The organism is Chitinophaga sp. GbtcB8, from assembly GCF_019091455.1.
Taxonomy (GTDB): domain Bacteria; phylum Bacteroidota; class Bacteroidia; order Chitinophagales; family Chitinophagaceae; genus Chitinophaga.
The window spans coordinates 37,305-94,975 of record NZ_JAGXJN010000027.1 but is presented as its reverse complement, the minus strand read 5'-3'; the positions used below and the strand labels follow the sequence as shown (position 1 = coordinate 94,975).

Below are 57,671 nucleotides of genomic sequence, written 5' to 3'. Positions count from 1 at the left end.
CGGCTGGTTAATACCCAGTACACATGCACTTTCGCAAGGCGCGGGGCATATACGGCCGGTAAATTCGGGGAAGTTATTGGTGCTGGAAAGAATGTCATATGCTTCTTTCCAGTCTTTATGATATACTGCATCATTAAACTCCGGGATCACGTTACCCAGCGGGCAGCCGCTGTGGCAAAAGGGTACGCCGCAGTTCATACAACGCGCGGCCTGGTTATTCAGCTTAGGCTCGCTGTAGCGTTCTACAAACTCATTATAATGCTGCGTTCTTTGCTTCGGGTCTGTTTTGCCCGGCAGCTCGCGTGTGAATTCCAGGAATCCTGTTGGTTTACCCATCTCTCTGATTCTTTAATTGTTAAGTAACAAGGCGTTTTTACGATCAGGATTTTTTCACCTGCTGGCTTTCTTCCGGTGCAGACGTTGCAATCTTCAACACCGCCTTGTATTCTTTCGGGAACACCTTTACAAAATGGCGTAACTGATTTTCCCAGTCTTTTAATATGAACTTGGCTACGGTACTGTTCGTGTAGGCGTGGTGTTTGGTGACCAGGTCGTGCAGCTTGCTCACATCTTCCTGTTCCAGCGGATCCAGGTCGATCATGTCTTTATTACACCTGCCTGCAAACGTGCCTTTTACATCATACACATAAGCAATACCACCGCTCATGCCTGCGCCAAAGTTGCGGCCTGTTTCGCCCAGTATTACAGCGCGGCCGCCGGTCATGTATTCACAACCGTGATCGCCGGTACCTTCTACTACTACGGTAGCGCCGGAGTTACGTACGCAAAAACGTTCGCCTGCCTTACCGCGGATGTAGGCCTCACCAGAGGTAGCGCCATACAAGGCTACGTTACCGGCAATAATATTTTCCTCTGCTTTAAAACCTGCTTCTGCGTGCGGGTATACAATGATTTTGGCGCCGGACAATCCTTTACCAAAATAGTCATTGGCTTCGCCTTCCAGCTCCAGCGTTACGCCGCGTGTGTTAAAGGCGCCAAAGCTTTGCCCTGCAGAGCCCTGGAATTTAAAGTGAATGGTATCTTCCGGTAATCCTTCGCCCTTATAACGTTTGGATATTTCGTTGCTTAAGATAGTACCAATGGTACGGTCTGTATTTTTTACACTGAACTGCTGGAACACGCGTGTTTTCTTGTCCAGCGCAGGCTGTGCGGCTTTCAGCAGCTGCCAGTCCAGCACTTCGCTGATACCGTGGTCCTGCTCTTCCTGTTTGTATAACCCTACTTCCGGAGCTGAAGGCTCGCGGTACAGGATGGATGAGAGGTCCAGTGTTTTATACTTCCAGTGATCCACTCCTTCACGCACCTGCAGGGATTCTACCTGGCCCACCATTTCATTGATGGTACGGAAGCCCAGGTCGGCCATGATCTCGCGTAGCTCTTCAACCAGGAATTTAAACAGGTTCACTACGTGATCTGCATTACCGGAAAAGCGTTTGCGCAGCTCAGGATCCTGTGTGGCTACCCCTACCGGGCAGGTATTCACATGGCACTTACGCATCATGATGCAACCTTCTACTACCAGGGCAGCAGTGGCTACGCCCCATTCCTCAGCCCCCAGCAAAGTAGCAATGGCAATATCGCGGCCGGTCTTCAGCTGGCCATCGGATTGTACCACTACGCGGCTGCGGAGCTTATTACGCACCAGGGTCTGATGTGTTTCTGCCAGGCCCAGCTCCCAGGGTAAACCGGCGTGTTTGATAGAGCTTATCGGGGAGGCGCCGGTACCGCCATCATGACCGGAGATCAGCACTACATCCGCATGGGCTTTGGCCACACCGGCTGCAATGGTACCTACACCGGCTTTAGATACCAGCTTAACGCTGATACGTGCGGCGCGGTTAGCATTCTTCAGGTCAAAGATCAGCTGTGCTAGATCCTCAATAGAATAAATATCATGGTGTGGTGGCGGGGAAATGAGGCCTACACCCGGGGTGGAGTGCCGCACTTTTGCAATCCAGTCATCCACCTTATGGCCGGGCAGCTGGCCACCCTCACCGGGTTTGGCGCCCTGTGCCATTTTGATCTGCAGCTCATCTGCATTGGTAAGGTAGTAGCTGGTAACCCCAAAGCGGGCGCTGGCTACCTGTTTAATGGCAGAACGCATGCTGTCGCCATTGGGCAGCTGCTCATAACGCAGCTCATCCTCACCACCTTCACCGGTATTGCTTTTAGCGCCAATCCGGTTCATGGCAATTGCCAGGGTGGAGTGGGCCTCGTGCGAGATAGAGCCAAAGCTCATAGCGCCGGTAGCAAAACGTTTCAGGATAATCTCCGCTGCTTCCACTTCCTCAATGGGAACGGAGGGGCGGGTGCGTTTGAAAGCAAACATGCTGCGTAATGTGCAGGCTTTTTCGCTCTGCTCATTTACTGCTTTGGAATATTTTTTAAACAGGCTGTAATCGCCCTGGCGGGTAGAATATTGCAGCAGGTGTATGGTAGTGGGGTTAAAGAGGTGGAACTCACCTTTCCGTTTCCACTGGTATACACCGCCTACGGTTAAACGCTGTACGGGTGTTTCCTTACGGCCAAAACCCATCCAGTGTTTTGCCAGCGTTTCGCGGGCTATTTCATCCAGGCCCATGCCCTGTATACGGGATACGGCGCCGGCAAAATATTTATCTACTACCTGTTGATTAATACCCAGTATTTCAAAGATCTGCGCACCCTGGTAAGACTGCAGGGTAGAGATACCCATTTTAGAGAACACTTTCAGCAGGCCTTCGCATACTGCCTTGATGTAGTTCTTCTTCAGCTTATCCACATCGTACTCTGTTTCCAGCTTGCCACTCAGCTTCATATCGCGGATGGTGCTGAGCGCCAGGTAAGGGTTAATGGCAGTAGCGCCAAAACCTAACAGGGCGGCAAAGTGGTGTACTTCCCATACATCTCCGGCTTCTACAATCAGCCCTACCTGGCCACGGTAACCCTTGCGGATGAGGTGGTGGTGTACGGCGGATGCTGCCAGCAAAGACGGAATGGGCGCGTGCTCAGAATCAATAGAACGGTCAGAGAGGATCACCACCTCAAAACCATCTTCCACGGCATCTACCGCGTAGCGGCATAAACGGGCCAGGCCTTTTTCCAAAGAGCCGGGCTTACCATCAGCCTTAAAATATGTTTGTAAGGTTTTAGCCTGGAAAATACCGGTATCAATACTGCGGATCTTTTCCAGCTCATGATTATTCAGGATCGGGTGGCGCAGGGCCAGGCCATGGCAGTGCAGCGGATCTTCATCCAGCAGGTTGCCGTTGTTACCTACAAAGGTAGCCAGCGACATTACCAGCCTTTCCCGGATAGGATCAATGGGCGGGTTGGTTACCTGTGCAAACAGCTGTTTAAAGTAGCTGCTCAGGTGCTGGGGCTGATCGCTCAGCACGGCCAGCGGCACATCCGTACCCATAGAGCCAATGGGCTCTTTACCGTCCAGGGCCATGGGCGCAATGATCTGGTCCAGGTCCTCGGTGGTGTAACCAAATGCGCGCTGGTATTTGAAGATCTGGTCGTGCTCCAGGTGCGTAAAGGCTATGCGCGGCTCCGGCAGCTCTTCCAGGCGGATCTTGTATTTATTCAGCCACTCGGCATAAGGCTGCTGGGTGCAAATGGTTTGCTTCAGCTCCTCATCGCCAATAATGCGGCCCTCGTCCATATTTACTATGAACATTTTGCCGGGCTGCAGGCGGCCTTTTTCTTTAATATTCTTAGGATCTATTGGCAGTACCCCGGCTTCTGAAGCCATGATCACGCGGTCGTCCTTGGTTACTACAAAACGGCTGGGGCGCAGACCGTTACGGTCCAGCGTGGCGCCAATGATCTTACCATCTGTAAAGGAGATGGAAGCAGGGCCGTCCCAGGGTTCCATTAAAGAAGCGTGGTATTCATAGAATGCTTTCTTGGCCGGATCCATATCATCATTACCATCCCAGGCTTCCGGTATCAGCATCATCATTACATGCGGCAGTGAGCGGCCTGTCATGGTGAGCAGCTCTATTACATTATCCAGGCTGGCGGAGTCTGACTGGCCTTCTTCTACAATAGGCAGCAGCATGTCCAGCTCTTCTTTGGAAAAATGCCTGGTTACAAAATCCCGCTCGCCTGCACGCAGCCAGTTGAGGTTCCCTTTCAGCGTATTGATCTCACCATTATGCGCAATGTAGCGGTAAGGGTGGGCCAGGCGCCAGCTGGGGAAGGTGTTGGTGGCAAAACGGGAGTGGATCAGCGCAAAGGCGGATACCATTTTCTCATCACTCAGGTCAGGATAATAATGGCGTACCTGGTAAGTGGTGAGCTGTCCTTTATATACAATGGTTTTGTAAGAAAGGGATGAGATATAGAACAGCGCCTTTTCTTTTGGCACCGTATTACGTACGGTTTTGGAAATATAGTTACGCAGTACGAAGAGTTTGCGTTCAAACGTTTCTGCGTCTGCAATATGATAAGGGCAGGCAATAAATACCTGCTCAATTTCCGGTTCTACGGAAAGGGCGCTTTCACCAATGCCATCGGGGCGTACCGGCACTTTGCGGTAACCCAGTATATCCAGTCCAAGCTTCTCTGCCGCCCGTTCAAAGATCTCGCGGCACTCTTCGCGCCAGCGGGGTTCTTTGGGGAAAAAGATCTGTCCTACGCCATATTTGCCGAATTCCGGCAGCGCAATCCCGATCTTCAGGCACTCGTCATAAAAAAATTCATGCGGCATCTGGATCAGGATACCGGCGCCGTCGCCGGTAGTGCGCTCACAACCGCAGGCACCACGGTGTTCCATGTTTTCCAGCATCGTCAGGGCATCCCGCACAATCTGGTGAGACTTACGGCCTTTAATGTGGGCCGTAAAACCAGTTCCGCAGGCGTCATGTTCAAATTCCGGACGATACAGGCCTTCCTGTTTTCTCACTTCAAGCATTCGTTTAAATTTTTGTATCAGGTACACTACACCTTTTAAGCTGTTGCTGGCCGGGAGAAGTACCATTATTATTTCGGGAACGGTTTAAAGATACTAAAAGAACGCAGTATTTTTTACATAAACATTTGTTTATACCCAAAAATTTAGAAAAAATTAAAATTAAACGGAAATAAGTTGAATTTAATGAAAAAACAGGCTACACAAAAGTGCTAGTTGAGCCAGAGGAGAAGGGTAATATTCCATTAGGGGCAGGCATGGCAGGAAAGTGCCTTATTATTAAAACTTGTTTTGCAGGGGAGGATTAATATCCGGGTTTACCCGGAAGTAGTGATACTTGTGATTGGCTGTCTATGCTGACCGCAGGAGATTGCGATGTGCTTTTAGATGATTATAGGCGATATCTACATGTTCTTTACGTATCAGTTCACTTTTGCGCTCATTCCATTGCTGGATCTCCTGAAAAACCGCTGCAGGGGTATATGCGGGGTTTCGGCAAAGTATATATGCAACGGAAGCTAATACTTCTAAAGAAAGCTCTGACTGAAAGCCATCTATTAATTGAAGCAGCTGTTTTAGCCGATCCTTTTGTTCGCTGGTTAATTGTGTTTGAACGTAGTTTTCAACCTCTTCCTTTCTTTCATGATTCAGAAAGAGTGGTTCAAATGCTTTTGCCTGCTTTTGTTCAAAGCCTTTTAAATATTTCCCGTTTAATGCATATAAAACATCCGCTATTTTAGAAGAATAGGGACCAAAAAGGTGCGGAATAAAATCCATCTGCATTTTTTCACCGGCCAATTGTAAAAAATAGGCCAGTTTATTAGCAGAAAACAGGCTATTGTGTTCGCCCAAATTCTCATAATAAAACATCAGATACAAAAACTGGGCTCTTACAGGGTTTAACATAATTTCTTTTTTTGGGGATTGTTCCTGCTGTAATAATTCTTTTATTGCCTTATTGGGCTCATATATATAAATAGTAGAATTAAGGGTTGACAAGCGGTTTTCTATAAGCGGCTTTACTATTTGCCAGTCTAAACCCCCGTTTCCGCATCCCAGGGGGGGCAAGGCTATACTCTGTATATCATTATCCTGAATAGCCTCAACAAGGGCTGTTAGGCCGGCTTCAATATATTCGTATTTAGAAGATTGACGCCAGTGCTTTTTTGTAGGGAAGTTGATTATTGTTTTTTCTCCCAAAAACTCATTGTGATCCTGAACTATTAATAATGTTCCAATATTTAGCTGTTGAGCTTTACAGGCATCCACGTATTTTTTATAATTAACAGGAAAAGCCTCCCTGAACTGCAATGCCAGGCCCTTCCCCATTACACCAACGGTATTGACGGTATTCACTAAAGCACTTGCATCTGAATTAAGCAGGTTACCTGTTATGTATTGTATCATTCTTAACGATTGAAATAGTAAGCCTTTTTAATAGAAACAGGTATTGATAAATTAGCTTTTGTACTTCTTCCTTTGCAAAGGTAGCACAGCTTTTATCATATACAACTATCTCTTTAATGTGGTTTACTGGTACATAATTACGAATCAAAAATTCGGCCTGGTATCTTCGGGGTCTATCGGGATCTTTTTCTGTTTTTTTAAAATCCCGGATGATATTACTTCCCAATCAATTAGCTGCAGATCTTCTAACCGGTATAAATGTTTAGAAATAGCCGTATTTGCCTGGCCATCTGTAAAGAAGTAACGGATACCAGGCTGTATGAGTGATTCCATATTACATAGCACATGAACTATTGAGCCGGGAGAGCACTTTTGTACATTATGCCCTGTCAGAATATTAAATAACATGATAGAACAGGGTGTAAAATAAAAAGGAACATAATCTCCTATACGCCCATAATCTTTTATTTTGACCGGATGATGGGTTCTTTTGCCTATGACATCTGCACTACCTATTGACACATAATCCGGATTTGCATTTGCATGGTTTTTATTACAGATGCCAAATTGCAAAGTGTTACAAAGGTTGTCTATATGCAGGATCCTGTATAATCGAATAGTTTGGGGGATATTGCCAGGCATAATATTAAAAATACATCATTTTTGCCGTCCCCGTATGACAATTCTTTTATCACTTAATTTATTGATAAATAAATGTTTAACCTGTTTACGGGAATATAAAAATGGTTTTCCCATTCTGCACCTTCGTGCGCAGCGGCTCACTGGAAAAACTTTCATTCTGCATACGGTCCAGCGCGGTTACCACATAAGTATAGATATGGCCTTTCTGGTAGGTCATATCGGTAAACTGCGGGTCAGGCATTTGTGGTACCAGGGCCAGTATTTTCGTAGGGTCGTTCAGGTTCACTACTTCCGTACCTTCAAAACGATACAGCACATATTGCTGTGTGCGATGCAGGGTATCATCATCTGACCAATAGAGCTGCAGGCCATTGGCCCGTTCAAAAGCATCTATAAAATAAGGGGATTTAGGCGCCTGCTGCTGGCCCAGCCAGGGCATTAACGGGCGCAGTGCCGGGTAGCGGTACAGGTGATTGTGCAAACTATCTTCTATACCCAGGGGATTACCGGAAAAGGATTTATTGCTGTAAAAGATGCTGCCCTGTATTGTGTTCAGTGTACGGGCTTCTGCTATTTGCCGGGGCAGCTCGTTGGGATTGCGCCAGGCAGCGTTGCTGTTAATGCGGTATACGCCGTGGCCAATGTACACATGCCGGCCGTAGCCGTGCTGCGCCCACCAGTTCAGCAGCACCTCATAAGCTACCAGGCGGTGGCCGGTTTCCCAATACAGCTGGGGCGCTACATAATCGATCCAGCCATTCTTCAGCCATTTGAGCACATCGGCAAACAGATCGTCGTAATTGGTTTGACCGCCGGTGGTGTAGGAGCCTTCCATATCTTTATTATGGTTACGCCATACGCCAAAGGGGCTTACGCCGAACTTAACCCAGGGTTTGGCGGCTTTAATGGCCAGGCTTACCATGTGCACAAACGTATCCACATTCTGGCGGCGCCAGTCGTCCCGCATCATATTATTACCATACTGGCGGTAGGAATTATTATCCGGGAACTCTTTGCCGGGAATGCGGTAAGGGTAAAAGTAATCGTCAAAATGTACGGCATCAATATCATACCGGGTTACCACATCTTTAATGATCTGTGTTACATAAACACGGGCTTCGGGAATGCCGGGGTCAAAATATTTTTTATCGCCGTAGGTAACAAACCACTGCGGGCGCAGGCGGGTAATATGGTTAGGGGCGATGCTGCTGCGGCCTACATTGAATACTGCACGGTAGGGGTTAAACCAGGCATGGAACTCCATACCGCGTTTATGGGTTTCCGTTACCATAAACTCCAGCGGATCATAATAAGGATTGGGGGCCTGCCCCTGTGAGCCGGTTAAAAATTCTGACCAGGGCTCAAAGGGGGATGCATAAAATGCATCGGTGGCCGGGCGTACCTGTACCACTACGGCATTCATGCCGTTGCGCTGCTGCCGGTCCAGTATATCAATAAACTCCTGCTTTTGCTGTTCTGTACTCAAACCCCTGCGGGAAGGCCAGTCTATATTTTCCACGGTGGCTATCCATACGGCCCTGAGTTCCCTTTTGGGGGGTAGCTGTGCGTGTAAGGATGTTACTATGCAACACAGTAACATGATACCTGCTGCCAATTGCTTCACATTCATCTACAATGCGTTACTTTAAAATGCTAAAAGTGCGAAAATAAGTAAAAAGTGTGCCACACATCAAACATGTACCCTACATATTGATGCGTTTTACTATTTTGTTTCAACAATTTCCACGCTTATGCTCTTCCGTACTTTACTACCAGGCCTGTTGCTGATCAGCAGCTACACCTATGCACAATCTACCGGGAAAGATATTACTACTGCGGCGCAGCAGTTCCTGCAAACACTGGATGCCGGTACCCGGCAGCAGGCCGTATTTACCTGGGACGATGCAGAGCGCTTTCACTGGAACTTTGTGCCCATGCCGCGCAAGGGATTGCCTTTAAAAGCCATGAATAAGCAGCAGCAAGCTGCGGCGCTGCACCTGCTGCAAACCTGTATGAGCGCACAGGGATATAAAAAAGCTACGTCTATTATTGCGCTGGAAAATGTGCTGAAGGTACTGGAAAACCGCGGGGCAGATGATCATTACCGGGACCCTGCCAACTACTACTTTTCGGTATTCGGGGAGCCGGGGCCGCAAAAGCCCTGGGGCTGGCGGCTGGAAGGGCACCACGTAAGCCTGAACTTTTCTGCCGCTAATAATACGCTGATAGCCAGCACCCCTTCTTTCTTTGGCTCCAACCCAGGTATAGTGCCCTCCGGGCCGGAAAAAGGCAAACAGGTATTAAAACAGGAAGCCGTGCTGGGTTTTGAGCTGCTGCATTCTTTGGACAAAACACAGCTGCAGCAGGCCATGATACAAACGGATGCGCCCCGGGAAATTATTACCGGCAACCAGCGCAAAGCTATGCTGCTGGACCCTCCGGGCCTTGCTTATAGCCAGATGAACCCGCGGCAGCAGCAAATGCTGCAACAGCTGGTAGCAGTGTATATTGATAATTATACCAAGCTGATGGCCGATATTTTACTGAAAGAAATTAAAACTGCCGGCTGGAACAATATGCACTTTGCCTGGGCAGGCGCTAGCGCCTGGGGCGGCGGGCATTATTACCGCATACAAAACCCCGCCATATTAATAGAATATGATAATACCCAGAACAACGGCAACCATGTGCACACCGTGCTGCGCGACCTGAAAAATGATTTTGGCGAGGATGTGCTGAAGGAACATTACCAGGCAGCGCACTAAATTGACCAAGGTCAACTTTCCCGTGTTAAAAAAGATGTAGGGTTTTATGTAGGGGGGAGGAGTTGCGCAGCAATGTCACCGCAATTACGGAGCCCTTTTAGGAGGGAAGCATACCAATTGCACTGCAATAAAACCCGAATAAAACTACTGAACACTACTCACCTTCCGTCCCAGGTACTGGGAATAATCCGTTAGCAGCACTTCGTAATCCTGGTGCATGAGCGGGGAGGTAAGCAAAAAATCAGCGCTGGTGCGGTTGCAGGCCATTGGAATGTTCCAAACGGCGCACAAACGCAGCAGCGCTTTAATATCAGGATCATGGGGCAGCGCCTCCATAGGGTCCCAGAAAAAGATCACCGCATCAATATCACCTTCCGCCACCATGGAGCCAATCTGCTGATCGCCGCCCAGGGGGCCGCTTAGCATTTTACGCACGGGTACGTCCAGGTGCTCTTCCAGCAGCTTGCCGGTAGTGCCGGTGGCATAAAGCTCATGGCGGCTTAAAACGGTTTTATTATAAACGGCCCACTCTACCAGCTCCCCCTTTTTATGATCATGCGCTATCAGCGCTACGCGTTTGCGTGCCTTTAGCGTTCTCTTAGATTGCATAGATGTAATTTGTTATACAAAATAAACAGAATTAAAACAACTTGCAATCCTATGCTGTCACACTTTAGTGTTGATCTTCTGTACGCATGGCGCCCATATCCCGGTCAAAAATGTATAAACCGCCTTTGTCCTCCCCGATGAGCTTCAGCTTATCCAGGATCTTGCTGGCCATTTTTTCTTCTTCGATCTGCTCATTCACATACCATTGCAGGAAGGTGTGCGTGGTATAGTCTTTCTCCTGCAGGCAAAGCTCTACCAGCTTATTGATCTCTGTAGATACCAGTATTTCATGTTTCAGCACCTGCTCAAAAATATCATGTATGTTCTTAAACTCTAAAGGGGGCTGTTTCAGCGCAGGTACAATCGCAAAACCACCGCGGTCATTAATGAAGGTAAGCAGCTTGAGCATGTGGATGCGCTCTTCGTCGGAATGCCGGAACAGGAACTGGGCAATGCCGTTATAACCCTGCACATCGGCCCAGGAAGCCATAGCCAGGTAGTATTGGGATGAGGCGGCTTCCAGCTCCACCTGCTCGTTCAATGCCTTTTCTGTGCTGGTTGATAGCTTTTTGTATAACATAAGAAAAGTGTTTAAAACGGTGCTTCAAATGGTTTATTCTAAACGAATATAATCATTTGCCTATAAGCCTATTGTAAAAATCGATGGAATATCCGGCCGGGCGTTCCAACTTTCTGGCTGAAAGTTGCTACCTTCGCAGTGTTAAATAAGGTTAAGAAAATGATTAAAACAGGCAATCCCATCATCAGTATCTATACGGAAATGACGCCGAACCCGGAAACCATGAAGTTTGTGGCTAACAAGCTCCTGTATCCCGGTAAAAGCATTGATTTCCCTGATGAGGCCAGCGCGAAACCTTCTCCCCTGGCCGTGGAGCTGTTCAGCTTCCCCTTTATACGGGGCGTATTTATAATGGCCAATTTTATTACCCTTACCAAAACTCCTGATACAGACTGGATGGATGTGATACCTTCCATTAAGGCATTCCTGAAAGAATACCTGGAAGATAACCGCCCCATTATTAACGAGGAGGAGATTGTGGTAACAAAAACAGCGGCCACTAATGAAGTAAGTGCTGATGACAGTGACGTGGTAAAACGTATTAAAGAATTACTGGAGAACTATGTGAAACCTGCCGTTGAAATGGACGGTGGCGCTATACAGTTCAAGGACTATAACGAAGGCGTGGTGAAACTGATGCTGCAGGGGTCCTGCTCCGGTTGCCCTTCTTCCATGATCACCTTAAAAGCAGGTATTGAAGGCATGATGAAACGCATGATACCTGAAGTAAGGGAAGTAGTGGCGGAAGCAGAATAATAAGCCATAGTTGAGAAGAATGATAGTGTTAAAAGGAGCGCAGTCTTAGCGACTGTGCTTTTTTATTTCCCCCTACCGATTACATTTGCACCATGAATTTTCAGGCCATATACCAAAGCCTGCTGGATGGCGTGCATGCCATGAGCTGGCTGGAGATCATTGCCGCCCTGTTTGGCGCCATCAGCGTGGTTTGCAGCAAACAGAACAGCATTTGGCTATACCCTACCGGTTTGGTAAGCACGGGCATTTATGTGTACCTGCTATCGCGGGAGCAGTTCCGCCTGTATGCAGAGGCTACGCTGAATGCCTATTATTTTGTGATGAGCGTATATGGCTGGTACCACTGGGCACATAAAGATGCGCAGCAGCACACTACTGCAGTGGCCTGGGCTACCCGGCGGGAGTGGATAGTGACCGTGCTGATAGCCCTGTTTGGCTGGGGGCTGTTCTATGTGCTGTTAAGGAATTTTTCCAATTCCGATGTACCGCTGGTAGATGCCTTTGTATCTGCCACTGCCTGCGCCGGCATGTGGCTGCTGGCCAAGCGGAAAATTGAGAACTGGGTGGTATTGAATGTATCTAACCTGGTGGCAGTGCCGCTGCTGTTCCATAAAAAATTATATCCCACTGCATTACTGACCATCTTCCTGTTCATAGTAGCTATAATGGGCTATTTCAGCTGGAAAAAGATCTGGGAAGCACAGGAAAAAAATGCCCTGCATGTTTAAGATAGTAGTACTGGGACCGGAATCAACCGGCAAAAGCACGCTGAGCCAAAAGCTGGCTGCACATTACAACACGGTGTGGACGCCGGAGTATGCACGGGAATATATTGAAAACCTGTCCAGGCCCTATGAGCAGCATGACCTGCTGGCCATTGCCAGGGGGCAGCTACAGCTGGAAGACGAAAAAGCACAGCAGGCCAGCGACCTGCTGATCTGCGATACAGACCTGTACGTGATCAAAGTTTGGAGCGAGCATAAATACGGCCAGTGCGATCCGCAGATACTGGAACAGATTGCCAGCCGCCGGTACGACCTGTATTTACTTACCTATATAGATATTCCCTGGGAAAATGATCCGCAGCGGGAGTATCCTGATCCGCAGATGCGGGAATATTTTTACCGCATTTACCGGGATATTGTAATGAACAGCGGAGTACCGTGGGCGGATATACGCGGTAGCTATGCTGAAAGAGAAGCGAAGGCGATTGCAGCGGCGGATGCGTTGAAGAACAAATAATATTTAAAATTTTACATTCTTTTAGACGTTTTCTTTGTTTCCAGCTTTGCTACTACCAGTGCTGCTACATCAGGATCGCCGGTGAGGTTGCGCATCTGGATCAGGATCCTGCGCTGGCGCCAGCTGGTGATGCGTGCCGGCGGGTTTACTGTATATTTTACCGGGTTAGGCAGGGCAGCCGTGATCATAGCAGCCTGTTCCCGGTTTAAAGCAGCAGCAGATTTATGATAGTATTGCTGTGCGGCGGCTTCAAAACCAAAAATACCATCGCCGGTTTGGGCCACATTCATATACATTTCCAGGATGCGTTTTTTGCCCCAGAGCTTTTCTATCATAAAAGTAAAATACACCTCCAGCCCTTTGCGCACCCAGCTGCGGCCCTGCCATAAGAACACGTTTTTGGCTACCTGCTGGCTAATGGTGCTGGCCCCGCGGATCTTTTTACTTTTCTGGTTATGCTTCATGGCTTTTTCAATGGATTTGAAATCAAACCCATCATGGTCGGGGAACAGCTGATCCTCACTGGCTATAACGGCCAGCTTGGCGTATTGGGAAATATCTTCCGAATCGGCCCAGGTTTTGTGAAAGTGTTTGTCCGTACCCCAGAGGCTTACCCAGCTGGAGATCATGGTAATAGTAATAGGAGGATTGACCCAGCGTAACAAGATCAGGTATACGAAATGTGCAATAAACAGGATCAGCAGTACGCGTCTCAGTTTTTTCCAGGTTCTGGGTACAATACCTTTTAATTCCATTCAGTCCGGTTTAAACAAAAATCGGCCGAAAGGTATATAAAATTTAGTTTAGGAAATGGTACTACCTTTGTTATATAAGATCATTTATCATCATTTAATTGGAGCTCATGCTATTACAATTGCACCCGGAAAATCCCAATGTCCGTCATTTGAAAACGATTGTGGAATGTTTGCGGAATGGTGGCGTGATCATTTATCCTACTGATACTGTATATGGTATGGGATGCGATATCTCTCACCCGAAAGCCATAGAACGTATTTGCCGCATTAAACAGATAGATCCGAAGAAGGCGCACTTTTCCTTTATCTGTTATGATCTGAGTCATTTGTCGGACTACGCCAAAAGCGTGGATACACCGGTGTTCCGTATGTTAAAAAAGGCGCTGCCCGGGCCTTATACTTTTATTTTGCCGGCCAGCAAGCAGGTGCCTAAAATGCTGAAGACAAAAAGGGATGCGGTGGGCATACGTGTGCCGGATAACAATATTTGCCGTACCATTGTAAAGGAATTGGGCAACCCGGTAATGAGCACTTCTTTACCGGTTGAACACTACGTGGAAGAATATACGGACCCGGAGATCATCCATGAAAAGTTTGGTAAGATCGTGGATATTGTGGTGGATGGTGGCATGGGAGGTATTACTTTTTCTACCGTAATAGACCTTACCGGGCCGGAACCGGAAGTGATCCGGGAAGGCGCCGGCAGCTTAGAACTGATTGGTTAACAATGAAGACATTATTACGTTACATAGAGATGGCAGCATTGCTGTTAGCGGCTACCAGGGCCGGTGCGCAGAGTTTGCGCTTACCCGCACCCGGGGCTGATACTGTTAAGCGGGCGCCTTTGCCCGTGTATATGCTTACGCCTGTTACTTCCGTAGCACCGGGGGCTTATTACCAGCAGCATTTTGGCGTTTTCTGCAAACAGGAATGGCTGCTGGAAAAACAGGTGCGTGTGCCGGTGAAGCTGCGGTTGGGAACTTACCAGTATACGCAAAAGCTGGAAGGGAAGCCGTGAGGGAATGTAAAATTTCAAATGTAAAATCATAAATGAAAAAGGGGAATGCCGCGATCCGTAGCATTCCCCTTTTTCATTTATCCCGTTCATAAAGTCTTTTCAATGTCTCTATGAACCTCCTTCGTTGGTTTGTGATCTGGAGTTTGAAATTCTATTTAATCCCCATTTTCTTTGCTATATCTGCCGGGATAGATTTTTTGTTAACCAGTATGTTGGTTGTTTTGTAAGCAAAGTATGGTACAGAGGCATAAAAGTAACCCTGCCCGAAGTTGCCGGTACCCCAGGAGTTCTTAACCCGGAAATATTTATTGCCATTCTGGTCTTTTGCCAGGCCTACTATGTGCATACCATGATCATCCTGGGTTTCATAATTATCAAAAGCCAGCTGGCGCACTTCAGGAGTAATGTTCTTTTCCGTGCCTGGTTCTTCAAACAATTTCTTGCGCTCTTCTGCGGTCATCTCATCCCAGTCTTTTTCCGGCACTATGGCCAGGCCGTTGGGGAAGCTGAAATATTTTTCACTTACATCTGCCGCCCAGGCTACGGTGTAACCGGTGTTGATGGCGTTTTCCGCAATGCTGATCATATCGTTCAGGGGTACGTTGTACACCTTTTCCCAGTTCCAGTTGTCCGGTACTTCCAGCACAAACTGTTCGTAATAAGGGTGGTGGGTAAAGGAGGTTACGATCACATAATCATCTGCATTCAGGCCCAGCTCTTTGGCAAAAGATTGCGGGGTGTATGATTTGCCTTTGTATTCAAACTTTTCAGGTGCATCGCCCATGTAGCTATCCAGCACACCGTCAAAGGCTTTTTGCCAGCTGGGATTAATGGTGCCTTCCCGGTTGCCGATGTTTTTTATAAACCCTTCCAGCAGGCTTTCCATTTCAGCGTGGTTGTACATTTTGGTACGGTTACCATCATATACGGTTTGGGGTACCAGGCCATAACGGCGCAGGCACAACAGGTCATCGGGGAAACCGCCGCCTTCGCCAAAATTAGCTTTGCCGTGCATACGCACATAGTTAGCTGCTTTAAGGGGGTACATTTTGCGTACTACAAACATTTCGCTCAGGTTAAGGCCCTGGCCTTTACCGCTGCGCAATAATTCCGATTCAAGAAAAGAAAGGCCGGAAAAAGACCAGCAGGTGCCCGTCATACCCTGGTTCTGCACATCATAGGCATCCAGGTTTTTAATGGTGGTGAATTGGTAATGGCTGCCTTCTTTGTTGGTGTTCTGCGCCATTACAGCGGTACAGGAGAGTAGTGCTGCGCACACGATCCATTTTTTCATACGATTGCAAGTTTGTTTTGTTGTTTGCCAGTTATTACCCCCCGGGGGGTGAGAGGTGCCAAAAATAAGGGAATGATGGGAATGCGGTGTATAAAAGATGGATGAGCGGGAGCCCTAAGAGCGGCTTTCCAGCTGATCCTTTTGTACGAATGCGGTGTATTGTTCTCTTGTGATGGCCCATTGCCAGAGCTGTTCATTTTCCTTGTCGGATACTTCGCCGGCAAACTGCATCCCGGCTTTTTGCAGGATCTTTACGGAGGCATTATATTCTTCTTCCGTATGCGCTACTACCTTTTGTACGTAGTTATGGCTAAAAGCAAAGCGTATAAGGGCTGCTGCCAGCTCCGTACCATAGCCCTGTTCCCGGTAATCGGCGGTTATTTCATAACCTATTTCTACCATCCCGTTCTTGTCCGGCCGTTCTTTAAAGCCGCCGGAGCCAATGAGGCGGCGGTCTTCCCGGTGTATCACCAGGTAAAAGAACCAGCCCAGCATGGAGGGATCGTTCCGGAGCTTATCATAGGCAACCAGTATTATTTCCGGGAACTCTGTCCAGTATTCCGGAATATCTATGCCCAGCAGATCCGCCAAAACATCGTTGCCCTGCAACAGCGCTTCAAAGTACTGCAGGGAGCATGGTAATAATTGTAATCTTGATGTTTGGATCATGAACGAAAGCTAGTAAACGTATTTGGGAAATACAAGCATAACAAGCTGCTAGTTGTTAATATTTTATTGGGTTACAACGGGAGTTTTTTATCAAATAAAGTACAAAAGTAAATTGATAAATCATAGCGGAATTTTCCCACCGGGAAATTAAACCCTGATCCATGGATTGCTGCGCAGGCCTGTACTGCGGGTATTATGCAGTTTTTTAACCGGCACATGATCATTATGAAACCTGCCTGTATAAAAAGAACGCAGCAGGTAATAAGCTGCTGCGTTCTGTGAGTAAGTGGTAAATATTATTGACTAATGCGCTTCCAGCCAATTCTTGCCGGCGCCTATTTCCGCTTCTACCGGAACGGCCAGGGGCAGGGCATTGCGCATGCATTCCAGTATAAGGGGTTTAATGATTTCCACCTCTGAATGGTGGGCATCAAACACCAACTCATCATGTACCTGCAAGATCATACGGGATTTAAGGTTATGCTGCTTAAAGGTATTGTGCACCGCTATCATGGCCAGCTTTATCATATCAGCGGCTGTGCCCTGTATGGGCATGTTAATGGCGTTGCGCTCCGCATAACCGCGTACTACTGCGTTGGATGAGTTAATATCCTTTAGCCAGCGCTTGCGGCCCAGCTGCGTTTGTACGTAACCGTTCTTCTGTGCAAAGCCGATCTGTTTTTCCATATACTCCTTAATAGAAGGGTACTGGGTAAAATAGTTATCAATAAGCATTTTGGCTTCTGAACGGGGTATGCCCAGGTTTTCAGACAGGCCAAAGGCGCTTTGCCCGTATATGATACCAAAGTTTACGCTTTTGGCATTGCGGCGCATGTCGGAGGTTACCTCCGCCATATCTACCCCATATACTTTTGCCGCGGTAGCCGCGTGAATGTCAAGCCCTTTCTGAAAGGCGTCTATCATCTGTGCATCCTCACTAATGGCGGCAATAATGCGCAGCTCAATCTGTGAATAGTCGGCAGAGAGTAATACATATTCCTCATTACGCGGCACAAACGCTTTACGCACTTCGCGGCCACGGTCTGTACGGATGGGAATATTCTGCAGGTTAGGATTGTTGGAGCTTAAACGTCCTGTTACGGCTACGGCCTGGTTGTAAGAGGTATGAATGCGGTTGGTGCGTTTGTTGATCATTAACGGCAACGCATCAACGTAAGTTGATTTCAGCTTGCTTAGCTCGCGGAAAATAAGAATGTCTTCCACGATCTGGTGCTTAACAGACAGTTTTGCCAGCACATCCTCGCCTGTGGCGTATTGCCCGGTGCGGGTCTTCTTGGCTTTGGGATCCAGCTGCAGCTTTTCAAAGAGCACCTCTCCCAGCTGTTTGGGCGATGCCAGGTTAAAGCGTACGCCGGCCTGCTGGTACACGCTTTCTTCCGCTCTTTTTATTTCACCTTCCAGCTCGCGGGAGTAATCGGACAGGGTTTGATTATTTACCGCAATGCCTTCATACTCCATATCCGTAAGCACGCGCACCAGCGGATTTTCTACTTCATAAAAAACTTTGTCAACACTTTTTTGCGTGAGCAGCGGCACAAATTTTTCTTTCAGCTGCAGGGTAATGTCGGCATCTTCCGCGGCATATTCCTTGATCTTTTCCAGCTCCACATCGCGCATGTTGCCCTGGTTCTTGCCCTTTTTACCAATGAGCGTTTCAATGGATACCGGTGCGTACTGCAGGTACTGTGCGCTCAGCAGATCCATGCCGCGCCGGCCTTCCGGCTCAATCAGGTAATGGGCCAGCATGGTATCAAAAATGGGTCCTTTAATTTCCATGCCATACCATTTCAGCACCAGCATAACGTTCTTAATGTTCTGCCCTATAAAAGTGATCTGCTCATTTTCAAACAGGGGGCGGAAAGTTTCCAGGATTGCTTTGGTAGCCTGCTGATCGGTGGGTACCGGTACATACCAGCCTTCATGTTTGCAGCAGGCAAAGCTCATGCCCACCATTTCCACCGCATTGGCATCAGTGCCGGTGGTTTCGGTATCAAAACAGATCTCTTTTTGCTGTTGTAAATGTGCGATCAGCTCCGCTATTTTCTCCGGCGTATCTACCAGGCGGTAGGTATGTTCCGTATTATCAATGTTCTTATCGGCCAGCAAGATATTAATGCCGCTGTCTGCATTTTCTTCGCGTGCGGCTAAGGTGCTGGTATCTTCTACAATATTGCCGAAAAGGTCCTGCTGCTGTGGTTTTGCGGGTAGGGGCGCTTCTGTGTTGGCTGATGAAAAACCATCGCCCAAAATTCTTTTACCCAGGGTTTTAAACTCCAGCTCCGTGAAAATTTCCGTAAGCTTTTCTTTGTTGGGTTCCTTGATGCAAAAGTCCTCTTCGTGAAAAGTGCAGGGTACATCGGTGATAATAGTAGCCAGCTGTTTGGACATGATAGCGTCTGCAGATCCGGCCTTGATCTTTTCTCCCATTTTACCGCCAATGGTATCTGCATTGGCCAGCACATTTTCCAGGGAATGGTATTGTGACAGCAGCTTCATGGCGGTTTTTTCGCCAATACCGGCAATACCGGGAATATTATCCACCGCATCGCCCATCAGGCCCAGGATGTCTATTACCTGGTGCACATCTGTGATCTGCCACTTGGCGCAAATTTCTTTGGGGCCCATGATCTCCTCTTTATTGCCCATGTACGGCGGCTTGTAAATGAATACATTTTCTTTTACCAGCTGCCCGTAATCCTTATCCGGTGTTACCATATACACGTCGTAACCCACGTTGGCAGCCTGCCAGGCCAGGGTGCCTATCACATCATCCGCCTCATAACCATCTACTTCAATTACGGGTATGTTAAAGCCTTCAATAATGCGCTTAATGTCCGGCAGCGCCTCGGTAAGATCTTCGGGGGCTTCCTGCCGGTTGGCCTTATATGCTTCAAAGGAGGTATGCCGTTCTGTGGGTGCTGCGGTATCAAAAGCCACTGCCATATGCGTGGGCTTTTCTTTATTGATGAGGTCCAGCAGGGTGGTGGTAAAACCAAACTGCGCGTTGGTATTACGGCCGGCCGTGGTTAACCGTGGATTCCTGATCAGGGCATAATAAGCACGGTAAATGAGTGCCATAGCATCCAGTAAAAACAATTTCTTTTGCATGCGCTAAACCTACGTGAATTTGAGTAATGTGCAAAGTTAGGAGTTTAAAGTTTGAAAGTTTTTACGGCAGGTGTAAGTTTGAGGGGGAATTATACCTGGATAAACATGAAGAAATTGTATCATTTGTCGAGCTGCAGCACCTGCAAGAAAATTATTGCGGAAACCGGTGTACAGAAAAAGGGATTTGTATTGCAGGACATTAAAACGGAGCACATTACACCGGCCCAGCTGGATGAAATGGCCAAGCTGGCGGGCAGCTATGAAGCGCTGTTCAGCCGCCGCAGTCAGAAGTACCGGCCTATGGGCTTACATGAAAAAACCTTAACGGAAAAAGATTACCGGGATCTGATATTGCAGGAATATACTTTCCTGAAACGGCCGGTAGCGGTGGTGGATGGGAAGATCTATGTGGGGGCGGATGCGAAAAATGTGTAGATGTGCAAATATGCAGATGTGCAGATGGGGGAATGTGCTGATGTGCCAGTTATGCAAAAAATGTGCAAATGGTATGCAACCGCTGCATTTCATTTGCACATTTGCATATATGCACATTAGCACATCAGGAACTTGCGTACGGCCTCTTTATACTGCTCCATATCCTGCTCATGCTGGAAGGAGCGGAAAGGGAAGCTGGCAGCGGCTTCCAGGGCTTTGCCCAGGTTGAATTTATCCTGCGGGATGCTGTAGAAATAACCTTTCTCCATCAGGTATTCACCTAAATATACCTGTTCTGACTGGCCGGGTGTGGGCACCAGGATGGCTTTTTTATTCAGCTTGGCTAGGTCCATCAGCGTGGTGTAACCGCTGCGGCTCAGCACCATGCCGGAGGCCAGCATGGCCTCATTCAGCTCCTGTGCATTCATATGATTTACCTGCCGCACATTAGGCGTGATCTGTTCCTGATGGGGTGTGCCCGGCTTGCCGCTTACAATAAGGGCGCGGATGGGCAGCTGTTTTATTTGTTCCAGGATCAGCTTTTCCAGGTTGGAGCGTTGTGGCTCAGGGCCGGAAATGAGCACCAGCAGATCGTATAGCTGCTTTACTCCCTCCCGGGGCTGAAAGCGGCTCAGGCAGCCAATATAGCTGGTATGGGGCGGCAGCTCTTTGGGATGGCCCAAAATACCGGAAAGATTATTGTCCCCCGCAAAGTCCGGGATCCAGCAGGCGCTGTAGCGGCGAATGTATTTATAATTAAGCTTTTGTAAAATGCGTTCTGTAACCCCGCCAAAGGGTGTTTTGATCAGCAGCTGGTGAGAAATAAACACACAGGGAATATCCGGGTGGTACAGTCCAAAGCGGTTATCTGAAATAACTCCCTGAATACCATGTGTTTTTACTACTTCCTGCAGCCATTGCTGCTCATAGCGGATACTTTTCAGGATCTGGGGGATCTGCTGCATTATTTTCCAGCCAAAGAACCAGCCTTTTTGCGCGTACTGGATGCGGTAACCCGGCAGTGGCAGGATGGTGAGCTGCGGAAATTCCTGCTGTAAAAGAGCGGCATGTTTACCCTCTGCTGCAATAACAACCTCGCAGCCAGCGTTTAATATTTCGTAGATGAGCGGAATGTCGCGGGTAGCATGTCCCAGGCCCCAGTCAAGCGGTACTACCAGTATTTTTTTTGAAGCGTAGCTTGTGGACAAATAATTTAAAATTTTTTGCGAATTTAGCGTAAATTAGAGAAGGTGTATTGTTAAGAAAAGGTAAACTCTTATAACGAAAGGATTTAAAATTAAAGAAGCTAGTTATAATTAGTATGAAACAAATGAAATGGCTGTTGATCTTTTTTTTGTGTGGGAGTTTAGTATTGCAGGGTTGCAGTGTATTTAAGAAAAACGATTGCGGTTGCCCAACTATGAATAAGAAACGCATGCATTGATCAGTGATTCGCCACTAAAGTAAGTAAGTACAGAGCCATCTTACCTTAAGCAAGACCTAACCTATCCTCCTTATTGAAAACCCTGGTGAAAAATTATAGGGAACGTCAAACTTATTTCTCAATGAAACCTGTAGAAAGGGATTTACTGATCTTACTTCACGAAGAGCGGTATAACGAGCAACAGATACAATTCGCTGTTAAACAAATCAGCGAAATGCTGACTGTCGTAGAAACTATGGAATACCTCTGCGCTGTCATGGAAGTAGTGGATTGCAACAAGAGCCGTGTTACCAGCAAACGCTCCGTACTGGAAAAAGTTTTTGCCAGGAAAACGCAACGCGCTTTTGAATTTGTAGTGCACAAGAACTGATACTATTTATGATCCCGGATTTACGATTTTAGAACTGTCTAACACATTTCCTAACCTACATCTAAAATCCTGATCTACTCTCCCAGATTTATACTAATAGATTTGTTGTAACCCGCTGTGTGTCTGAATTTTTTCCTAACTTTTTGTTAAAATCATCTCCCTTTATTCGCTTTCTTTTTCAATTCTACACGGGCAATTCATTTAGTTACAATACCTTCTCCCGGTTTAAAAATTGTAAAATCATCTCACTTTTAAAATCTTGTTGTAGGTTTGCCGGCAAACAAACCACTTATTGCAATGGCAGACTTTACGCACCTGCATGATTTTTTACAGCCCCTTTCCAAAGCCTCCCTGAACGAAGACGAGGAATTTGATATTGCCCAGATAGGCGGTATCACGGATCTATTTGAAGACGGGCAGCTGCCTGACCTGGAAGCCGCGGACATTATTCTGCTGGGCGTAGGTGAGAACCGTGGCAACGGCCCCGGTAAAAAAAGTACAGATGCGCCTGATTTGATACGCAGTGAGTTCTATAAATTATTTTACTGGCATAAAGATGTGAAGATAGCTGACCTGGGCAACCTGCAGCAGGGCGTAAGCCTGGGCGATACCTATGCCGCGCTGCGTACCGTGCTGGGAGAGCTGTTGCAGCTGCAAAAACCAGTGATCATACTAGGCGGCTCACATGATCTTACCCTTGCACAATACCAGGCCTATGCAAAACAGGAGTTTGTAATTGAAGCCAGTATAGCCGATGCACTGATAGACCTGCAGGAAGAAAGCCCCATACCGGCTACCGGCTTTTTAATGGATATGCTTACAGAGCAGCCTAACTATATCAAACACTATAATCATATCGGTTTCCAGAGCTATTTCGTACACCCGCGTATGTTAGAAACGCTGGACAAGCTGCGCTTTGACTGTTACCGCCTGGGTAAGATACGGGAGAACCTGGAAGAAGCAGAACCGGTGCTGCGCAACACCGACCTTTTCAGCCTGGACATTAACATCATTAAACATACGGATGCGCCGGCCAACAGCCTTTCCCCCAACGGTTTCAGCGGGGAGGAAGCCTGCGCGCTATCCCGCTACGCCGGCATGAGCACCCAGCTTAGCACCTACGGTATTTACGGTTATAACCCGGCTAAGGATAAAGATCAGCTGACCGCTAAACAAATAGCGCAAATGCTGTGGTACTTTATGGACGGCCGCTCTGTAAAGAACAAGGAAGCGCTGCTGGAAGAAAGGGATGCTTTCTGGGAATTTCATATAGCCTTTGGCGATATAGATACCGTATTCCTGAAAAGTAAAAAAACCGGCCGCTGGTGGATGCAGCTGCCCGGTAAGGATTTTGTGCCCTGCGCATACAGTGATTATTTGCTGGCCAGTAATAATGAGATTCCGGAACGGTGGTTAAGGCACCAGGAGAGGTTGTAATTATTTTCAATGGCATTCATGCCCACTTCAGGCGGTCATAATTGACAATCCGTAATTCGTAATTCACCCATGTCTTCCACCAGAAAAGCCCGCCTGGCGCGGGTAAGGTTGATTCAAAACACGCAGGATGTTATCCTCATCGTGATCGGCGTATTGCTGGCGGCGCTGGGGTTAAAAGGTTTCCTGCTGCCGAATGAGTTTTTGGATGGTGGCGTAACGGGTATTTCCCTGCTCATTAGCCGCCTTACCGGCTGGTCTATTTCCGTGCTGCTGATTGTTATTAACATTCCCTTTATACTGCTGGCTTACAAGCAGCTTTCCCTGGGCTTCACCATTAAAGCGCTGGCTGCTATTATAGGATTGGCAACGGCGCTGGTATTCATAAAAGTACCGGTTATTACCAGCGATAAGCTGCTCATAGCCATCTTTGGCGGCTTTTTCCTGGGCGCCGGTATTGGTATGAGCGTGCGGGGCGGCGCTGTGCTGGATGGTACAGAAGTGCTGGCGCTGTACATTAACCGTAAAACGGTGCTGTCTATGGGTGAGGTGATCATGTACTTCAACATCCTTATTTTTGGAGTGGCTGCAGTGCTGATCAATATAGAAACGGCCATGTACGCCATGCTTACCTATTTATCCGCTTCCAAAACAGTAGATTTTATTATCCAGGGTTTTGAGGAATATATAGCCTTAACCATTATATCGCCCGAGAGTGAGTTGATCCGTAAAACGCTTACATTAAAGCTGAAAAAAGGCGTAACAGTATATAAAGGCAAAAGCGGGTTCGGTAAGCGTGGTAATGTAGATAATGAAATAGATATTATTTACACTGTGGTTACCCGCCTGGAGGTACATAAGATCATTGATGAAATTGAAAAGATAGACAGCAAGGCATTTATTGTACAACATAATATTAACGATACCAAGGGCGGTATGATCAAACGCCGCGCTACACACAGTAAATAGCAGTTATAAATCCTCAGTTATGATAAAACACAGATGGTATGCGGCATTAACCTATGCAGCCCGTACGTTTACAGCTTTATTGCTCCTTTGCAGTATTAGCACTGCGCAAGCCCAGGAAAAAATATACCTCTACCCGGATCAGCCCAACCTGCATATTGGCGGGCGGGAAAAAGTTGCAGATGCTCCTTTTATAGAACATTACAGCGCAGCTAAAAAGAATGGCGCTGCCATCTTAATATGCCCTGGTGGCGGTTATGCAACCCATGCCCTGGGCCATGAAGGAAAGGATATTGCAGCATTTTTTACCAGCAAGGGTTATGATGCTATTGTGCTGCACTATCGTGTAAATGATGAAAGCCAATCCGGCTCCCGCTACCCTGCTGCGTATAATGATGTAACTACCGCTATGCGGCTGCTAAGATCAAAAGCAGCAGTTTGGGGTTTTGATCCGGAAAAAACCGGTGTGATCGGCTTTTCAGCCGGGGGGCATCTGGCCTCCTGTTTGGCTACGCTGTTACAACCGGCTAATGAAAAAGAGAAATGGAGCACACGCCCGGCCTTTGCCATACTGGTGTACCCGGTTATCACTATGAAAGCCCCCTACAAACATCCGGGCAGCACTAACATGTTACTGGGCCCTGACCCTGCACCGGGTATGACGGATTCTTTAAGCACAAATGAAAGGGTAACTGCGCAAACGCCGCCTACGCTGTTAATACATTCCACGGATGATACTGTAGTGCCGGTAGAAAACAGCTTAATGTTCTTTGATGCGCTGCGGAAACATCATGTAAAGGCTACCCTGCAGATCTATGACCACGGCGGGCATGGGTTTGGCCTGGGTACAAAAGATGCTGTGCTGAATACCTGGCCTGCATTGTGTATCGCCTGGCTGCAAAGTTTGGGTATGCCCTGATGTTATAATAACAGTAAAAGCTTTTTGCAGTATAATTTGTACTGCAGAAAGCTTTCCTGTCAGCGCAGCCTGTCTGCGTTATTGTTGAACAACTGCTGAGAAAATCTGTGAAGCAACCTTTTGCCTCTATCAGCCAGCAGTAGGGTAGCGGCTGATCAGCTCTGTTACGCGGTCTTTTATATAAGCTGCTTTGTGGTCGGTGGAGATTACCTGGTCGTCCAGGCCGGCCAGCGTTTTCTTGTGCAGCTTTTCTACGCGGGTATCCAGCAATTTAAAGTAGGCTTCTTTTTTCTCTTTCCACAGGCTTTGCTGTACCATCAGGTTTTGGCGGCGGCTGGTATCCAGCTTGCTGTATAGCTGCCGGTACACCAGGTCCAGCATACTATCCAGGTCGCGGTAATATTCCAGGGCGCAGCCATACATGTACTGGCTTTTAGCCAGGCAGCGCTGGTAGCGGCTTTCCAGGGAATCAATAGCGGCTTTTTTGTTCTGCGCCACCACGTTAAGGCATAACAGCAATAACACTGGGATAAAAAGTAGTAGTCTTTTCATAGGCTCAAAAGCGGTATAGGGAGGGCAAAGGTATAACAATTATTCTTAATCTAAAGGCCGGATAGGTATCGCATTATTAAAAACCGGGTAAAATCCGTATTATTAAATACGGAACTATCAGCTTAAATTTTAACCTGCAAACCCAAACTCACCGTTATGAATACACGCCGTAACTTTTTACAACAGCTGGCCGCATCAGCACTGGCTATTCAGCTGCAACCACTTACCAGCCTGGCCAAGGCACCCTTTTTATCATATGACGGCCCTATGCTGCGGGTAGCCATAATGGGCTTGGGCAGCTATGGCAACCGCGTGGCAGAAGCAATGAAGGATTGTAAAAAGGCAAAACTGGTAGGCGCCATCAGCGGCACGCCCTCCAAGCTTAAAGACTGGCAGGGCAAATATGGTATTCCTGAAAAGAACTGTTATAACTATGAAACGTACGACCAGATCAAGAATAACCCGGAGATAGATGTGGTGTACATTACTACGCCCAATGCGCTGCATCATGACCAGGTAATAAAAGTAGCCTCATTAGGCAAACACGTGATCTGTGAAAAGCCCATGGCGCTGAATGCAAAAGAAGGCCAGGAAATGGTGGATGCCTGTAAAAAAGCCAAAGTGCAGCTGCTGGTAGGTTACCGCATGCACTTTGAGGCTAAAACGCTGGAAGTGATCCGTATGCGCAATGCCGGTGAATTTGGAAAGATAATGTTTTTCCAGGGGCAGTGCGGTTTCCGCATTGGCGATCCTACGCAGTGGCGGCTGAACAAACAGCTGGCTGGCGGCGGCTCATTAATGGATATCGGTATTTACGCCATCAACGGATCGCGCTACATGATTGGTGAAGACCCGGTATGGGTAACTGCCCAGGAAACTAAAACAGATCCTGTGAAGTTTAAAGAAGGCGTGGATGAAACCATACAGTTCCAGCTGGGCTTTCCCAGTGGTGCGGTGGCCTCCTGCCTTTCCACTTATAGTATGAATAACCTGGACCGCTTTTTCCTGAATGGCGAAAGGGGTTTTGCAGAAATGCAGCCCTCCACCGGTTACGGGCCTATTAAAGGCCGCACCAATAAAGGGGAGCTTACCCAACCGCATGTAACCCATCAAACCGTGCAGATGGATGCCATGGCCGGTATTATACTGGAAGGCCAGCAACCGCCGGTACCGGTAAATGGGGAGGAAGCGGTGAAAGACCTGAAGATCATTGATGCTATTTACAAAGCCACAAAAACCGGTGAAAAGGTAGCGCTGAAGCTGTAAAGCGGGGGGAGAAAAAAATAAATCCTACCTTAGTCCATTCAGCCGCAGGCGTTATGGGGGCCGCCTGCGTTTTCGTATAATCATGAGGGTATGCAATTGCGCTACATACTATTGCTTTTACTACCTGTAACTGCGGTGGCCCGGTCGGGCAGCGATACGCTAATGAAAGCGCTGAACAGGACCATTCAGCAGGCAGACACCTATGACCGGCAGAAGCTGCAACGGATAGACCGTATTAAAACCCTGTACCGGGAAGCTAAAACCCTGCCGCAGCAATACGCTGCCACCCTGCAGCTGTATGAGGAGTATAAGGTATATAAATTTGATTCTGCCTTTACCTACGCCAGCAACCTGGAAAATATGGCCGCTGCCATGAACGACAGCATTAAGATAGCTGCTTCTAAAAATAAGCTGGCCTTCATATTACTCTCTGCCGGTAAGTTCAAGGAAGCTTTTGAATACCTGCAGGCGGTGCACCCGGCGCAGCAGACAGACAGTATCAAAGGCGAATACTACCTGCTGATGGGCCGTTATTATAACGACCTGGCAGATTATAACAATGATAATAACTACACTGCCAAATACCAGGTAATAGCCAATAACTACTTTGATTCCGCCCTGGTATATATTCCTGCAAATTCTTTTGAGAGCCTGTATTATGCCGGCCTTAAAAGCCTGAAGCGGGATAGCCTGGATAAAGCCTTTACCCTTTTCCGCACGCTGCTGGACCGCCCCAGCCTTACAGACCACCAGCTGGCCATTGTAAGCTCTACCCTTAGTTTTATTTACGCGCTGCATAAAGACCGGGCGGGGGCTATTAACTCACAGGTAAGGGCTGCCATGGCAGACATCCGTTCATCTACCAAAGAAACCTTTGCCACCTTTAACCTTGCACAGCTGCTGTATGAGGAGGGCGATTTTGAACAGGCCTCCATATACATTGAAAAGGCTATTGACGATGCCACCTTTTACGGCGCCCGGCAGCGCAAAATGCAGGTGAGCGCAATGCTGCCCATTATACAGGGCGCCAAGATCAGCTATATTGAACGGCAGCGCAAGCTGTGGCTTACCTATGCCCTGATTGCCACGCTGGTGCTGATCATACTTGGGTTGCTGATAGTAGTGATCTACAAACAGTTCAACAAGCTGAAACGGGCGGAGAAAACTATTTCCGATGCCCGTAATAACCTGGAGCAGGCCAACCTGCAGCTGCACCGTGTAAATGAAACGCTGAAAAGCCTGAACACTGAGCTGCAGGATGTGAATGCTAAGCTGCGGGAAGCCAATAAGATCAAGGAGGAGTACATTGGCTACTTCTTTAACATCAGCTCCGTATTCTTTGAGAAAATTGTACGCTTCAAAAACCTCATTGATCAGAAAATAGCCGACCGCAAACCCGATGAGCTGCGCATGGTGCTCAACAATATTAATATGCGCAACGAGCGGGAAGACCTGCTGAAAAGTTTTGACAAAGTATTCCTGAAGCTGTTCCCCACCTTTGTAGAAGAATTTAATAAGCTGTTTAATGAAGAAGACCAGATAGTGCTCAAAAACGATGAGCTGCTGAACAATGAGCTGCGCATTTATGCTCTGATGCGCATGGGCATTACGGAGAATGAAAAGATAGCCCAGATCCTGGAATATTCCGTTAAAACCATCTACGCCTACAAGACCAAAATACGTAACCGCACCATTGTGCCCAAAGAAGAATTTGATAAAAGGGTAATGGCGGTAAAGTCCATTTAAGGCACCTTTTCAGGAGCCTGAAACGCCCCTTTTTCCTTCTCAAGTGTATATATGATTATTATTTTAATATATTGTTAACCCGTTAGCTGTCAGGTACTTAATTTTCTATTACTCCCCGTTTAGCTGCCTATTTTCTTTATTTCCAGGCTACAAATTTGCCGCCTTCCCCGGAAAGTTTTCTTTTGACATTACAAGCTAAATCCGTATTCCAGTTATGAACCAAGATCACCTATACAGTGGCGACCGGCCGCCTCCAATAGCCGGATGGGACAACTAAAGGAACAATGAAACAAAACAGTATTTAAAGATTCCACTTTTCATAATTGACACCTTACCGTATGACTAAGATCCGAACAATTCAGCTGCTGCTAACTTGTCTGGTATTGCTGTGCGCACAAACGGCCGCCGCGCAATCCAGGACATTTGCAGGGCTTGTGCATGACAACGCCAAGGGGCCTGTAATAGGGGCTACTGTGCAGGTAAAAGGCACCGCTACCGGTACCACCACGAATGAAACAGGCCGTTTTACGCTGCAGGTGCCGGAAGGCAGCGCTACCCTGGTAATATCCTACATTGGATTTAATACGCAGGAAGTAAGCATTACCGGCATAAACGATATTACCGTTACCCTTACGCCCAATGCCCAGTCGCTGGGTGATGTGGTGGTAATTGGTTATGGTACGGCGCGCAAAAAAGAGCTTACCGGCTCCATAGCCACCGTAACATCCAAAGAGTTTCAAACAGGTGCCATTACCACACCGGAGCAATTGATTGCCGGTAAAGTGGCAGGGGTATCTATTACCTCCAACAGCGGATCGCCCGGCGCCGGCAGTGTGATACGTATACGCGGCGGGGCCTCCCTGAACGCCAGTAATGATCCGCTCATAGTGATTGACGGGCTACCGGTAGCCAACATGAATATTTACGGCGCCTCCAGCCCCTTAAGCCTGGTGAACCCGAATGATATTGCCAGCTTTACCGTGTTAAAAGATGCAGCCGCCACAGCTATTTATGGTTCCAGGGCATCCAACGGCGTAATACTCATCACCACTAAAAAAGGAACAGCAGGCAAACCGCAGTTCAGCTTCTCTACCCAGGTATCTGTAGCCACACTGGCAAAAAAGGCCGACGTACTTTCCGCCGGTGCATTCCGTAAGCTGGTAGATTCACTGGGCACGGGCCTGGTAGGCAATGTGCCTTTTAAAAGCCTGATGGGCAGCGCTAATACAGACTGGCAGAAAGAAATTTACCAGGCTGCTATTGCTACAGATAATAACCTGAGCATGGCCGGCGCGCTGAAGAACATGCCCTACCGCCTTTCTTTCGGTTACCTGAACCAGGATGGCATCCTGAAAACAGATAACCTGCAGCGTATCAGTGGCGGTGTGTCCTTAACGCCTATGCTGTTTGATAATCATTTAAAGATCGACATCAACTTAAAAGGTGCGGTGAACAAAAGCCGCTTTGCCAACTCCGCTGCTGTAAGCTCCGCGGTGTACTTTGATCCTACGCAGCCGGTGCATTCCGCTGAATCACCTTTTGGCGGCTACTATGAGTGGTATGCCAAAGATGCCGGTACCGGTGAAGTAACGCTGAACAAGCTGGCGCCCCGCAACCCGGTAGCCCTGCTGGACCTGTATAATAACCACAGCAATGTGCAGCGCAGCTACGGCAACATACAGTTTGATTATAAGCTCCATTTTCTGCCGGAGCTGCATGCTAACCTGAACCTGGGTTATGATGTAGCTAAAGGGGAAGGAAAGATAGATGTGCCGGCCTATGCTGCACAGAATTTCCTGGACAGCGGGCAGCATAATCAATATGCTAACCGTATAAAGAATAAGGTGGGCGAGTTTTTCCTGAACTATAACAAGACCATTGAATCCATCAAAAGTAATTTCAACGTAACGGCAGGTTATGGTTATTATGATAACCTGGCCACTAACTACAATTACCCGGCCTTCCGCGCCAACGGGGATACCATTCCCGGCAGCATACCTACCTTTCCGCTGGATAAGCCGCAGAACATCCTGATCTCTTATTACGGCAGATTAATTTACACGCTGAATAACCGTTACATACTGGCAGCATCATTGCGTACAGATGGCTCTTCCCGTTTTTCACCCGCTACCCGCTGGGGTACCTTCCCCTCTGTAGCCTTTACCTGGCGGGCTAACCAGGAAAAATTCCTATCATCTGCCAAAAGCCTGAGCGACCTGAAGCTGCGCCTGAGCTATGGTGTTACAGGCAACCAGGATGGTATTTATAATTATGCTTACCTGGGTGTGTATTCGCTAAGCGACAACGCATCTACCGTGCAAATAGGCGATAAGTTCTATAACATGGGCTCACCGGCTGCCTATGATGCAGGTATTAAATGGGAGCAAACAGAAACCTATAATGCCGGGGTAGATTATGCTTTCCTGAACAACCGCATTGGCGGCAGTGTGGATGTGTATTACAAGAAAACAAAAGACCTGCTGAACACCATTCCCATTCCTGCAGGCTCCAACTTTAGCAGCACCATTCTTACCAACGTAGGTAATATTGAAAACAAAGGGGTGGAAGTGCAGATAGAAGCTACGCCCATTACCGGCAAAAGATTTACCTGGTACCTGGCATTTAACGCGGCCTATAACAATAATAAGATCACCAACCTCACGGCCACTAAGGATTCCACCTACCCCGGCTCATTGGTAGGTACGGTACAGATACACAGCGTGGGTTACAGCCCTTACGCCTTTTATGTATACCACCAGGTGTATGATGCTGCAGGCAAACCCATTGAAGGCGTGTATGCAGATGTGAACCACGACGGGCAAATAAACCAGGCGGACCTTTACCGTTACAAATCGCCGGTGCCAAAATTCATATTCGGTTTCACTACAGAATTCAGCTATGATAAATGGAGCCTGCGCACTGTGCTGCGCGCCAATGTAGGCAACTACATGTTCAACAACCTGGCTACCGGCGCTTCTAAAGCCAATATGTTCAACACGCTGGGATACCTGGCCAATACACTGTCTGAAGTAACAAAGAGCAGCTTTTATTACGGGCAGCAACAGTCTGACTACTTTGTGCAGAATGCCTCTTTCCTGAAAATGGATAACCTGACGTTATCGCGCAATTTTGGTAACATTATCAGCAACCGTGTAGGCCTGCGCGTTACAGCCGCCTGCCAGAATGTATTTACCATTACCAAATACACCGGCATTGACCCGGAAATATATGGCGGTATTGATAATGCCCTGTATCCACGTCCGCGTACTTTCAGCCTGGGCGCAAACCTTCAATTCTAATGCTTTTAAATCACGGATATGAAAAAGATATTTAGTTGGGTATTTATGGGCGCCGTGTTATTTACGGGCTGCGCCAAAGATCTGAACCTGAAACCGCTTAATTCCAATATAGCCGATGTGCAGTATGCCACTCCCCTGGGCTACAAACAGGTGCTGGCCAAGGTATACGGCAGCTACTCACTGGTGAGCAGCACCGGTGTGGGCAACTCTGATGTGAATGTACCCGGTATTACAGATGCGGGCACTACTGACTTTTTGCGTGCTTACTGGAACCTGCAGGAGCTAACTACAGATGAAGCCAAGTGCGCCTGGAATGATGCCAACCTGCAAAGCTATCACAACTTCAACTGGACCTCCAGCAACATTTTTATTAATGCGCTGTACTCCCGCTGCCTGTTCTCTATAACTATCTGTAATGAGTTCATCCGCGAATCAACCGATGAGAAGCTGGCCAGCCGTGGTATTGGCGGTAAAGATGCGGACGATATTAAACATTACCGTGCTGAAGCCCGCTTTGTACGCGCGTTCCAGTACTGGGTGCTGATGGACCTTTTTGGCCAGCCGCCGTTTGTAACAGACCAGGACCCTATTGGCAAATTTATTCCAAAACAGATCTCCCGTACAGAGCTGTTCACCTACATAGAAACGGAGCTGAAAGCCATTGATGGGGAGCTGGTGCCGCCGCGTGGCAATGAATACGGCCGTGCCGACCAGGCAGCCGCCTGGGCCCTGCTGGCGCGAATGTACCTGAACGCAGCAATATATACCGGCACTGCGCATTATGCGGATGCTATTACCTATGCAACGCAGGTGATCAATGCCGGTTATGTGCTGATGCCGCATTACAAAAACCTGTTTATGGCGGATAATAATGTGAACAATACGGAAATGATATTGCCCATTAGCTACGATGCTACGCACTCGCAGAACTATGGCGGCACTACCTTCCTTATTTGTTCCGGCCACGGTACCAATGTAGCGGACAATGCCAAAGCAGGTATACCCGGCGGCGGCTGGAGCGGTAACCGCGCTACTAAAAACCTGCCGCAGGCCTTTGGCGATTATAGCGGCAATGCAGACAAGCGCGCTATGTTTGGCTTGGGCTCCCTGGAAATAAGCGATGTGCTGAACTTTAATGCCGGCCTGGGTGTAACCAAGTTCAATAATGTGAACAGTGATGGCTCTACCCCTTACTCGCCCAACGGTGTGCTGGTGAGTGTAGACTTTCCTTTGTTCCGCCTGGCAGAAATGTACCTCATATACATAGAGGCGGTAAAGCGCAATGGCGGCGGCAGCGAAGCTACTGCCCTGGAATATTTTAACCGCTTACGTGCAAGGGCCTACGAAAATGATAATGGCAAAGTAACCAGCTTTTCACTGGAGGATGTATTTAACGAAAGGCAGCGGGAGCTGTATTGGGAAGGTTTCCGCCGTACAGACCTGGTACGTTTTAACCGCTTTACCTCCGGCAGCTACCTGTGGCCCTGGAAAGCAGGCGTAGCGGGCGGCGCGGGGGCTGATGCGCATTACAACGTATTCCCCATTCCTTCCTCTGAAATTATTTCCAACACCAACCTGGTGCAGAACGCTAATTATTGATCCCTTATTCTAAAAGTTATTATATGCTTATAAAAAGCTATCGTTACACACTCCTGGCCCTTTGTGTGCTGCTAATTGCAGCCGCCTGCAAAAAGGATGGGGAACAGCTTACGCTGCAGCCCGGCAGCTTTTCCGGGGGAGCGCTGAGCGCCAGCAGCAGCACCGTAGTGCTTACCAAGGCAGCGGAGAATGATACGGCCCTTAACTTCAGCTGGGGGGCAGCCGGTTTTGGCGGTGCTACCGTTACCGCCTACACGCTGCAGCTGGATGTGCCTTCAGATACCTCCGGCGCCCATGCCTGGGGCCAGGCCAAAACCTTTAATGCAGGCACCCGGCCCACTGGCTATAGCTTTGTGGGTAAAGACCTGAACAACCTGTTAAGCGCCATGGGCCTGCAAAGTGGCACTACCAGCCAGGTAGCGGCAAGAATAAAGGCAGAGGTACCGCAGTATAACGGCGCCGCCTCTACGGTAATGCCGGTATATTCCAACACCCTGGTACTAACCATTACTACCTTTAGCTCTAACCTGTACGTGCCGGGCGACTACCAGGGCTGGGACCCCGGCAAAGCGCCCACCTTTCCGCCCATAGAAGGTAAGGCCGGTATGTTTGAAGGGTATGTGAATATGCCGGGCAGCGGCGGACCTTATTATTTTAAGTTCACCAACTCACCGGACTGGGACCATACTAACTATGGGGATGGCGGTAATGGCAGCTTCAGCACGGATGGTAATGCTGCAGGCCTGAGTGTGCCTGCCGGTGGTTATTACTATCTCACAGCGGACCTGAACACCAACAAGTGGACGGCCACCAAAGTTAGCTGGGGCATTATTGGCGATGCCACACCGGGCGGCTGGGACAATGATACACCACTTACCTACGATGCAGCCACGCAGGTATGGACTGTAACAGCAGTGATGAAAAAGAACGGCTCCTTTAAGTTCAGGGCCAATAATGCCTGGGCTATTGATTTTGGCACAGATGCAAATGGTAAGCTGGTATATGCAGATAACCCCTTCCTGGGTTACACGCCCGGCCTTAATAACCTGAGCGTACCGGAAGATGGTACCTATACTATTAAGCTGGACCTGCACCTTTCAGGCCAATACACTTACAGCCTTACCAAAAACTAGGAAACTACATTTTTAAATAATGAAGCAGGCAGTTGTGACTTTAACATTGATCCTTTTTTCCTGGATGCTGGGCGCCTGCGGTAAAAATGATACCGCCGCGCCTTACACACCACCCGTAATACCACCGGTAACAGATACAACTATTGCCGCGCAATACGGAACCCCTTTTGCCAATGTAACGGACCCGCAGGATGCCGTGATATACCAGGTAAATATGCGCGTATTCAGCCAGCAGGGCAACTTTGCCGGGGTTACCGCCCGTTTGAATGCCATTAAAGACCTGGGTGCTAACGTGGTGTACCTGATGCCTGTGTTCCCAGTGGGCCAGCTGAAAGCGCTGAACTCACCCTACTGCGTAAAGGACTATTTTACCATAAACCCGGAGTTTGGTACGCTGGCAGACCTGCGTACACTGGTAGAAACGGCGCACCAGCAGAACATGAGCGTAATACTGGACTGGGTGGCCAACCACACCGCCTGGGACCATTCCTGGATAACAGCGCACAAAGACTGGTATATGCAGGACGGCAGCGGTAACATCATAAGCCCGCCAGGCACGGGCTGGAACGATGTGGCGCAGCTGAACTACCAGAACGCGGAGATGCGCAAAGCCATGATAAAGGCCATGAAATTCTGGGTAATGACGGCTAACATAGACGGCTTCCGCTGCGATTATGCTGACGGGCCGCCAACAGACTTCTGGAAGCAGGCCATGGACACGCTGCGGGGTATTAGCACGCACAAGCTGATCATGCTGGCAGAGGGTGGCCGTACGGCCAATTTTACGCTGGGGTTCAATTATAATTTCGGGTTCAGCTATTTCAATACTTTAAAGGATATTTATAGTAGGGAACGCCCGGTTACGGCTATTGATACGCTGAATACCAGTGAATACCTGAGCGCATCGCCCGGCCAGCGTGTGGTGCGGTACACCAGCAACCATGATGTAAATGGATCTGACGGTACGCCCACTGAATTATTTGGTGGTATAAACGGTGCTGTGGCAGCCTTTGTAGTAACGGCTTTTATGAAAAGCGTACCCATGATCTACAATGGGCAAGAGGTGGCTACAGCCTACCGGCTGCTGTTTCCCTTTACCATGGCCAAAATAGACTGGAACGTGCATCCTGAGGTAACGGCCGCGTATAAAAAAGTGCTGGCTTTCCGCAGCAGCAGCGCAGCAGTAAAGCGGGGTGCCTTAACAACATACAGCAGCAGCAATGTATGTGCCTTTACAAAAGTGCAGGGTGCAGAGCAGGTGCTGGTAATTGCCAACCTGCGCAACCGGGCTGTAAATTATACCGTACCCGCTGCTTTGCAGCCCCTGGCCTGGAAAGATGCGCTGAGCGGTAATGCCGTAACGCTGGGTACAACCATTACCCTGGCGCCGTATGAATACCAGCTATTGAAACTGTAATAAAAAGAGGAATAACAGAACATGTTAACAAGAGTCTATACAATAACTATTACCGCGCTGCTGGCCTTTACAGCCGGCTATGCGCAGGTAAAAGAGCCGGGCAATGTAACGGCTGTGCAAAAAGAAACGCAAGGGGTAAAGATCACCACTGCCAACGCCTTTGCAGCGATAACAGTGTACAACGCATCCACCATACGGGTGCGGATAGATAAACAGCCGCTGGCAGCTGATTTCTCTTATGCCGTAATAGCCCAACCGGAAACGGTAAAAACCAGCATTACTGAATCAGATAAGGAGATTATTCTGCAAACGGATTCACTGAGAACCGTGATCAGCAAGCAACCTTTTTCCGTAGCATTTTACACACCGGCAGGTGAGGTTATTAACCAGGATGAAACGGGGTTAAATACCAGCTGGACGGGCGAAGAGGTGGCCACCTATAAAAAGATGCAGGAAGGCGAGCGGTTTATTGGCCTGGGTGAAAAAACAGGTAACCTGGACCGTACCGGCAGCGGCTACACGAACTGGAACTCTGATGTATTTGGCTACCAGGTAGGGCAGGACCCGTTGTACTCCACCATCCCCTTTTACATAGGCATTCACCACAATAAAAGCTATGGTATTTTCTTTGATAATACCTACCAGAGCGATTTTAACTTTGGCGCCAGCAACAACCGCTTTTCCTCTTTTGGCGCGCACGGCGGGGAAATGAACTACTACTTTATTTACCACCGTAACCTGGCGGATATTATTACGGCATACACGGCCCTTACCGGCCGTATGCACCTGCCGCCTATGTGGAGCCTGGGTTACCAGCAAAACCGCTACTCCTATTATCCTGATACGGAGGTGCTGCGCATTGCGCAAACCCTGCGGGAGAAGCAAATACCGGCAGATGGTATTACACTGGATATTCACTACATGGACCGCTACCAGCTTTTCACCTGGGATAAAGAGCGCTTCCCTGACCCGGTGAAGCTTACCGGTACGCTGAAGAAAATGGGTTTTCGTACTACCGTGATCGTAGACCCGGGCATTAAGGTAGAAAAAGGCGCTGCTGCATTTGAGCGCGGTGTAAAAGATAGTGTATACATTAAGTACCCGGATGGGCAGTTTTACACCGGGCAGGTATGGCCCGGCTGGTGCCACTTTCCTGACTTTACTGCTGAAAAGGGGCGTGCGTGGTGGCGTAAGGAAGTAAAGTTCTTTTCCGATAATGGGGTAAGCGGTATCTGGAATGATATGAATGAAATAGCTACCTGGGGGCAAAAGATGCCGAATAATGTGCTGTTTGATTACGATGGCATAAAGGCCAGCCACCTGCGTGCGCATAACGTATACGGCCTGCAGATGATACGCGCATCGTATGAGGGGGCACGTGAAAATACCAGCGAGCGGCCCTTTATACTCACCCGCTCCGGCTATGCCGGTTTGCAGCGTTACTCCGCCATTTGGACGGGCGATAACCGCGCGGAAGATAACCACATGATGCTGGGCATACGCCTTATGAACAGCCTGGGTTTAAGCGGCGTACCCTTTACCGGAATGGATATTGGCGGTTTTACCGGCAACCCAAGCGTAGCGCTGTACACCCGCTGGATGCAGATAGGCGCTTTTATTCCTTATTACCGGAACCACACGGGCGTAAACACCAAATCAGCAGAGCCCTGGGCCTTTGGGGAAGAGGCGCTGGAAATAGCGCGCAACTACATTAACCTGCGTTACCGGCTGCTGCCCTACCTGTACAGCACTTTTTATGAAGCCACGCAAAACGGCCTGCCCGTTATGCGCAGCCTGGCCATTAACTACACCTTTGACCCCAAGATCTATGACCCGCAATACCAGCAGCAATACCTGTTTGGCACAGCGCTGCTGATAGCGCCTTTTGAAAGCGGTAAAGATTTTGGGCGGGTATACCTGCCTGCAGGTAAGTGGTATGAGCTGTATACCGGTGCGGTGAATGAAGGCGGGCATGAGCAGATCATTCCGCTGAGCATACAGCAGCTACCGGTGTATGTAAAGGAAAGCAGCATTATTCCTATGCAGTCGCAGATACAGAACACTACCGAACAGCCGGCAGATACGCTGCTGCTGCATGTATACAATGGCGCTGTAAAAAATAGCTTTGTGTATTATGAAGATGACGGTATTAGCTTTGACTATGAGAAAGGCGCTTTTTACAAACGCAGCATCACCTTTGACCCGGCCGCTAAAGCGCTGGTTTTTGGTAAAGCAGATGGCAGCCGTGCATCAAAGTTCAAATATGTAAAGCTGCTGCTGCATGGTTTTGACCAGCAAAGCTGGAAAGTGAAAGGTAAAAGCGTAACGGCAAAAGAAGAGGCCTGTTCTTTCCTGCACAGCATTTCCAAATTTGACCCGGAAAAGAGCGCCGGCAGTGTGGATACAGATCATGTGAAAACGCTGGTGATAGCGAATGAGAGTGGTGAAATTTCTATAGGAATGTAAAACCGACGAAGGAGGTTCATAGAGACCATTTAAAAGACTTTATGAACGAGATAAATGTAAAAGGCTAATGCATCCGCTGCATTAGCCTTTTACATTTATGATTTTGCACTTGTGATTTTACATTCCATTAGATCACCACCAGCTCATAGAAATCCGAGGGGGTGAAGTATTGTTTGGCCAGCTGCTGCAGCTCCTCTGCAGTAATGGTTTTAATAATGCGGATATTGTTGTTGAAATAATTCTCATCCAGGTCGTTCAGGATCAGGCTTTTCCAGCGTTGGATCACCTGGAAAGCGCCATCCAGATCGCCCAGTATAGAGCCGATCATGTAGTTACGTACCAGGCTCAGTTCTTCTTCCGGTACCGGTTCATTCTGCAGGTTTTGAAGCTCTTTATAAATTTCTTCAATAGTAGCTTCGCACACATCGCGGCCGGCCTCTGTTTGTATGTTCAGCGCGCCGGTTTGGCGAAAGTTATAGAGCTGTGAATGGATGCCGTAGGTGTAACCCTTCTCTTCCCGGATATTGCTCATAAGGCGGGAGCCAAAGTAACCACCCAGGATAGTGTTCAGCACCATCATTTTTGGAAAATCAGGATGGTAGCGGTTAGGGAAATGCCTTGCTACGCGTACAGCGCCCTGCACGCCATTTTCATCATTAAAAATGCGGTGCTTTTTTTCATCTGCCGTTTGTATAGGCAGCTCCGGCCGCAGCAGCGTGGTTTCCCCGTTCCATTGCGTGCTGCCAAAATATTTATTCAGCAGCGCTATCATGTTTTCCGGCAGGTGGCCGGCAACAAAGATCCTGCAGTTGTTGTACGAGTAATGCCGCTGGTAAAAAGCGCGCAGGCTTTCCGGCTGCAGCGCATCGTACGCCATCATGGTGCTTACGCGGCCATAGGGATGGAACTCGCCGAACAGGTATTTATCAATGTAGCGGTTGGCTACAAAGTCGCACTTTTGCAGGTTTACGGCCAGGCGCTGTTTCATGTTCTGCTGGTAGGTGGCCAGTTCATCGGCGCTAAAGGCAGGGTCCTGGATCACTTCCTGCAGCAGCGGCAGCAGGTCTTCCGTATGCCGGGTAAGGCAGTGCAACGTATAGGTAGCATTTTCATGATAGCTGTTACGGTTCAGGTAAGCGCCAAAATATTCAATGCTTTCATTTATTTCCAGTGCGTTATGTTTGGTGCTGCCATTCTTTATTAAAAAGTTGGTGGCTGCCGCTACCTGGCTTTCCTGCTCATACCAGCTGCCGGCAGGGAAAATAAATTCCAGCTGCAGCGTATCCTGCTCATCACTTTTTATAACGTATACGGGTATACCGTTATCCAGCGTGAATTTTTCGTATGGTTTCAGCGTTACATCAAACTCCACTGCATCTTTTATAGCCGGGGCAATTGTTCTGTTCATATTTGGTTATCTGCGTAGTAATAGATAGTGTTGGAATTTTTTTCATCAAAAATGATGTTGGCCTCGCGGTGAATATCGGCGGTGGTTACTACCTCGTAGTGTGTAAACTCCGTATTCATCAGGGCGGCATCGCCCATCAGCTCATAAAAGGCCAGGTTGTTGGCGCGGTTCAGCAGGCTCATATCTTCAAAGGCCAGCAGGCTTTCCACGCGGTTCTTTACCTTCTGCAATTCGCGCTCCGGTATTACGGTTTGCTGCAGCTTGCTCAGCTCTTCCTGGATGGCTTTTTCAGCGTCCTTCATTTTTACGCCTTTTACCAGCTTGCCTTCAATAGCCAGCAGGCCGGCATCCAGGCTGCCAAAGTGGTAGCATTCTATGTTGCTGAACAGCTTTTTTTCCTTTACCAGCACCTGGTGCAGGCGGCTGGAGCTGCCTCCGCCGAGGATGTCTGAAAGAAGATCCGCGGCATAATAACGGGGATCTTCCCGTTTGTAGATGTGGTAACATTTATACAGGGCATCCAGCGGTACCTTGGCTTTTACTTCCAGCTTATGCGCCGCTGTTTGTGCAGGTTCCTGCGGCAGCTGGCGCTGGTATTTTTCGCCGGAGGGAATGTCGCCAAACCATTTTTCTGCCAGCACCTTCACCTGTGCGGTGGTTACCTTACCCCCTACTACCAGGATAGCATTTACCGGGCGGTAGTATTTGAAAAAGAATGCCTTTACATCTTCCAGGCTGGCGGTTTCAATATGGGAAAGCTCCTTGCCGATGGTCATCCAGCGGTAGGGGTGGCTGCTGTAAGCCAGCTCCCGCATTTTGTGCCATACATCACCATAGGGCTTGTTTATGTAATGCTCCTTAAACTCTTCACTTACTACTTTACGCTGCACATCCAGGCTTTTTTCATCAAAGGCCAGGGATAACATGCGGTCGCTTTCCAGCCAGAAAGCGGTTTCTATATTTTCTGCGGGCAGCTGTATATAGTAGTTGGTAAGATCGTTGGTGGTAAAGGCATTGTTCTCGCCGCCGGCCATCTGCAAAGGCTCATCATAATCCGGTATGTTCACAGAGCCGCCAAACATCAAATGCTCAAACAAATGGGCAAAACCGGTACGGGCCGGGTCTTCATCCCGCGCGCCTACATCATACAACACATTCAGCACCGCCATTGGCGTGGTATGATCTTCATGCACGATGACCCTTAAACCATTGCCCAGGGTGAATTTATTAAAGTGGATCATATTCGTTTTTTGAGAAACTATAAAACATTTTCCCGCAAAAGGCGGGAAATGCAAGTTATTAAAATTCCACGTGACAATGATAATTAGTAAGGAGGAGATATCAGGGTTGCAGGTATAGCTCGTTCTGGCGGTAGTTGATAATAACGGCTGAGAATTGTTTCCATACGGAATAACCAATGGCGCCGGCTATTTCCATGGTTTGCCCGTCGTCATTTACATCTTTACAATAGCTTACGGGGACTTTACGCAGCTGCTTGTTGCCGATGCTGAGCGCAGGAATAATGCTGTTCACATAATCATAGGTTTTCAGCAGATCCTGCACCTGTTCAGAGCCCAGGGTGGTCATACGGTCGGCCAGCAGATTCTTTTGCACATAGGGCCAGTTAAATAAAAGCCCATAGTCGCCACCGGTAGTTACGTGATAGTTGCCGGTAATGGTCTGGCCATCGTCCAGCTCTATGGTGGCGGGTATTACCGGGGTACGGAAGTTAAGCTTAAAGGGCAGCACCTGCGCGCCGGCAAACTCCATGGAGGTGCCGGGGGTGTAGAGCACCAGCTGCTGCTGTGCATAGTCTATTTTTACCACATACTGCTTCAGCAGGTCTATGCCTATAAAGCCGTCTATTACCAGCGGGCCTTTGCGGAATTCGGGAATATTTTCCAGGTATACCTTCAGGAAAGGCATTTTGGTTTTGCCCAGGTACAGCACATTCAGCGTGGCGGTGTTTACCTTCAGCATCAGGTTATTGGTAGCGGTAACGCCGGCTTTTTGTTTGGCGGAAATGTTTAGCTTTTTGGCCAGGCCATAATGCAGGATAGTTACTTCTGTACCAGTATCAAAAATAAAGTGCAGGGTATCTGAGCTACCGGATACCATGGCCGGTATCACGATTTGGTTACCATAAAACCGGAACGGCAGCACCGCAGCGGCGTCCGGCTCCCCCTTTACGGGCTGGCGCTTGCTTTGCGCATGCACAGCCATGGAAAGGCTGCTGTATAACAATATGAATAAAAGAGATCTCCGCATGAAAAAAAACTCCCTACTAAAACGTTACAAAATACTTTTTATTGGTAGCTTTTTGAGGATAAGTTCTTTATTGCGGATAACGAGGATGCTTGGTTTGGTGCCTATGGTCTTAAGAATGTCCCTGTAAACCTGCAGGTTATTGGTAAAATTGTTGTTGATGGCCAGGATCACATCCCCCTTTTTAAAACCTGCTTTTTCTGCCGGGGAATTTTTGATGATATCGGTGATCTCTACACGGCCGTTGATCAGGTAAATGATCAAACCCGTATAAGAGTAATCAAACGGATCCCGGTAGTGGGTGTTGGGCTGCAGGTAAATTTCTTTTTTAGGATAGTTGAGGGTGAGGTTAAAACGGCGCAGGAGGTCGTTCCCGATCATACCGCCCAGGAAAGGATAAGCTGTGATGTTGGTGATATCATCAAACAGGTACACCGGTACATTACGGAAGCTATAGTTGCCTACTTTAAACTCCTGTATGGTGGTGATATGCATTTCCATTTTACCGCCCAGGCCCTGGGCTTCTGTTTGAATAATTTTACGCTGCCGTTTGCGGGAAGAAAGCAGTGCGCTGTCTTTCACAAACTGGTTAGAGAGCAGCAGGCACATACCGGCGCCGGTATCAAAGTAATAGCGGTTCAGGGTTTGGGCCTTGCCATTACGCAGGGGTGCGGGTATAATGGGAATGAGCGTTAATGAGGGCCTTAGCAGCTGGCCGCCCCGGGGATAGTTGAACTTGCCCTTGGTGTAGATGTTTATAAGCTCCTTATCATAATCCACATTTACAATGTAGCGGCTTAACAGGCTGTGGCCAATAATACCATCTACCTGCAAGCCATATACCTGGCTAATAAGCTCATAATCATTCACATGAAAATTAAGACTGTCCACCTCCAGGCCGGGTAGCAGTAAAGTACGGTCCATGGCAAAAGATACCTGTTTGGCACCGCCCAGGCCCCGCACAATACGGTCCGAGGGTTGCAGCGTAATGCCCAGCCGCACGCAGGTAGCGGTGTCCAGTGAAATGCCGGCGCTGCCGGTATCCAGTATAAACTGCAGGGTATCCGGTATTCCTTTAAGCTGTGCCTGTATAACCACCACCCCGCCATAATATTGCTTGAACGGGAAACTGGTAATAAGCACAGATCCTTTTTCTGTGGTATCGGAATTTAGGGCGCTGAAAGGGATCAGGGCAGCTGCGTAAGTGGAATTGCCGGCAAAGGCGTGCAGGAGGCAACAGTATAACAGTAAGGTATATCGCATACAGGACGCGTGAAGCTCTCGTTTACCTAAATTTAACATTAAAATGGTTTTACATAACAAAAAAATATTTCAAACGGCGGCAAAAGCGTACAAACAACATGTTACGCTGTATAAAGTGTTCTGGCGGGGAGATGAATGGATTGGAAGGGGCAGGTATACGAATGTATGACGGATAGATATGGGGTATCAATGCTTATCTAGTAGCGTCTGCAGGCATTTGTGCAGGGTGTGAGGTCTTGCAGCAGTAATGCTTGCAGGGGTTGCTTTATTCCACCGCCGCAGGCTTAGGTAACCTTGTAGTACCGGGTACATGATCTGAGGTGCAATGTGCCGGAACAATGTACATGGCCATTGCAGCACCAGGTCTACACGATTGATTATCAAGTACCTTGTGGACATGACGTGGACTTGATCCGGATTTAAGGCGGGCCTGATGCAGAATTGAGCGGGCTGACGAATATCAGCAACTTATATCCTGTAATTAGTAACTTTGCTGCATAAGGCTTAACAATGCAATTGAAAGATCTATATCAGAAAGCCCTTGCCTTCGAGTGGCTGACTGCGGAAGAAGGAGTGTTCTTATTTGAGAAAGCGCCCATGGCAGAGCTGGCGCATATTGCCAACGAACTGCGTAAGATACAGGTACCGCATGGCAAAGTAACCTGGCAGATAGACCGAAACGTGAATACCACCAACGTATGCACGGCCAACTGCAAATTCTGCAATTTTTACCGGATACCCGGGCATGCGGATGCTTACATTACCAATATTGAAGAGTACAAGCGCAAGATAGATGAAACCCTGAAGTACGGCGGCGATCAGCTGCTGCTGCAAGGGGGCCATCACCCTGAGCTGGGACTCAGCTTTTATGTAGACCTGTTCAAAGAGCTGAAACAGCTATACCCTACCTTACGCCTGCACACGCTTGGCCCTCCCGAAGTAGCGCATATTACCAAGCTGGAAAAAAGCACGCACATTGAAGTGCTGAAAGCCTTGCAGGAAGCCGGTATGGACAGCCTGCCCGGCGCTGGTGCGGAAATACTGAACGACCGGGTGCGCCGCCTCATCTCCAAAGGAAAATGTGGTGCGCAGGAGTGGCTGGATGTAATGCGGGCTGCACATAAGCTGAACATTGCCTCCTCTGCTACCATGATGTTTGGCCACGTAGAAACCGTGCTGGAAAGGTTTGAGCACCTGGCAGATATACGCCAGGTACAAAGTGAAAAACCGGAAGGACATTATGGTTTTACCGCCTTTATTCCCTGGACCTTCCAGGATGTGGATACGCTGCTGGCCCGCATACGCGGAGTACACAACATTACCACTGCCGAAGAATATATACGCATGATAGCGCTGAGCCGCATTATGCTGCCGAATGTGAAGAATATACAGGCCTCCTGGCTTACTGTTGGTAAGCAGGTAGCGCAGTTATGCCTGCATGCCGGCGCCAATGATTTTGGCTCTATTATGATCGAAGAGAATGTGGTAAGCGCAGCAGGTGCACCGCACCGGTTCACTTACCGCTCTATACAGGAAGCTATTAAAGAAGCCGGTTTTGAGCCGCAGCTGCGTACGCAGCTGTACCAGTTCCGGGAAATACCTGCTGCTATTGAAGAGCAGGTGATAAATTATTAGTGGGTCCATGGTCGATGGTCCATGGCCTTGCGCGTAGAATGTTTTTTCGCATAGTAGTTATTAGTAGGTCCATAGTCGATAGCCTCCTTGTAATGGGTTATAGATTATGGACTTTGTTTTTTTACCCCCGCACTATGCAATGGACCATCGGCCATCGACTATTTTTACATTCCCTTAACACCACCCCATGTAACTATACTTCCCTTTGCCCGTCTAAACAGTATAAAAACGAGGCGATTATGAAAAAGGTTGGATTATTTATAATGGGCGCAGGATTGCTGTTGCTGGGTGCTTGTACCAGCACCAAGCTCACCTCTTCCTGGAAAACGAATGATGCACAGCTACAAAAAGATAAAAAGATTATGGTAATGGCATTGGTGCCGCAACGTGAAAAACAGCTGCGGGCCCTGATGGAAGATAACCTGGTAGCTGAGCTGCAGAAAGAAGGACTGAACGCTGCTTCTGCCCTGCGTACTTACGGGCCGGATGCTTTTGGGGATAAGACAGATGAAAAAGCGGCCCTGCGCCAGCTGCGCAACAGTGATGCCAGCCAGGTGCTGACAGTAGTGCTGCTGAATAAAGCGCGTGAAAGGGATTTTGTACCATCAAGCCCTTATGGTCCATACGGACCGTACTATGGTGGTTTTTGGCCGTATTACAGCCGCTGGTACGGTGCTATGTACCAGCCAGGTTATTACCAGACCAACACCCGGTATAACTGGGAAAGTAACCTGTACGACCTGAACCAGCGTAAGCTGATCTACTCTGCCCAAACACAGTCCGTAGACCCGCCTACTGCCGTAAGACAGGCCTACCTGTACGCCAAACTGATTGTAAAGGACATGACTAAACAACAGTTGATAGCGCAGAATTAGGAATGTGTTTTTATTCAATCCAAACTAAACGCTGCAACTGTACAAGGCTGGCAATAGTGCCGGCCTTTTTTATATATGGCTGTAACACAAGCTTGTGGCTAAATTTGTTTAATTTGGCCGCGGAACATCTTACTGACCACCATTCTCCTGATATGCTGGAACTTCGTGTAAATGAGCTGATAACCCTGCGGCAGCTGCAGCCGGCGGATGCCGCACCCTTGTATAAGCAAATAGATGCATCGCGCAAAAGCCTGCGCAAATTTTTGCCGTGGGTAGATTATAATACCAATGAAGAACACTCTATACGTTTTATACAGCTTATGCAGCGCAAGGCCGAAGAGCAGGAAGCCATGGCCCTGGGCATATGGTACCAGCAGCAGTTATGTGGTGTGATGGACCTGCATGGCTGGGATCACCTGCTGCAAAAAGCAGAAATAGGTTATTGGGTAAGCGAAGCCTTTCAGCGCAAAGGTATAGCCACAGCCAGCTGCCGGGCGCTGATCACCTTTGCGTTTAAAAAATTACGGCTGAATAAAATTGAGATCCGTTTTGTATTGCAGAACGAGCGCAGCGCGCAAATACCCATACGGCTTGGTTTTGCCAAGGAAGGGATACTGCGTCACAGCGCCAAGCTGCACGGGCAGTATGTGGATATGGTGGTGATGGGCGTGCTGCGGGAGGACTGGAAGTTTTAGTTTAGCTGTTAGCTGTTGGCAGTTGGCAGTTATTGGAGCGGATGGGTTGTAAATTGTAATGTTAAGTTTTGAATATTAGTAACAGCTGGCAGTCATGGTGAAATGGTGTACATGACTGCCAACAGCTAACAGCTAACGGCCAACAGCTCGCCTCACTTTACTATGTTTTTTCCCATACCGGAAATAGATCACCATACCAATAGCCATCCATACGATCAGCCGCAGCCAGGTATCCCAGGGCAGGAACAACATTATACCCACACAGGTAATAATACCCATAATAGGTACAAAAGGCACTAAGGGCGTTTTAAAAGCACGGGGCGCATCCGGCATGGAATACCGCATGATCCATACGCCGGCGCAAACGATCACAAATGCCAGCAGAGTACCAATGCTGGTCATTTCACCTACTACGCGGATGGGTACAAACGCTGCAAACAAACCTACAAAAATGCAGAACAGGATATTGGAGCGCCACGGCGTTTGAAAACGGGGATGGATATCCGAAAATACTTTAGGCAGCAAACCATCTTTAGCCATGGCATAAAACACACGGGTTTGCCCTAAAAGATCTACCAATATTACAGACGTATAGCCGATGAGGATAGCCAGTATGATCAGCTGCGAGAGCCAGGTATAAGGCGTGCGCTCAATAGCCACCGCCACCGGTGCAGCATTGCCTTTAAAGGCTGTATAAGGGGCCAGGCCGGTCATTACATGCGCAAACAGGATAAACAATATCGTACACACCACCAGCGACCCCAGGATGCCGATAGGCATATTACGTTTAGGGTTACGCGTTTCCTGCGCAGCTGCGCTGATAATATCAAACCCTAAATACACAAAGAATACAACGCCTGCCCCGCGCAAAATGCCGGACCAGCCATATTCCCCAAAGGTGCCGGTATTAGCCGGTATGTAAGGCGTATAGTTGGCAGGTTGTATATAACGCCAGCCCAGCGCAATGAATAAGATCACCACGCCTACTTTCAGGATCACTACCAGCGTAGTCCAGATGGCGGAGCCTTTAGTACCGCGTATCAGCAACCAGGACATAGCCAGTATAACAAGTGCTGCCGGAAGGTTCATAATACCGTGTACCACCGTACCATCTGCCAGCTGAGCGGTTTCAAAGGGCGAGTGTACCAATTGCGGCGGCAGGTAAATATTATACGAGCTTAAGAACTTTACCAGGTAGTTAGACCAGCTGATGGCAACTGTAGCCGCACCTACGGAAAATTCCAGCCCCAGGTCCCAGCCAATGATCCAGGCAATCATTTCGCCCATGGTGGCGTAGGCATAGGGATAGGCGCTGCCGGCAACAGGTATCATGGATGAAAACTCCGCATAACACAGCCCCGAAAAGGCGCAGCCAATAGCGGCTACTATAAAGGAAAGCGTAACGGCCGGCCCTGCGTTGTTGGCTGCTGCCAGCCCGCTCAGGGAAAACAGGCCGGCGCCGATAATACCGCCTATGCCCAGTGTTACGAGCTGAAAAGCGCTCAAAGTACGTTTTAAGGTATGGGCGCCTTCCTGGCCGGATTCCTGTAATAACCAGCTTAAAGGTTTTTTGAAGATCTGTGCCATGTTATCCTACTTGTTTTGTGGACTATTTGGGCGCAAATATAGAATAAATAGTCCATGGTCGATGCCCATGACCTGCTGTGTAAGGTAGTAGTTGGTGGGATGGGAATTTGGAGAAAAAATAATGGTCCATGGCCGGTCCCAGTGCAACCTGCTTAACGCAGCAGGCAATGGACTATCGGCCATGGACCATGGACTGAACTTAAATATCACAGATCTCAACCCCTTGTTTCAGGGAGCCGAGTTTATCAACGCGTTTAGGCACAAACTCCTGTGCTACAAAACCCTTAAAGCCGGTATCGTGTATGGCTTTCATAATAGCCGGGTAGTACAGCTCCTGCGTTTCATCTATTTCATGACGGCCGGGTACCCCGCCGGTATGGTAGTGTGCAATATAGGAGTGGTGATCTTGTATGGTACGGATCACATCTCCCTCCATGATCTGCATGTGGTAAATATCGTACAGCAGCTTAAAGCGTTCATCGCCAATGGCCTTGCATAATTCCACGCCCCACAGCGTATGATCGCACTGGTAATCATGGTGATTTACTTTGCTGTTCAGCAGCTCCATTACAATGGTCACCTTCTTTTTTTCCGCATAACCCATAATGCGTTTAAGGCCCTGGGCACAGTTCTTCAGGCCCTGCTCATCATCCAGCCCTTCGCGGTTACCGGAAAAGCATATGAGGTTGGGAAACCCCGCTTTGGCCGTTTCATCGATCAGGTATTGATAATATTCCACCAGCTTATCGTGATGTTCTACCCGGTTCCAGCCTTTGGTAATACCCCAGTCCTTGTTGATAGAAGCTACCATGGCACAGGTAAGATCATATTTTTTTGCGGTGGCAAAATCTTTCGGATCCAGCAGGTCAATGGATTGTAAACCAATGTTCTTAGAGGATTTGCACAGCTCTTCCAGCGGAATATCGTTATAACACCAGGCGCAAACGGAGTGGTTAATGTTGCCTTTCAGTTTTTCATCCATGGCCTCTTCATGGGCCATTACCCGGTTGGTGAGGGATGATAATGTAGTGGAGGCAAAGGCCAGTGCAGCGGCTTTTTTAATCATATCGCGGCGTGAGTTTTTATCAGGCATTGTATGTGAACGGTTTAGTCGTGGAAATTACGAATTTTCAATTATGATTACGAATTATGTACAGCCCAGGGGGAATGAATAATTACAAATCAGGTACATCGCAGGCAAAAAAACGCTCTTGAAAATCAATGATGGTTTTGAACCAACGGCGATTAACATCTCAATAACACTATTGATAACCAATACCACCGTATATATAAACAGGGCGCGGCTCTTAAAGATCAATCGCTTAGAGTCATGCGCCATTCGTAATTGACAATTCGTAACTCCCTTCCCCCCTGCGGGTTCTACGCATTTTCGATTTTCCGTATAACGTGCACATCTTTTTGCCTTACTTTTACGTATATATCAATAAGTTAGAAAGCCAGGCCAGCAGCCTGTTTCAGCGACCCCAAAGTTTGGCATTAATTGTGCTTATTTATCAGAAACTGTAACATTTTACCTGTTTAAAGCTTTTATAAGAAAAGAGGAGGTTGAAAGATGGAAAAAAGATATACTCCCAGTTTATTGGTTTGCGTGATAATGGACCTTTTAGGTTGTGCAAGTTATGCAGTACCCCTGTTAGGAGAAGTAAGTGACGTTATTTGGGCGCCCATCTCCGCCATTATTTTTTACCGCATGTTTGGCGGTACCCTGGGCACCTTTGGCAGTTTATTCAATTTTATGGAAGAACTGTTTCCCGGGCTCGATTTCATACCCACCTTTACGCTTTCCTGGGTAATGCAGCGCATCACTCAGGGCTGGAAGGTACAGAAGGTGAAAATGGAAGGACAAAAAGCATGATCAGATGTGGTACTTAACGGTAAGTTACACGTCTACTAAGATACCAAGGTTGTAAGGATTTAAAGTTGGATGCTAGCGGAAACTTATGTGCATTTAAAACATGCATCCACCTTTATTTTCTTTCAACCTTTCAAGTTTTTAGGCCTAGCCTCTCGTTCTTATCATTCGCGCACCACCTGGCATCATTTGCATTGGTACAACATTCCTCATGCGCATATTTTTGTTGCCCCCTTTCTCCCCACCACCAAAACGGTTCAGGAAATAAGAAAAGCTCAGCAGGCAAAAACGCTGCAGCACCCGGGCCTGTACATCCTCAATATAATTCTCGCCCACATTGCGGCTAATGCTTACATTTTGGTTCAGCAGGTCAAAACCCTGCAGTTTTATAAGGCCCTGCTTATTGCGGAACAGGCTTTTGGATATATAGGCGTTCAGCATGGTTACATCCTGGTTGTAACCTGCTGCCAGACCGGTGTTCAGCGTATAGTCCAGGTCAAAGCCAATGTTAAAGCCTAAGGGCAGGTTCACATTAAAATCAAAGGAAAAAAAGTAGTTGAAATAATCGCGGTTATTATCTTTTTGCACGGTATAGCGGGCGCCGTTATAATTTATACCGCCATTGGTTGAAAAGTCAAACAGCTCGCGGTAGGCGTAGTTAAAACTCAGCCCCTGGTTTATCGTAAAGTTGCGCGTAATGCCCTTGATGTTGTTAATGTAGCTTACATCCCGGTTCAGGCTAAAATTGGTAGTGGCATTCAGGGAAGTATGCTCTCTTTTAAGTGGAATGGTATTTACCAGGTTACCATTAATGTTATAAGCGCCATTCACATTCACCGGCTGGCTTACCTGCCTGCCCAGGGAATCAAAGTAATTGGCATTAATAATCTTGTTGCTGGTAAGCGCCATGCTTATATTGGCAAATAACCCCTGCATGCTGGAAGGGTTAAAGGTGTTATACCCTATGCTGAAATTGTTGTTGAAAGAAGGTTTCAGGTCAGGGTTGCCTAACTGGATATACAACGGGTTACTGTTATCCGGCACGGGTTGCAGCTGGCTTACATTAGGCTGCTGGGTACCGCCCCGGTAAAAGAAACGCAGGCGTTTATTATTGTTAAACGCGTAGCTGAAACTGGCGGATGGGAAAAAGTTGAACGTATGCTGCTGCAGCCGGTTCTGCAGGCTGATGTTGTTGTTATCCAGGTCACTGTACTGCACATTCAGCCCCAGGCTGTAATCATACGTTTTCTTTTGCGTGCGCAGGCTTACCCCAGCCTGCTGGGTAGAGAAAGTATTCTCAAAGGAATTACTTAAACTATCATTGGGCCGGTCGTAGATGCCTTTAGTGGCATTAAAATCATAGGTTAGCTTATCGGATGATGAATAGTTACGGCTCCAGGCATAGGTAAATTCCAGGAAATGATCTTTTGCCAGCGGCTCCGTGTAAATGAGGCGTACATTGGTGTTCAGGCCTTTGTTGGTAATATCATTACGCTGGTCTATACTGTCTGTTTGAATGGCGCCGTTAGGCTGTATGAACAGGTTATTGGAGTGGTTATAGTTCTCCATGTCGCTGTTGTTAGTGCCCATATTCAGGTTAGCGCTGAAGGTGCGCCCGGTTTTATGGAACTTTTTGCGGTACAGCACATCTGCAGCAAAGGTGGGCGTTGTATTGTTGCCTGCATTACGGGTGGTACCGTTGTTCACCAGCTGGTGCGAGCCTCCCAGGGATTCATACAGGTTATCCTGGAAATTGCTGCTGGTAGTGTAATTTAAGTTGGGTGAAATGATGAGGGATTGTGTACTGTCTATCTCGTACTCCACCCGCATGTTAAAATTATGATTGGCGTTGGTGCTGATTGAATTTGAGCGCTGGTTATAGTAGTAGGTAGTATCCGGCAGCAGGTTCTGGCGCGCGCTGTTACGGTCATTTTCCGTGGTGGTATTGTTATAAAAATAGCTGCCGCTGATGCGGATCCTTTTTGTAAGGTCCTGGCTGTAATTAAGGCCTGCGGTCCAGTTGCGGGAAATGCCGTTGCCGCCGTTGTTACCCATACCCCCGCGCATACCCCGGCTGCCACCCATACTCAGGCCGCTGATGTCTGTATAACCCTGGTTGTTGACGTTATTGCCGCTGCCTATGAAAGAGAGCTGCTGATCTTCCCGGAAACGGTTCAGGGAGGTGCTGGCCGCAAAACGTTCATCAGTGCCTGCGCCGGCAGATACCTGGCCGAACATGCCTTTCTTACGGTCTTTTTTGATGGTGATGTTGATGGCTTTTTCCGTTTGCCCGTCGTTGATACCGGAAAACTGGGCCTGGTCAGATTTTTTATCTATCAGCTGGATCTTGTCTACAATCTCTGCCGGCAGGTTTTTGGTGGCCAGCTTGGGATCATTGCCAAAAAAAGGTTTACCATCTACCAGGATCTTTTTCACGGTTTCGCCCTGGGCTTTAATGTTACCATCCTTATCTACTTCCACGCCGGGCAGCTTTTTCAGCAATTCCTCCACTAGGGCATTCTGACGGGTTTTGAAGGAGCCTGCGTTGAACTCCAGCGTATCTTTTTTAACGCGGATGGGTGGTTTTATTTCCGTTATCTCAACAGCATCCAGGGTAACACCGGTTTTTTGCAGGGGAATAGCGCCCAGTGCAGCAATAGGTTGTTCCGGGGTAATAGATACCGTTTGTAATAAGGGCTGGTAACCCAGGAAAGTGATGTATAGCTTATAGGTGCCTTCCGGTAAATCATCCAGGGTAAAGGCGCCTTTTTTATCTGTAAAGGCCGATGCGGCCATAGTAGAATCTTTGGCGTATAACAAAGCCACACTGGCATCTGCCAGCGGCTGTTCGGAGCTTTTATCAGTAAGATGGCCTTTGATCTGTCCTTTCTGCCTCATCTGCCCCCGGACCAGGGTACCACACAGGATAATAAAGACCAGCGTGCATACAAGTGACTTCATCTCTCTATCTGATTATTAACGCTATAGCTTCCTGCTTTTGATGCCTTTCTGGCGGCCGCCTACGGAGTTTTACCGCCATTTATCTGCCCTGCGGAAACTCTTGATCTTCAGCCGATCATAAAAGATATAAAAGGATGCGGCTGCTATCCGGCTGCCGCCAGGGCATGTGCAAAGTACAGATTCTCAGTTAAGCATTCTTATTTACTGTTAATTATTGTTAAGAAAAGGAAGCAGACCCGCCGGGAAAACAATAGTTTTGTTACCATGCGTAAGCGCATCCGTAACATATTTATACTAATGAGTGTCTGCATCCTGGGGATCTATCTTTTCCAGGGTTACTGGCTTTATAATTCCTATGAAGTACAGTTTGACCAGTTTAACCGGGATATAAACGGGGCGCTGCGTACGTCTTTATTCAATAACCAGTTTATTGAGGCCCGGCGGCTGGTACATTATTACGGTAAAGACACTGTGGCCAAGGGGGGATCCAACCTGGTTTTGCAGCCGGAGCAGCTGAGCGCATCCAGGGCAAAAAGAGATTCGGCCCAGGCGATGTTAGATGCTATTATGGGCGGCGAGCGCCCCCTGCCGATATTTAAACCCGGCACGCCTTCCCGTACTTTTGCGGATACGCTGGCCCGGCAAATGTCTGACCTGATCTTGTTAAATAACCTTTACGGGGATAGTGTGAACCTGAAAGGGCTGGACTCCAACTTTACCGCGGAGCTGCATAACCGGCAAATTGTAACGGGTTATAGGTTTGACACTTTTCATGTAAACTTCAGCAACTTTTCCCGGGAAAGCTTCCGGGACAGCATGCGTATAAGAGAGCCCCTAAAAACAAGTAAAATGCCCTTTAACCCGGCCAGCAACCTGTTTGTACAGGCTACCTTTGCATCGCCCTTACAATACATCCTGATGAAAATGGTGTGGACGCTGTTTACGTCGCTGGTGCTGCTGATACTGACCACCCTTTGCTTTATTTACATGCTGCGCACCATCTTAAAGCAAAAGCGCTTATCTGATGTAAAGAATGATTTCATCAACAACATGACGCATGAGCTGAACACGCCCATTGCCACTGTATATGCAGCGGTAGAGGCTATGCAGAATTTCAACGCGTTAAGCGATCAGCGTAAGACAAAGAACTACCTGGATATTTCCAAACAGGAGCTGCAGCGCCTCTCTGACCTGGTGGAGAAAGTATTACACATTGCCGCAGAAGAGAAAGAAGAAATAGAGCTTTTTAAAGAGGAAACGGACCTGAACGACCTGATAGATAACATTATTACCAACCACCAGGTAAAAACCGGCCAGCCGGTACAGTTCCGTTATGATAACCATTTGGATCACCCGCTGGTGTATGTGGACAAAACCCATTTATCCAACGCGGTGAATAACCTCGTGGACAATGCTATTAAATACTCCGGCGATCAGCCCATGGTGCATATCCAGTGCAGCAAAAGCAATGGCCTGCTAACCATTAAGGTGAAGGATAACGGCATTGGCATACCCCGTATTTACCAGGAGAGTATTTTTGACAAATTCTTCCGGGTGCCTACCGGCAACCTGCATAATGTAAAGGGTTTTGGCCTGGGCCTGAGCTATGTGAAAAAGATAGCGGAGCTGCACCATGGCAGCATTACGGTACGCAGTGAGCCGGAGAAAGGCAGTGAATTTACCATGGAGATCCCCGTTTAAAAATTTTAGATCTTAGATTTACGATTTTAGATTTGACCGAATCGCTTTGAATCTAAATCGTAAATCTGAAATCGTAAATCTGAAATCATTTTATGGCAAAAGTATTATTGATAGAGGATGAATATCAGCTGGGCCAGATTGTGAAAGACAGCCTGGAAATGCGCGGCTTTGATATGCTGTACGCAGCAGATGGCAAAGATGGCCTGCGCCTGTACCAGCAGCACCATCCGGATGTGGTGGTGCTGGATATTATGATGCTCAACATGGATGGGTTTAGCGTAACCACGGAGATCCGCAAGCAGGATAAGCTGACGCCCATTATATTCCTTACCGCCAAATCACAAACAGCGGATGTGGTGAAAGGTTTTGAGCTGGGTGGCAATGACTACCTGAAGAAACCTTTTAGCATGGACGAGCTGATAGTACGTATCAAGGCCCTGCTAAAACGTTCCAGTGAGCAGCCTGCGCCCCCGCCGGGTGTGGAAAGCGGGGAGGTAGTAATGATAGGGCAGTATGCTTTTCACTACATAAAACAAACGCTTACCCGTAATGGTAATTCGGCTTTTCTTTCCCACCGTGAAGCGGAGATACTGCGCCGCCTGTACGATAACAAGAACCAGGTAATGGAGCGTAAAACAGTGCTGCTGGACCTTTGGGGGGATGATAGCTTTTTTAATGCCCGTAGTATGGATGTATTCATCACCAAAATACGCCGCTACCTGAAAGAAGATCCGCGGGTACAGATCGTGAACATCCGCGGGGTGGGGTATAAGCTTATTTTTTAAATGACCTGTGTAGCGATCATATCCGGGTTTATTTCAAAAGCAATGGTTACTTTGGTGCCGGCCGGCTGGTTATGCGCATCTACCAGGTCGGATACCTGTATGCTGAAACGGGTGTCGAACAGGGACTTGTATAGGTCTACCCGCTCCTGGCACAAGCCCATTCCCCTGGATTGATGCCGGCCTGTTTTTAACCCATTATCCGTGTACCTTGCCGCTTCACTGCGGCCTACCCCATTATCCATGATCTCACATATCACCACCCGCTCATTTTGCTGCCGCCATTTAATGTGCAGCTGCCGCTCCCCTGTTTTATTCATTAACCCGTGCCAGATGGCGTTTTCAAGGAAAGGCTGTATCAGCATACCGGGTACGTAATATTCACCCGGGTTAATGTCTTCATCTACCTCCATGGTATAGGTAAAGGCATGGTCTGTACGCAGGCATTCTATTTTCAGGTAGTACTGCAGCAGGTCCATTTCATCCCGCAGGGAAATAAAATTCTTTTCCGCATGCATCAGCACCATGCGCAGCAGGCGTGCAAAGCTGGAAATATACTCTTCGGCCTTTTGCATTTGCCCGGTAAGCAGGCAGTTATATACCCCGTTCAAACAGTTGAACAGGAAGTGGGGATTCATTTGCGATTTAAGCGTTACCAGCCGGAACTCAGCCAGCTGCCGGTGCAGCAGCTGCACCTCTGCCTCCTGCAGCTGCGCCTTTTGCTCCGCCAGTGTTTTGCCTATTTTAATGGCGCTAATGGCGGCTATTTTTTCCAGCACACGCAGGTGCGCGGGCCTGTAAAAGCCGGAGCGGTGATGTTCAGAATCTATTACGCCTATTACCTTTCCTTCATAACAAATGGGTACGGCTATTTCAGACGGGCGGCGTTTATCGTCCTGTATATAACGGGCATCCTTACTGGTGTTGGATATAATTTCCGGTTTGCCGGTAATGGCCACGGTACCGGTTATGCCCTGGCCTACGGGAATTTCAAGCGGCTCTTTTATTTCAAAACGCATGGGGTTCTTGGGGCCATAGGCGGCTTTTTGCACCAGCATTTGCCGGTCGGCATCCAGCAGGTATATTACACAATCTTCAAACTGTAAGTGGCGGATGCAGTTCTTGGCAATATCCCACAGGATGTCGTCGATCGTATTTTTTCCAAAAAGGGAGGTTGCAAAATAAGTAACCGTTGCTTCTGCCTGATATTTTCGTTTATACCTTAGCAGTAGTAGGAAGAGGATAACAATACACACCAGTAGCGCAATTACTGCCCCAATGTAGCCCGCAACAGTCATAGTGGGTATTTGTACCCTAAAAGGTAAGATTTTTTTGGCAAATCTGAATTCTCTTATCTTTGTTGCCCTATGGAGCAGATAGTACAGCAAATAACGGCCTACACACAGGAAATACAGGCCTTTGAACCTAAAACGGCAGATGAGCTGGAACAATACCGCATTAAGTTCCTTGGAACAAAAGGGATTGTAAAAGCCATGTTCGGGGAAATGAAGCAGGTACCCAATGAACGTAAAAAGGAGTTCGGGCAGGTATTGAACAGCTTTAAGCAGGTAGCGGAAGAACGCTATACGCAGTTTGAGCACTTAAAGGACGGCGCCGGCCAAACGCAGGCTGCCGTGGACTTTAGCCTGCCTGCAGAAGCGCACCGCCTGGGTACCCGCCACCCCATCAGCATTGTACGTAATAAGATCATCAACATATTTGCGCGGCTGGGTTATACGGTAGCTGAAGGCCCGGAAATTGAAGACGACTGGCCCAACTTTACAGCGCTGAACCTG

44 protein-coding genes and 2 pseudogenes (1 of these 46 only partly in view) are annotated in these 57,671 nt (G+C 48.1%); 25 read left to right on the top strand and 21 right to left on the bottom strand.

Annotated elements, in window-relative coordinates; genetic code table 11:
- The 5 genes and pseudogenes from KVT36_RS21695 to KVT36_RS21670 form a co-directional block, all read right to left on the bottom strand.
- On the bottom strand, positions 1 to 336 hold the start of the coding sequence (locus tag KVT36_RS21695) for a glutamate synthase subunit beta (RefSeq protein ID WP_217605541.1). Its footprint begins 1,140 nt before the window's first position; 336 of the gene's 1,476 nt are visible here — the first part of the coding sequence; its start codon is at positions 334 to 336; the stop codon falls past the left edge of the window.
- A 43-nt stretch (positions 337 to 379) separates the two neighbouring features.
- Positions 380 to 4,921, bottom strand: coding sequence for a glutamate synthase large subunit (gltB, locus tag KVT36_RS21690; protein ID WP_217605540.1), 4,542 nt, complete (start codon positions 4,919 to 4,921; stop codon positions 380 to 382).
- Positions 4,922 to 5,269: 348 nt separating this feature from the next.
- Positions 5,270 to 6,325 (bottom strand): macro domain-containing protein, encoded by a 1,056-nt coding sequence (locus KVT36_RS21685; RefSeq protein WP_217605539.1) that lies wholly within the window; start codon positions 6,323 to 6,325, stop codon positions 5,270 to 5,272.
- Positions 6,303 to 6,967 (bottom strand): annotated as a pseudogene (locus KVT36_RS33255) (DUF4433 domain-containing protein). The gene KVT36_RS21685 and the pseudogene KVT36_RS33255 overlap by 23 nt, the downstream one beginning before the upstream one ends.
- Before the next feature lie 85 nt (positions 6,968 to 7,052).
- A complete protein-coding gene (locus tag KVT36_RS21670) occupies positions 7,053 to 8,597 on the bottom strand; it encodes a glycoside hydrolase family 10 protein (protein ID WP_217605536.1) in 1,545 nt (514 codons plus the stop codon).
- A gap of 121 nt (positions 8,598 to 8,718) precedes the next feature.
- Between KVT36_RS21670 and KVT36_RS21665 the strand changes: the two genes are divergently transcribed.
- Positions 8,719 to 9,732, top strand: coding sequence for a DUF3500 domain-containing protein (locus KVT36_RS21665; RefSeq protein WP_217605535.1), 1,014 nt, complete (start codon positions 8,719 to 8,721; stop codon positions 9,730 to 9,732).
- Between the two features lie 144 nt (positions 9,733 to 9,876).
- Here the strand turns inward: KVT36_RS21665 and KVT36_RS21660 are convergent, their stop codons facing one another.
- Together KVT36_RS21660 and KVT36_RS21655 are read right to left on the bottom strand one after the other, a co-directional pair.
- The gene (locus tag KVT36_RS21660; protein WP_217605534.1) at positions 9,877 to 10,341 is read right to left on the bottom strand and encodes a methylglyoxal synthase; all 465 of its coding nucleotides are present in this window, start codon (positions 10,339 to 10,341) and stop codon (positions 9,877 to 9,879) included.
- A 64-nt stretch (positions 10,342 to 10,405) separates the two neighbouring features.
- Positions 10,406 to 10,921, bottom strand: coding sequence for a ferritin (locus KVT36_RS21655; protein ID WP_217605533.1), 516 nt, complete (start codon positions 10,919 to 10,921; stop codon positions 10,406 to 10,408).
- A 159-nt stretch (positions 10,922 to 11,080) separates the two neighbouring features.
- On the opposite strand from KVT36_RS21655, the gene KVT36_RS21650 reads away from it, so the two are divergent.
- From KVT36_RS21650 to KVT36_RS21640, 3 genes are all read left to right on the top strand, one after another.
- Positions 11,081 to 11,677, top strand: coding sequence for a NifU family protein (locus KVT36_RS21650; RefSeq protein WP_089906930.1), 597 nt, complete (start codon positions 11,081 to 11,083; stop codon positions 11,675 to 11,677).
- Between the two features lie 92 nt (positions 11,678 to 11,769).
- A complete protein-coding gene (gene pnuC, locus KVT36_RS21645; protein ID WP_217605532.1) occupies positions 11,770 to 12,405 on the top strand; it encodes a nicotinamide riboside transporter PnuC in 636 nt (211 codons plus the stop codon).
- Positions 12,398 to 12,919: an AAA family ATPase gene (locus KVT36_RS21640; protein ID WP_217605531.1), complete on the top strand. Its 522-nt coding sequence runs from the start codon at positions 12,398 to 12,400 to the stop codon at positions 12,917 to 12,919. The genes pnuC and KVT36_RS21640 overlap by 8 nt, the downstream gene beginning before the upstream one ends.
- An 11-nt stretch (positions 12,920 to 12,930) precedes the next feature.
- Here KVT36_RS21640 and mtgA read toward each other — a convergent pair whose 3' ends face one another.
- Positions 12,931 to 13,674, bottom strand: a complete 744-nt coding sequence (gene mtgA, locus KVT36_RS21635; protein WP_217605530.1) for a monofunctional biosynthetic peptidoglycan transglycosylase — start codon at positions 13,672 to 13,674, stop codon at positions 12,931 to 12,933.
- Positions 13,675 to 13,781: 107 nt separating this feature from the next.
- Between mtgA and KVT36_RS21630 the strand changes: the two genes are divergently transcribed.
- Together KVT36_RS21630 and KVT36_RS21625 are read left to right on the top strand one after the other, a co-directional pair.
- On the top strand, positions 13,782 to 14,399 hold the full coding sequence (locus tag KVT36_RS21630; protein ID WP_217605529.1) for an L-threonylcarbamoyladenylate synthase: 618 nt from the start codon (positions 13,782 to 13,784) through the stop codon (positions 14,397 to 14,399).
- 2 nt (positions 14,400 to 14,401) lie between these two features.
- Positions 14,402 to 14,692, top strand: a complete 291-nt coding sequence (locus KVT36_RS21625; RefSeq protein ID WP_217605528.1) for a hypothetical protein — start codon at positions 14,402 to 14,404, stop codon at positions 14,690 to 14,692.
- A gap of 151 nt (positions 14,693 to 14,843) precedes the next feature.
- Here KVT36_RS21625 and KVT36_RS21620 read toward each other — a convergent pair whose 3' ends face one another.
- The 3 genes from KVT36_RS21620 to polA all read right to left on the bottom strand — a co-directional run bounded on the left by KVT36_RS21620 (position 14,844) and on the right by polA (position 19,784).
- On the bottom strand, positions 14,844 to 15,986 hold the full coding sequence (locus KVT36_RS21620; protein ID WP_217605527.1) for an aminopeptidase C: 1,143 nt from the start codon (positions 15,984 to 15,986) through the stop codon (positions 14,844 to 14,846).
- A 114-nt stretch (positions 15,987 to 16,100) separates the two neighbouring features.
- The gene (locus tag KVT36_RS21615) at positions 16,101 to 16,655 is read right to left on the bottom strand and encodes a GNAT family N-acetyltransferase (RefSeq protein ID WP_217605526.1); all 555 of its coding nucleotides are present in this window, start codon (positions 16,653 to 16,655) and stop codon (positions 16,101 to 16,103) included.
- 303 nt (positions 16,656 to 16,958) lie between these two features.
- Positions 16,959 to 19,784 (bottom strand): DNA polymerase I, encoded by a 2,826-nt coding sequence (gene polA / locus KVT36_RS21610; RefSeq protein ID WP_217605525.1) that lies wholly within the window; start codon positions 19,782 to 19,784, stop codon positions 16,959 to 16,961.
- Between the two features lie 105 nt (positions 19,785 to 19,889).
- On the opposite strand from polA, the gene KVT36_RS21605 reads away from it, so the two are divergent.
- A complete protein-coding gene (locus KVT36_RS21605; protein ID WP_089908352.1) occupies positions 19,890 to 20,219 on the top strand; it encodes an arsenate reductase family protein in 330 nt (109 codons plus the stop codon).
- A 116-nt stretch (positions 20,220 to 20,335) separates the two neighbouring features.
- On the opposite strand, the gene KVT36_RS21600 is transcribed toward KVT36_RS21605, so the two are convergent.
- Complete coding sequence (locus KVT36_RS21600) at positions 20,336 to 21,427, bottom strand: glycosyltransferase (RefSeq protein WP_217605524.1); 1,092 nt, start codon at positions 21,425 to 21,427, stop codon at positions 20,336 to 20,338.
- A 357-nt stretch (positions 21,428 to 21,784) separates the two neighbouring features.
- Between KVT36_RS21600 and KVT36_RS21595 the strand changes: the two genes are divergently transcribed.
- The 4 genes from KVT36_RS21595 (at position 21,785) to KVT36_RS21580 (ending at position 25,352) form a co-directional block, all read left to right on the top strand.
- On the top strand, positions 21,785 to 22,033 hold the full coding sequence (locus KVT36_RS21595; RefSeq protein WP_089906920.1) for a hypothetical protein: 249 nt from the start codon (positions 21,785 to 21,787) through the stop codon (positions 22,031 to 22,033).
- A gap of 297 nt (positions 22,034 to 22,330) precedes the next feature.
- A complete protein-coding gene (locus KVT36_RS21590) occupies positions 22,331 to 23,470 on the top strand; it encodes a formimidoylglutamase (RefSeq protein WP_217605523.1) in 1,140 nt (379 codons plus the stop codon).
- Positions 23,471 to 23,539: 69 nt separating this feature from the next.
- Positions 23,540 to 24,436 (top strand): YitT family protein, encoded by an 897-nt coding sequence (locus KVT36_RS21585; protein ID WP_217605522.1) that lies wholly within the window; start codon positions 23,540 to 23,542, stop codon positions 24,434 to 24,436.
- A 19-nt stretch (positions 24,437 to 24,455) separates the two neighbouring features.
- On the top strand, positions 24,456 to 25,352 hold the full coding sequence (locus KVT36_RS21580) for an alpha/beta hydrolase (protein WP_217605521.1): 897 nt from the start codon (positions 24,456 to 24,458) through the stop codon (positions 25,350 to 25,352).
- Positions 25,353 to 25,481: 129 nt separating this feature from the next.
- Here KVT36_RS21580 and KVT36_RS21575 read toward each other — a convergent pair whose 3' ends face one another.
- A complete protein-coding gene (locus tag KVT36_RS21575) occupies positions 25,482 to 25,904 on the bottom strand; it encodes a lysozyme inhibitor LprI family protein (RefSeq protein WP_217605520.1) in 423 nt (140 codons plus the stop codon).
- Between the two features lie 156 nt (positions 25,905 to 26,060).
- Between KVT36_RS21575 and KVT36_RS21570 the strand changes: the two genes are divergently transcribed.
- The 7 genes from KVT36_RS21570 (at position 26,061) to KVT36_RS21540 (ending at position 38,830) form a co-directional block, all read left to right on the top strand.
- Positions 26,061 to 27,170 carry a Gfo/Idh/MocA family protein gene (locus tag KVT36_RS21570; RefSeq protein WP_217605519.1) on the top strand — a complete coding sequence of 370 codons (1,110 nt, stop codon included), beginning with the start codon at positions 26,061 to 26,063 and terminating at the stop codon, positions 27,168 to 27,170.
- A gap of 90 nt (positions 27,171 to 27,260) precedes the next feature.
- Positions 27,261 to 28,916 carry a DUF6377 domain-containing protein gene (locus KVT36_RS21565; protein ID WP_217605518.1) on the top strand — a complete coding sequence of 552 codons (1,656 nt, stop codon included), beginning with the start codon at positions 27,261 to 27,263 and terminating at the stop codon, positions 28,914 to 28,916.
- Between the two features lie 338 nt (positions 28,917 to 29,254).
- Entirely contained in the window at positions 29,255 to 32,215 is a 2,961-nt protein-coding gene (locus tag KVT36_RS21560) for a TonB-dependent receptor (protein ID WP_217605517.1), read from the top strand.
- 18 nt (positions 32,216 to 32,233) lie between these two features.
- Positions 32,234 to 33,814, top strand: a complete 1,581-nt coding sequence (locus KVT36_RS21555) for a RagB/SusD family nutrient uptake outer membrane protein (RefSeq protein WP_217605516.1) — start codon at positions 32,234 to 32,236, stop codon at positions 33,812 to 33,814.
- Between the two features lie 23 nt (positions 33,815 to 33,837).
- The gene (locus tag KVT36_RS21550) at positions 33,838 to 34,947 is read left to right on the top strand and encodes a SusE domain-containing protein (RefSeq protein WP_217605515.1); all 1,110 of its coding nucleotides are present in this window, start codon (positions 33,838 to 33,840) and stop codon (positions 34,945 to 34,947) included.
- Positions 34,948 to 34,966: 19 nt separating this feature from the next.
- Complete coding sequence (locus KVT36_RS21545) at positions 34,967 to 36,364, top strand: alpha-amylase family glycosyl hydrolase (protein ID WP_217605514.1); 1,398 nt, start codon at positions 34,967 to 34,969, stop codon at positions 36,362 to 36,364.
- A 21-nt stretch (positions 36,365 to 36,385) separates the two neighbouring features.
- Positions 36,386 to 38,830, top strand: coding sequence for a glycoside hydrolase family 31 protein (locus tag KVT36_RS21540; RefSeq protein WP_217605513.1), 2,445 nt, complete (start codon positions 36,386 to 36,388; stop codon positions 38,828 to 38,830).
- 127 nt (positions 38,831 to 38,957) lie between these two features.
- Here KVT36_RS21540 and KVT36_RS21535 read toward each other — a convergent pair whose 3' ends face one another.
- From KVT36_RS21535 to KVT36_RS21520, 4 genes are all read right to left on the bottom strand, one after another.
- Positions 38,958 to 40,238 (bottom strand): pitrilysin family protein, encoded by a 1,281-nt coding sequence (locus tag KVT36_RS21535; protein ID WP_217605512.1) that lies wholly within the window; start codon positions 40,236 to 40,238, stop codon positions 38,958 to 38,960.
- Positions 40,235 to 41,479: a pitrilysin family protein gene (locus KVT36_RS21530; RefSeq protein WP_217605511.1), complete on the bottom strand. Its 1,245-nt coding sequence runs from the start codon at positions 41,477 to 41,479 to the stop codon at positions 40,235 to 40,237. Before KVT36_RS21530 ends, KVT36_RS21535 begins: the two co-directional genes overlap by 4 nt.
- Positions 41,480 to 41,579: 100 nt before the next feature.
- Entirely contained in the window at positions 41,580 to 42,506 is a 927-nt protein-coding gene (locus tag KVT36_RS21525) for an aspartyl protease family protein (RefSeq protein WP_217605510.1), read from the bottom strand.
- A 24-nt stretch (positions 42,507 to 42,530) separates the two neighbouring features.
- Positions 42,531 to 43,766 carry an aspartyl protease family protein gene (locus tag KVT36_RS21520; protein WP_217605509.1) on the bottom strand — a complete coding sequence of 412 codons (1,236 nt, stop codon included), beginning with the start codon at positions 43,764 to 43,766 and terminating at the stop codon, positions 42,531 to 42,533.
- A 510-nt stretch (positions 43,767 to 44,276) separates the two neighbouring features.
- On the opposite strand from KVT36_RS21520, the gene mqnC reads away from it, so the two are divergent.
- The 3 genes from mqnC (at position 44,277) to KVT36_RS21505 (ending at position 46,971) form a co-directional block, all read left to right on the top strand.
- On the top strand, positions 44,277 to 45,401 hold the full coding sequence (gene mqnC, locus KVT36_RS21515; RefSeq protein WP_217605508.1) for a cyclic dehypoxanthinyl futalosine synthase: 1,125 nt from the start codon (positions 44,277 to 44,279) through the stop codon (positions 45,399 to 45,401).
- 239 nt (positions 45,402 to 45,640) lie between these two features.
- Entirely contained in the window at positions 45,641 to 46,276 is a 636-nt protein-coding gene (locus KVT36_RS21510; protein ID WP_217605507.1) for a hypothetical protein, read from the top strand.
- A 113-nt stretch (positions 46,277 to 46,389) separates the two neighbouring features.
- Positions 46,390 to 46,971, top strand: coding sequence for a GNAT family N-acetyltransferase (locus KVT36_RS21505; RefSeq protein WP_217605506.1), 582 nt, complete (start codon positions 46,390 to 46,392; stop codon positions 46,969 to 46,971).
- Positions 46,972 to 47,103: 132 nt separating this feature from the next.
- On the opposite strand, the gene KVT36_RS21500 is transcribed toward KVT36_RS21505, so the two are convergent.
- Both KVT36_RS21500 and KVT36_RS21495 read right to left on the bottom strand, forming a co-directional pair.
- On the bottom strand, positions 47,104 to 48,558 hold the full coding sequence (locus KVT36_RS21500; protein ID WP_217605505.1) for an APC family permease: 1,455 nt from the start codon (positions 48,556 to 48,558) through the stop codon (positions 47,104 to 47,106).
- A gap of 199 nt (positions 48,559 to 48,757) precedes the next feature.
- Positions 48,758 to 49,651, bottom strand: a complete 894-nt coding sequence (locus KVT36_RS21495) for a hydroxypyruvate isomerase family protein (protein WP_217605504.1) — start codon at positions 49,649 to 49,651, stop codon at positions 48,758 to 48,760.
- Between the two features lie 480 nt (positions 49,652 to 50,131).
- Between KVT36_RS21495 and KVT36_RS21490 the strand changes: the two genes are divergently transcribed.
- Complete coding sequence (locus KVT36_RS21490) at positions 50,132 to 50,434, top strand: hypothetical protein (protein ID WP_217605503.1); 303 nt, start codon at positions 50,132 to 50,134, stop codon at positions 50,432 to 50,434.
- 144 nt (positions 50,435 to 50,578) lie between these two features.
- Here KVT36_RS21490 and KVT36_RS21485 read toward each other — a convergent pair whose 3' ends face one another.
- Entirely contained in the window at positions 50,579 to 53,392 is a 2,814-nt protein-coding gene (locus KVT36_RS21485; RefSeq protein WP_217605502.1) for an outer membrane beta-barrel family protein, read from the bottom strand.
- A gap of 264 nt (positions 53,393 to 53,656) precedes the next feature.
- On the opposite strand from KVT36_RS21485, the gene KVT36_RS21480 reads away from it, so the two are divergent.
- Both KVT36_RS21480 and KVT36_RS21475 read left to right on the top strand, forming a co-directional pair.
- A complete protein-coding gene (locus tag KVT36_RS21480) occupies positions 53,657 to 55,093 on the top strand; it encodes a sensor histidine kinase KdpD (RefSeq protein ID WP_217605501.1) in 1,437 nt (478 codons plus the stop codon).
- Positions 55,094 to 55,185: 92 nt separating this feature from the next.
- Complete coding sequence (locus KVT36_RS21475) at positions 55,186 to 55,878, top strand: response regulator transcription factor (protein ID WP_217605500.1); 693 nt, start codon at positions 55,186 to 55,188, stop codon at positions 55,876 to 55,878.
- Here KVT36_RS21475 and KVT36_RS21470 read toward each other — a convergent pair.
- A complete protein-coding gene (locus KVT36_RS21470) occupies positions 55,875 to 57,173 on the bottom strand; it encodes a histidine kinase (protein ID WP_217605499.1) in 1,299 nt (432 codons plus the stop codon). The two genes, KVT36_RS21475 and KVT36_RS21470, sit on opposite strands and share 4 nt — an antisense overlap.
- Positions 57,174 to 57,242: 69 nt before the next feature.
- Between KVT36_RS21470 and KVT36_RS32820 the strand changes: the two are divergent.
- Positions 57,243 to 57,671: pseudogene (locus KVT36_RS32820) on the top strand (phenylalanine--tRNA ligase subunit alpha); the annotation flags it as partial.

Coding starts and splice junctions, on each gene's coding strand:
- gltB (WP_217605540.1), bottom strand. CDS start 4,921: ATGCTTGAAGTGAGAAAACAGGAAGGCCTGTATCGTCCGGAATTTGAA.
- KVT36_RS21685 (WP_217605539.1), bottom strand. CDS start 6,325: ATGATACAATACATAACAGGTAACCTGCTTAATTCAGATGCAAGTGCT.
- KVT36_RS21670 (WP_217605536.1), bottom strand. CDS start 8,597: ATGAATGTGAAGCAATTGGCAGCAGGTATCATGTTACTGTGTTGCATA.
- KVT36_RS21665 (WP_217605535.1), top strand. CDS start 8,719: ATGCTCTTCCGTACTTTACTACCAGGCCTGTTGCTGATCAGCAGCTAC.
- KVT36_RS21660 (WP_217605534.1), bottom strand. CDS start 10,341: ATGCAATCTAAGAGAACGCTAAAGGCACGCAAACGCGTAGCGCTGATA.
- KVT36_RS21655 (WP_217605533.1), bottom strand. CDS start 10,921: ATGTTATACAAAAAGCTATCAACCAGCACAGAAAAGGCATTGAACGAG.
- KVT36_RS21650 (WP_089906930.1), top strand. CDS start 11,081: ATGATTAAAACAGGCAATCCCATCATCAGTATCTATACGGAAATGACG.
- pnuC (WP_217605532.1), top strand. CDS start 11,770: ATGAATTTTCAGGCCATATACCAAAGCCTGCTGGATGGCGTGCATGCC.
- KVT36_RS21640 (WP_217605531.1), top strand. CDS start 12,398: ATGTTTAAGATAGTAGTACTGGGACCGGAATCAACCGGCAAAAGCACG.
- mtgA (WP_217605530.1), bottom strand. CDS start 13,674: ATGGAATTAAAAGGTATTGTACCCAGAACCTGGAAAAAACTGAGACGC.
- KVT36_RS21630 (WP_217605529.1), top strand. CDS start 13,782: ATGCTATTACAATTGCACCCGGAAAATCCCAATGTCCGTCATTTGAAA.
- KVT36_RS21625 (WP_217605528.1), top strand. CDS start 14,402: ATGAAGACATTATTACGTTACATAGAGATGGCAGCATTGCTGTTAGCG.
- KVT36_RS21620 (WP_217605527.1), bottom strand. CDS start 15,986: ATGAAAAAATGGATCGTGTGCGCAGCACTACTCTCCTGTACCGCTGTA.
- KVT36_RS21615 (WP_217605526.1), bottom strand. CDS start 16,655: ATGATCCAAACATCAAGATTACAATTATTACCATGCTCCCTGCAGTAC.
- polA (WP_217605525.1), bottom strand. CDS start 19,784: ATGCAAAAGAAATTGTTTTTACTGGATGCTATGGCACTCATTTACCGT.
- KVT36_RS21605 (WP_089908352.1), top strand. CDS start 19,890: ATGAAGAAATTGTATCATTTGTCGAGCTGCAGCACCTGCAAGAAAATT.
- KVT36_RS21595 (WP_089906920.1), top strand. CDS start 21,785: ATGAAACCTGTAGAAAGGGATTTACTGATCTTACTTCACGAAGAGCGG.
- KVT36_RS21590 (WP_217605523.1), top strand. CDS start 22,331: ATGGCAGACTTTACGCACCTGCATGATTTTTTACAGCCCCTTTCCAAA.
- KVT36_RS21585 (WP_217605522.1), top strand. CDS start 23,540: ATGTCTTCCACCAGAAAAGCCCGCCTGGCGCGGGTAAGGTTGATTCAA.
- KVT36_RS21580 (WP_217605521.1), top strand. CDS start 24,456: ATGATAAAACACAGATGGTATGCGGCATTAACCTATGCAGCCCGTACG.
- KVT36_RS21575 (WP_217605520.1), bottom strand. CDS start 25,904: ATGAAAAGACTACTACTTTTTATCCCAGTGTTATTGCTGTTATGCCTT.
- KVT36_RS21570 (WP_217605519.1), top strand. CDS start 26,061: ATGAATACACGCCGTAACTTTTTACAACAGCTGGCCGCATCAGCACTG.
- KVT36_RS21565 (WP_217605518.1), top strand. CDS start 27,261: ATGCAATTGCGCTACATACTATTGCTTTTACTACCTGTAACTGCGGTG.
- KVT36_RS21560 (WP_217605517.1), top strand. CDS start 29,255: ATGACTAAGATCCGAACAATTCAGCTGCTGCTAACTTGTCTGGTATTG.
- KVT36_RS21555 (WP_217605516.1), top strand. CDS start 32,234: ATGAAAAAGATATTTAGTTGGGTATTTATGGGCGCCGTGTTATTTACG.
- KVT36_RS21550 (WP_217605515.1), top strand. CDS start 33,838: ATGCTTATAAAAAGCTATCGTTACACACTCCTGGCCCTTTGTGTGCTG.
- KVT36_RS21545 (WP_217605514.1), top strand. CDS start 34,967: ATGAAGCAGGCAGTTGTGACTTTAACATTGATCCTTTTTTCCTGGATG.
- KVT36_RS21540 (WP_217605513.1), top strand. CDS start 36,386: ATGTTAACAAGAGTCTATACAATAACTATTACCGCGCTGCTGGCCTTT.
- KVT36_RS21535 (WP_217605512.1), bottom strand. CDS start 40,238: ATGAACAGAACAATTGCCCCGGCTATAAAAGATGCAGTGGAGTTTGAT.
- KVT36_RS21530 (WP_217605511.1), bottom strand. CDS start 41,479: ATGATCCACTTTAATAAATTCACCCTGGGCAATGGTTTAAGGGTCATC.
- KVT36_RS21525 (WP_217605510.1), bottom strand. CDS start 42,506: ATGCGGAGATCTCTTTTATTCATATTGTTATACAGCAGCCTTTCCATG.
- KVT36_RS21520 (WP_217605509.1), bottom strand. CDS start 43,766: ATGCGATATACCTTACTGTTATACTGTTGCCTCCTGCACGCCTTTGCC.
- mqnC (WP_217605508.1), top strand. CDS start 44,277: ATGCAATTGAAAGATCTATATCAGAAAGCCCTTGCCTTCGAGTGGCTG.
- KVT36_RS21510 (WP_217605507.1), top strand. CDS start 45,641: ATGAAAAAGGTTGGATTATTTATAATGGGCGCAGGATTGCTGTTGCTG.
- KVT36_RS21500 (WP_217605505.1), bottom strand. CDS start 48,558: ATGGCACAGATCTTCAAAAAACCTTTAAGCTGGTTATTACAGGAATCC.
- KVT36_RS21495 (WP_217605504.1), bottom strand. CDS start 49,651: ATGCCTGATAAAAACTCACGCCGCGATATGATTAAAAAAGCCGCTGCA.
- KVT36_RS21490 (WP_217605503.1), top strand. CDS start 50,132: ATGGAAAAAAGATATACTCCCAGTTTATTGGTTTGCGTGATAATGGAC.
- KVT36_RS21485 (WP_217605502.1), bottom strand. CDS start 53,392: ATGAAGTCACTTGTATGCACGCTGGTCTTTATTATCCTGTGTGGTACC.
- KVT36_RS21480 (WP_217605501.1), top strand. CDS start 53,657: ATGCGTAAGCGCATCCGTAACATATTTATACTAATGAGTGTCTGCATC.
- KVT36_RS21475 (WP_217605500.1), top strand. CDS start 55,186: ATGGCAAAAGTATTATTGATAGAGGATGAATATCAGCTGGGCCAGATT.
- KVT36_RS21470 (WP_217605499.1), bottom strand. CDS start 57,173: ATGACTGTTGCGGGCTACATTGGGGCAGTAATTGCGCTACTGGTGTGT.